The organism is uncultured Ruegeria sp. (assembly GCF_947497005.1).
Taxonomy (GTDB): domain Bacteria; phylum Pseudomonadota; class Alphaproteobacteria; order Rhodobacterales; family Rhodobacteraceae; genus Ruegeria.
The window spans coordinates 167,340-223,082 of record NZ_CANMFF010000007.1; the positions used below are offsets into that span (position 1 = coordinate 167,340).

The following is a 55,743-nucleotide window of genomic DNA, read 5'->3' on the forward strand; positions in this document are numbered from 1 at the left end:
GCTGGGCAGGTTTGCTTCCTCGATCTGCTCGGCGATGGGTAAAGCACGCGCGATTTCCCCAAGTGCGATGCGGGCAACAACGACGCTTTCCAGAAGCAGCGGATTTTGGGGATCAAACCTCAGAGCCTGGGCGTAATACCGTTCAGCGGCGGAATAATCGCTTTCATAGATCGCCTGGCGCCCGGCCAGATATGACCCCGCACCTGATTCGGAAAATGCCGGGACTGCGACCGACGTCATGAGCAGCGCGGACAAAGCCGCGCGACGAACCAGGGAAACCACCGAAATCCTGCCTTACTATCGTTGACTGACAGTTAAGCTAGGGCTTCGGTCGGCAAGAGGCAATGGCAGAGCCTTCACGACACTGCCATTGCCCGTTTTTTGCTTACATGTTCGGATAGTTTGGTCCGTCGCCACCCTGCGGTGTGGTCCAGGTGATGTTCTGGCTGGGATCCTTGATGTCACAGGTTTTGCAGTGGACACAGTTCTGGAAATTGATCACGAATCGCGGACCGTCTTCATCCTCGACCATCTCGTACACACCTGCCGGGCAATAGCGCTGCGCCGGTTCGTCGAACTTGGGTAGGTTGACCTTAACCGGAACCTCGGGGTCAGCCAGACGCAGGTGGCAGGGCTGGCTTTCCTCGTGGTTGGTCGCCGCAAAGGATACGTTGGTCAGACGGTCGAAGGACAGAGTGCCATCGGGTTTCGGGTAATCGATGGGCTGATGTTTACTGGCCTCTTCAGTTGCTTCGGCGTCGTTCTTGCCGTGACCCAGGGTACCCAACAGCGAAAAGCCCAGCGTGTTGGTCCACATGTCCATGCCACCCAGCACCAGCGAAGCAGTCAGACCGTATTTCGACCACAGCGGTTTGACATTGCGAACCTTTTTCAGATCGCTGCCGATGGCGCCATCGCGCACGTCTGTTTCATAAGCGGTCAGCTCATCGCCCGAGCGCTCAGCTTTGATCGCGTCGAAAGCGGCCTCGGCCGCGGCCTTACCGGACAGCATCGCGTTATGGTTGCCTTTGATGCGCGGCACGTTGACCATGCCCGCAGAACAGCCCAGCAGCGCGACGCCGGGTGCCACCAGTTTCGGCATCGACTGATAACCGCCCTCGGTGATCGCTCGCGCACCATAGGCCACGCGCTTGCCGCCTTTCAGCAGCTCGGCCACCATCGGGTGATGCTTGAAGCGCTGGAATTCCATGTACGGATACAGGTGCGGGTTCTTGTAGTTCAGGTGAACCACAAAACCGACATACACCTGATTGTTTTCAAGGTGATAGATGAACGACCCGCCACCTGCATTGCTGCCCAGCGGCCAGCCCATGGTGTGCGTGACACGGCCTTCCTTGTGCTTGGCAGGGTCGATCTCCCAGATCTCTTTCATGCCGACGCCGTATTTCTGCACCTCTTTACCGGCAGACAGGTCATACTTGGCAATGATTTCTTTGGACAGCGAGCCGCGGACACCTTCCGACAGGAAGACGTATTTGCCGTGCAGTTCCATGCCTGGCTCGGTGTTCGGTCCATAAGATCCGTCAGCTTCCAGACCAAAGACACCGGCAACCACGCCTTTGACTTCGCCATTGTCGCCATAAACCATTTCCGAGCACGCCATGCCCGGGAAGATTTCGACGCCCAACTCTTCGGCTTGCTCGGCCATCCAGCGGCAAACATTGCCCATCGAGACGATATAGTTGCCGTGGTTGTTCATCAGTGGCGGCATCGGGAAATTGGGGATGCGAATCTTGCCCGCTTCACCCAGCATGTAAAAGTTGTCTTCATGCACCGGCACGTTTAGCGGCGCGCCTTTTTCTTTCCAGTCCGGGATAAGCGCATCCAGACCGCAGGGATCAAGAACCGCACCCGAAAGGATATGCGCACCCACTTCCGAGCCCTTTTCCAGCACCACGACGTTCAGTTCGGCATCCAGCTGTTTCAGACGAATGGCCGCAGACAGGCCCGCGGGGCCTGCACCCACGATCACCACATCGTATTCCATCGCTTCGCGTTCAATCTCGGCCATCGCGGGCTCCCTAGCTAACTTTCCGATTTGGCGCTGTCACCGCCTGATCTGCGCAATTTTGTTTCACGGCTGATTACATGCTCGGAAAGACATTGGTCAATCGAAACACGGCGTAACAAGGGCGCTATTCGACACATCAGGCCTCTGGCGCATCCCCCATCAGGTATCTCGGACCGCTACCATGGGATTTTGCCCTGTCATCTGGGTTGTAAAGCGCACATTTCGGCAGGCTCAGGCACCCGCACCCGATGCAGCCATCCAGATTGTCGCGTAACCGCATCAGAGTATCGATTCGCTGGTCCAGATGGGCGCGCAATTGCATACTAATGGCCTTCCAGTCCTGCGGCGTTGGCGTGCGGTTTCCCGGAAGCCCAGACAACACTTCACGGATTTCAGGCAGGGTCAGGCCAAACTGTTGCGCGATCATGACAAAGCTCAGTCGTCGAATGTCAGCTCGTTGATAACGCCGCTGTCCACCGGGATTGCGCCAGGGCGAAATCAATCCCTGCGCTTCATAGTACCGGATGGCCGATACAGCTAACCCGGTGCGCCGGGCCAATACGCCAATTGTCAGCCCTTCTGAAACAGCCATCATAACCTCAAAAAAATTCCTTGACCTAAAGTTAGGTTTAGAAATTACGGTGAGTCGGGACAAGCCAAAAAACAGGAGATCCCATGATGGCAACGCTTGAACATACCAACTTCACCGTCCGCGACCCGCAGGCTTCGGCCGCCTGGATGCAAAAGGTCTTTGGCTGGAAAACCCGCTGGGAAGGCCCGGCAATTGCGGGCGGATACACTGTTCATGTTGGTTCCGCCCACACATATCTGGCGTTGTACAAACCCGATGAGCCGACACCATCGGGTGAAAGCAGCTATGATGTCATCGGCGGGCTGAACCATGTGGGGGTGTTGGTCGAAGACCTCGACTCAACCGAGGCCAAAGTCCGTAAGGCAGGGTTCGAGCCTCACAATCATGCCGACTACGAACCGGGTCGCCGATTCTATTTCAGGGACGATAACGGCATCGAGTTCGAAGTAGTGCAATATGATTGAGATGTTGTGGCTCAGCACCCCGTCTCAGCGGTGGCGCAGGTCGCGACATCCCGATCAACGGCACAGGCCCCATCCGAAATCAAAACGGCGCGAAGTCGCGAATTGATCGTCGCTGGCGCTGTCTCCTCTTGCAATTCACGTGGCATTTGGGTCAGGTAACTGCCAACCTAACATTCGCCCCGACGCTCCTGTGCGGCGGGGCGAGTCAATTTAAGCGTGGACGTAGAGAGTATGGAAAAGATCCCAATGACGCCTGCGGGCAATACCGCGCTCGGGGCGGAGCTGAAAAACCTCAAATCAGTTGAACGCCCGGCGATCATCGAAGCCATCGCATCAGCGCGTGAACTTGGCGACCTTAAGGAAAACGCCGAGTACCACTCGGCCCGCGAAAAACAGGGCTTTATCGAAGGCCGCATCAAAGAGTTGGAAGGCATCCTGTCTCTGGCGGACGTGATCGATCCGGCGAAACTGTCCGGCGCGGTCAAGTTTGGCGCAAAAGTTACGTTGGTCGACGAAGATACCGATGAGGAAAAGACCTGGCAGATCGTTGGGGAATACGAGGCCAATATCGAAAACGGCCTGCTGAACATCAAATCCCCCATCGCCCGCGCCCTGATCGGCAAGGATGAAGGGGACAGCGTCGAAGTGCGCACCCCAGGCGGTGTGCGTTCTTATGAAATCCTGAGTATCGAGTACGCCTGACCGGAGCGCATGTTATGTCGGGGCCCAAACCTGACCCGGAAACCGAAAGACCGACGTCGCTGGGCATCTATGATCGCCCGAAGACACCGTCTGTCACTGAAATTGAGATTGTCGCACTGGTGCTCAGCCTGATCTGGCTGGTGGTATCGGTCGTCTTTCTGGTGTTGCCTGACCGGGGGCAAAATGGTGGCATTATCGTCACCTTTCTGGCTGTGTTCATGCCTGTGGCGATGATCTGGGTTGCAGCCACTGCCATGCGTGCCAGCCGGGTGATGCGCGAAGAAAGCGAACGCCTGCAAACAGCGATTGACGCGATCCGACAGGCTTATGTGGCGCAGCAGCAGCGCGCCTCCAGCACCTATGAGCCTGCGGTGGCGAAAAAGCTGGATGAAATCGCGGCGGCCACACGAAAAACCGAAGATGCGCTGGCGACATTCTCGACCAAGCGCACCGTGCCGGCGTCGGCGCCGGTGCAATCCTCTGTTCCGGGTGGCCAGACCGCGCTTGAGCTGGGCACGTCGGCAGAAGAGATCACACCACCGCTGAGCACCGGGGTTTTCATCCGCGCGCTGAATTTCCCGGAAACAGAAGATGACATCGAAGGGTTCAATGCACTTCGCGTCGCGTTGAAGGACCGCAAGACAGCAAAGCTTATTCAAGCTTCGCAGGATGTTCTGACGCTGCTTAGTCAGGAAGGCATCTATATGGATGACCTGCGGCCCGATATGGCCCGCCCCGAAACCTGGCGCCAATTCGCCCAAGGCACACGCGGACGTTCTGTTGCCGCATTGGGCGGTGTGCGCGACAGGTCCTCTCTGGCGCTGACGGCGGCGCGGATGAAACAGGATCCGATTTTCCGCGACGCCGCCCACCACTTCCTGCGCCGGTTCGACAAGATGATGGCCGAGTTCGAGCCCGTCGCAAGCGATGCGGACCTGAGTGCGTTGGGCGAGACCCGCACCGCACGGGCATTCATGCTGCTGGGTCGGGTGGCCGGGACTTTTGACTAATCAGGTCTCACGATCCAAGACATCTTGACCGCGCTGCTAAAACCAAACAGGTACTTCAACGGTCCGGTTTGTTCTTCACCTACAGGCTGGAACCCTTCGCGCTCATACAAGGCGCGGGCGCGGGGGTTTGTGTCGATGACATCAAGCTGAACCTCCGACATGTTCTGATTGCGGGCCTCACGCTTGATGGCATCCAGCAATGCCGTGCCTACCCCTTTGCCGCGCGCCTCGGCGGCGACAAAAATGCCATCCATCTGGAACACGCCCGGGTTCAACTTGCGCTCTAGTACGCTCAGAATAAGTGCCCGCCAGATGGCCCCGAACCAGCCATAAACCCGTGCCAGGTCTGACATGCTGCCTCCGGCCAGGGCACCTTCATGGGTCTTGAATCCCGCCAACCCCAGCATCCGGCCCGTTTCGTCCCGCGCAACCAGCGCAAAATCGGGGTTCAATACGGTTTCAAAGAAGGCCAAACCTCTTTCATCCGGGCCCATGACCTTGTTCAGTTTGGCCGCGAATGCCTGCCAGAACAGGGCAGCCGCCTCCGCGCGTTCCTGATTGGCGAACCCACGTGAAATTGTGACCGTCACAACCCGAAACTTCCAAATGGAAGAAAACGAACCACATCGCCCGGTTTGATGTGCCGTTCACCATCTTCGATTTCAACCAACCCTTCAGCCCAGCAAAGGCCACTGATCCGACCTGACCCTTCCGAATGGAATACTTCAGCCCGCCCATCCCGCATTCGAGCGCGCAGGTATTCGCGGCGACCGGGTTTTTTGCGCTTTTCAAAGGCGGCTGGCACTTCGAAACCCTGCGGTTCGGCCCAGCCTTCGCCTGCCATCAGGCCCAGAGCCGGACGCGCGAAGATCAGCGTACAGACCATGGCGGCCACCGGGTTGCCCGGCAGGCCAAACACCGGCACGCCAGACCACAGACCCAACGCCAACGGACGCCCGGGCTTCAACGCTATGCGCCAGTGTTGCATCGCCCCTGCCTGACGCAGCAGGGCCGAGACGTGATCTTCGTCACCTGCCGAAGCGCCACCGCTTGTTAAAATCACATCGGCTTGTTTTGCGGCCTGATCCAACCGATCTCGCAGGGCCTCGCGATTATCTGCAACACGCCCCATATCAACGGGCTCAAACCCCATCCGATGGGCTAAGGACAACAGCATTGGGCGGTTGGCGTCAAATATCTGACCCGGAGCGGCACTCTCTCCGGCTTCGACCAGTTCATCGCCCGTGGATACCACAGCTACGCGCAGCGGCTTGCGTACGTTCACCTCGGCAATCCCTACGGCGGACAGCAGCGCAAGGTCTGCTGGTGTCAACCGGCGTCCGGCAGGCAGAGCCATATCGCCTGCAACCACATCCTCACCTGCGCGCCGAGTATTGGCGCCCTTCTTCAGTGGACCGTGGAACGCAATATGCCCGTCTTCAACCGTGACATCCTCTTCCAGAATAACCGTATCCACTCCATCAGGCAGCGCCGCGCCGGTCAGCACACGCAACGCCCGACCTTTGGGCACGTCTGCTTCAAACGGAATACCTGCTGCCGCACGCCCGTCACCCAGCGGCATGACTTGCGGGCCATCGGGGACGGGGCCAGCAAATCCGAAACCATCCACAGCTGTGTTGGGCTGGGGCGGATTCGAGCGTTGGGCGATCACATCCTCAGCCAGAATGCGCTCGCTCGCCTTGGTTAGCGACACCGTCTCAGCCGAGGTAATCGGATGCAGTTTATCGCGCAAATAGGCCAGCGCCTCGTCTACCGGGGTCCACTCCACTCCGGCAGGCAACGCAAAACAATCGTTGCGCAACGGGGGAGGGGCTATGTTCGGTTTGTTCTGAGGTACACCCAATATCCAACCTTCCTCTGCCGCTGAAACATTCAATTGCGCGTCCAACTCCTGCTCTGTCAAACGTGACAGAGTCAAGGCGACCTGTTCGACCTGCCAGGCATCCTTGATCCGCCCTGCTGGCGGCTTGCCCAATGTAAGCGAGGGCCAGATTTCCACAATGGCAATAGGTTTCTCCAGCGGTTCGAACGGCCAGACCGCGACCTGCCCGGCAAAACGATGACGCAGTCGGTTCAAAACCGGGAGCCCCATCATCACCTGTCCACCAACAGCCCCCGCGCCTGCCATCTGCCAACAAGTGAAGCTGCCCTTTGCCAGGGTTTCCACGACGCGACGGTCCGGGAATGGGTTGGAATAACCCGTTTTAGTACGTGGCAAGCCGACAATATCGCGACGCAGGCCATTCATCCAGAACGGGCCACGACCACCAAACTGCAGGTTGACGCGGCCAGCCAGATCAAAACGATTGTTGGTTTGGGGGGAATCCTCGACATGCCGATCGAACCAGTCCCACAATGCCAACGGATCGTCTGTGCCTGTTATCGCCCGGGCAAAACCGGATGGATAACCAAAGGGGAAATCGAACCCCAGGAACAGACGGCGACCGGCCTTCAGCTCGGCGCGGATCAGAGTATCCAGCCATTGCTTTGCGACCAGCCTGTTGCGCAGGTATTCGGGTTCCAGCGCCTTGCTATTACGTACAATACAAGCCCAGATCGCATCTTTGCGTGGGGTCGGCCCGGTGTCGTTTCCACCAGACCAATCCACCATTGCAAAGGTCTGGAACGTGCTCACAAACCGACCTCTTTCAGTATGAAGCCTGCAATCCCGGCGGTATCGTTCAGGTCTAAAACCGGGCGATCCAGTTCAAGCGTCGTATCGCTGGCCACTGCGCGGATGGTGCTGTTTTTCGGGGCCATCAGGGCATTGCCCGCCTCGGCGCGGAAGGCTTCGATCTTGGGGTGGTTTTCGCGCTTGAAGCCTTCGACCAACACCAGATCAACCGGTGAAAGTCGCGCCAGCAGTTCAGACAAAGGCGGCTCTGGTGCGCCGCGCAATTCCTGCATCAGAGCAATGCGCTGTCCTGAGGCAAGCAGCACCTCGCTGGCCCCGGCGACGCGGTGTCGGTGACTGTCGGTTCCCGGTTGATCCACATCGACGCTGTGATGCGCGTGCTTGACGGTCGAGACCGTAAAGCCACGGCCCGTGAGCTCGGTCACCAGCCGCTCCATCAATCCCGTTTTACCAGCATTCTTCCAGCCGGTGACGCCGTACACCCTCATGCCCGCTCCAACAATGTCCGGGCGCGGTCCAGATCTTCGGGCGTGTTGACGTTGAAGAACGGATCAAACGGATCAGCGCTAAACAAAGCCTCGCGCCCGTCATGTTTGTCAGTCCACAGCACAACCTTGCGCAGCCCGTCCGTCAGCGCCACCCGCAGATCGTCGCGTAGCGTCACGGGCCACAGCCCAAATGTCGGATGTCGGTTGACCCGCTTGCCCCCCCCGGATTTCAGCGCCTCCGCGCCCGTGCGTGGCGTGGTGGCCAATACCAGAGGATGCACCTGCCCTTTCGCGGCCTCTTGCAGTCGCGCCACCAAATCGAGCGGGAAGAATGGCGTATCTGCGGCCGCCGTCACGATGCTGTCTGCCCCCTGCTCTGCCGCCCAGTCGAGCCCGGCCAGAACACCGGCCAGAGGGCCTGCGAAGCCGTCGATCGTGTCAGCCAAAATGGGCAAGTTCAGATCGCTAAAGCGCTCTGGATCACCATTGGCGTTCAGCGCCAGACCGCTCACCTGTGGAGACAGGCGTTCAATGACATGGGACAGCAGGCTCTGCCCTCCGATCTGCAAAAGGCCTTTGTCGCCACCGCCCATACGGGTGGCGAGACCGCCTGCGAGGATGATACCGACAGGTTTGGTCATGATGGGGCCTCGATATCCGGCCATTTTCGGAATTTCTCTAGCGGCGTGAGTATTATAAACACATTTGCCAGACCAAACAGGATGTAACACAGGCTTAGCGGCAAACCTGAAAAGCTGGACAGGTCTAGGCTCAGCCTAATGTAGGCTGGCAACATGAAGAAGGCAGTCATTGGAGCAACAACTAGGCAGAAATAGAATCGAAACCTACGGGCTGATCTCCTGACTTCGTCAGAGAACTCTACCGGGCGCGGCAAGCCCTTAAGAAGAATGCGTTGCAATCCTGCGTTTTGCTGCTGCATCGCCAATCCCCGTGAACTCCATGTCGAACCGGACAGAAACAACAAGTCCAACCATCCGACGTAGTCTCTTGGCTCCCACCCCAATCGATCCAGTGTGTCTTCGTCCACCCCTGCCATCCCATCTACGATGGCCCGTTTGCCGCGTGCATAATTTCGCGCCGCAAGAATGCTTAGCGGTAAGATACTGACCGCCACAACAAACAAGAAAAAAAGTCTAAGAGTTTCCAAAATCATCCCGCGCTCTTCCGGCGATGTTTTTTGTCTTCTACTGCAACGGTTGACGGGTCCACGTCGCGCAGCAGGCGGTCTTGGCCCGACAGACAGACGAAGCGCTGTCCGCGCATCCGACCGATCAGCGTCAACCCGACCTCGCGCGCGATCTCGACACCCCAGGCAGTGAAGCCCGAGCGGGAAGCCAGAACCGGAATGCCCATCATCGCAGTTTTGATCACCATCTCGGATGTCAGGCGGCCGGTAGTGTAGAGGATCTTGTCCTCTGCCGTCTCATCCTCGGACAACATCCAGCCTGCAATCTTGTCGACGGCGTTGTGGCGGCCCACGTCCTCCATATACACCAGCGGGCGGTTTTCACAGCACAGGACAGTGCCGTGGATTGCCCCGGCCTCGAGATACAGCGACGGAGTGCGGTTGATCTTCGAGGCCAGTTCGTACAGCCACGAAGTACGCACCTGAACCTGCGGCAGATGTACGTCCTCAAGCCCCTCCATCATGTCGCCAAACACTGTACCCACAGCGCAACCGCTGGTGCGGGTCTTTTTCTTCAGCTTATCCTCATAAGACGTCTGGCGCGCGGTGCGGACGATCACGGTTTCAAGATCGTCATCATATTCCACGCGCGTGATTTCGTCATCCGCCAGCAGCATCCCCTGATTGCGCAGAAAGCCCAGAGCCAGATATTCGGGGTAATCGCCAATGGTCATCGCAGTCACGATTTCCTGAGAATTCAGGAATATCGTCAACGGGCGCTCTTCAACCACCGATATCTGGCTGGACTCACCGTTCTGGTCCACGCCCTCAACCGCGCGGGTCAGGCGTATCGCGCCCGGATCTGGAGCGACAAGATAGTCCGACAGGTCGAATTTCGTGGCCAATTGCAACCCCTTCCCAAGACAGTTACTGCTGCACGCATCACCATAGGATTTAGCCATGGCCTCTGCCACATCCAAGTCTTACTTCTGGAAAGGTTTTCGGGACGGGACACCCTTTATCTTCATCGCTGTGCCCTTTGGCCTGTTGTTCGGTGTATTCGCGACCGAAGCCGGGCTGACCCTTGTTCAGACAATGGCTTTCACTTCGACCGTTTTTGCCGGAGCTGCGCAATTTGCAGCACTGCAGCTGCTGCAGGACAACACGCCGACGGCGATTATCATAATCTCAGCGCTGGCGGTGAATTTGCGTATGGCGATGTACTCCGCATCGCTGACACCTTATCTTGGTGCGGCACCAATGTGGCAGCGCGCCTTCGCCGCCTATCTGACCGTGGACCAGTCTTATGCCTGCTCCATCGTGCGGTTCGAGAAAGAGCCCGACCTGTCGGTACCGCAACGTATGGCCTATTTCGTGGGATCGGTCACGCCGATCACACCGCTCTGGATTTTTGCCACCTATCTAGGCGCAGTACTGGGCGCGCAGATTCCGGAAAGCTGGGCGCTGGATTTTGCCCTGCCGATCACATTTCTGGCCATGATCGGGCCGATGATGCGGACCTTTGCACATGTGGTCGCGGCGCTGGTGGCCATCGCAGTGTCGCTGCTGACGGTCGTTATCCCGTTCAATCTGGGCCTGCTGATCGCCGGGTGTGCGGGAATGATCGCCGGAGCACAAGCGGAACTGATCCTAGAGCGCAGAAGGATGCAACGATGACGCAAGCCGATCCCGTCACCATCTGGACCATCATCATAGGGCTGGCTATAGGCAGCTACGCCTTGCGATTTGTCTTTATTGGCCTTGTTGGTGACCGCCCGATGCCGCCCTGGCTGCTGCGTCACCTGCGGTACACGGCAGTTGCAATTCTGCCTGCACTTATCGCACCACTGGTTGTCTGGCCCTCGGCGACCGAGGGGCAGCCTGACCTTCCCCGGATGTCAGCAGCAGCAGTTGCGTTGGTTGTAGGCGTGATCAGCAAAAACGTGTTGGCCGCCATCTTTTCCGGGGCCGCCACACTTTACGGCTTGCTGTATCTACTGAGTTGAGACCCCGTCCAACTGGTTGAGGCGCGCATTGTTCACCGCCAAACCTTTTTGCAGATCCTCATCATCGTTTTCCCGGTACTCCTCGGTCACGACGCCCGGAATCTGCGCGAACTGATCCGACAGGTTTACCGGGTAAAAGGTGACATCAATCTGCTCGAACCCCGGCACCTGCTTCAATAGTTGCGAGGTGGAGTTGGTACAGAACGCACCGGCCACCGGGCCGGATTGCTTGGCCAGTTGCAGGGCGATTTCAGCCTGCTGCGGGCTCACCTGAATGGTCTGTACGCGGACATAATGCGTCTCGCGCGCGTGCGAGCTGCGATAAGCTTGCTCGACTGCCGGTGTGATACCGTAGAGCACATCGTCCTTCACCGGCACCACATCCGCCCGGAACGACCCGGCAGGGTCAAAGATCACCCGCTCGCTGCCCGAAATCATCAACGAGGTATGTGCCCCAGATCCGGTGCGCGTGTTGATCATCGTATACAGCGTCAGAGTTGATGGCCCGGAATCACGATAGGATCGTGAAACGACTTCAGCCTGATCCGCCTGCGGGCGGTTTGAAATGGCACAGCCAGCAACGGTTGCTGCCAGCAGGCAGGCAATCAAAATTCTGAGCAAGGTTGCCCCCGAAATGCTTAGGAGGCGAAAACCGCCAGGAACAGGCACAGGAAGGCGATGGCGACTACGCACCATGTGGTGGCTTTGATGAAACCGTTGAAAGTTTTCGTTTGGACGGTGATGTCCATTTCGCCGTGTTTGTGTTCAGCCATGAGTTTCAGAATCCCAGTTCGCGTGTTTAGTCTGTTGGATAATGGAAAACAAAACGGCTGTCACCACGTCATTCGCGCGCAGGGTACGCTTACTTGAGAACCGAGCAGCCGGGATACCCGAACCCCCAGCGCCAAGGCAGACCGCTGCATGGCCCGCCGCCGAAGCGCACTGCTCCGTACATCGCATCTGCCGTGATCACATGCACGGTGCGAATTTGTTCAGGTGTCATGTCGTATCGGACGGCATAATCTTCGGCATAACGGTCTCCGTGCTCTGCCACACAGGCGTGCAGGGCATCATCCGCCAACAGGCGTGCATCATAGCTTTCTTCGGCCGTCACCGCACCGCCCGCATTGTGATAGGCCCGGTCATGGGTTACGCAGCAGTATTCCCACGGTGGGTGTTCTTCATACAGTTCACCAACCTGGGGGAATTGCTTGGCCACCCAGCGCCAGCTGGCTGACAACCCGCCTGAACACCCGTCAGTTTCAAACGCGGTCAGTTCGACGCCTTTGCTTTGCTTGATCAGGGCGCGGTGGCCCGGCATTTCAAATCCACGCATCAGATCCTGAGCCATTGCGGGCAGCGGCAGCAGTACCAGCAGCAGCGTAAGGCTAAGGGCTTGCATCGCGCATCGCCTCGGCATCGACCTGCAATCCAAACGCCGTGGCCAGCCATAGCAACAGCCGCTCACCCGGTCCCATATCGGCGCGCACACGCAGAACCTCGTTGGCCATGGCCGGGCGGTCGGTGATCAGACCATCCACACCCATCGAGACCATTCTGGACATTTGCAACGGGTCATTCACAGTCCAGACATAGATATCTTTGCCCGCATCCTGCACCTGGCGGATCAGACCCGATGTCACCATCCCCGCATTGACCGCAACAAATTCGCCCTCCAAACCCGACAGATTCCCAACGGCCGTGGCCGCCAGCACACCAGACCGCCAGTCAGGGCGCAGCTTTTTCATCATTTGCACAGCAGGGTATTTCAACGACATGGTTGCGATGTCGTCCTGCATCCCAAGCTCTTCCACCAGATTGATCACCCGGTTTTCCAGGTCGACATCGTGACCATAATATTTCAATTCGATAAGGACCTTAGACTTGCCCTTGGCCGCTTCCAGCACCTCTCGAAGGGTGGGTGTGCGCTCCGAGGCGTATTCCGGGCCGAACCAGCTGCCGATGTCGATATCGGCCACATCCTCCATCGTTGCATCCCAGACCTTCAGGTTCACCCCGGCCAGCTTCATGAAATCGCTGTCATGGGCGACAATGATCACATCATCCGCCGTTTCCTGAACGTCTATCTCAACCCAATCTGCACCATCCTCGATCGCTTTCAGAACCGAGGCCATCGTGTTTTCAGGCCGCAAAGCCGCAGCGCCGCGGTGGCCAATGACCTCGGCATGATCCGGCGCTTGTACACGTTCCAGCAGGCTTTGGCCGAACCAAAGGCCAATGCCCAGCGCGGCCAGAGCCGTCGCGACCGTCACAAGAACAGGCGCGCGGATCGCTCTCGGCTCGGGATGGGGAACTTCTTTTGTCTCAGCTTCAAAAAACCCGTCCAGCAAAACCGCCAGCGCGCCAAGCGCCGTTGCTGCCAGAACCAATCCCGCGAAAGACCACAGCCCCGCGATAACCAGGCTGAGGATCAGGGCAAGTCTTAGGCTACCGCCGTCCTGCACCGGCACAAGTGCAAACAACAAGCTGGCCACTGCGGCAATCAGCGCCGCAATCGCAACGCGCATCCCCAGCCAAAGGGCAAGTTCGATTTTCAGGCGGCCACGCTTGCCTTCCATCAACTGTTCGCTTTTTGCGAATGCCCCGCGTGGTGAAGCACCTTCAAACAGCACCAGATGCAGGGCCAACGCCCAGGCAGACAGACGACGGATCAAGACCCAGGCCAGCACAAGAATGACCAGTCCGATCAGAAGAACAGCCACCTTAAACGCAGGTGGGCGGAAGGTCAGGTAGTAGTTGATGTCATATTCCGTCAGCGTCCACCAAGCGATCAGCCCGGCCACGGCCACAAACGGCAGGGCAAGCAGTAGGACGCGCAGGATGAACCGAACGGCAAACCCGAACAAAGCCGGAAAGCGGGACAGATTCAGCGCCAGCGCTGCGCTGCCCGCTCGCCACGGGTCGCGTTCGCCCATGCGCAAGGACCCCGCCATCACCGAGAACACGAAGACCTCGGCCAACAGAAACAGGCTGAGCACGACAATGCCCGCGACAAACCCGACCGGGGACAGCAAAAACATCGCAATGTCCTGATCGGTCAGCGCCGCCTGATCTGACAAAGAGACCGCCAGATTGACAGCCGCCGCGACACCCGGAGCGATCAGTGCCACCAGCAGCAATCGCACTGCGATATAGATGGGCACAAAGACCCTGCGCCGCGCCCAGGCCCCGGCATAGGCGTGTGTTACTGCTTGGAAAAATTTCGTCACGCGGTGGCCTCCGGACCGATGCAGTCATTCAAAGGCGCGCAGGCGTGAATTGCAAGTCAGCTGTCTTCCAGATCGGCCGCCAAGCGGAACCCGATGCGGTTGGCAGGCTTATCCTCGACCGATTTAGGAAGCGCGCGCAACATCACGTTCAACTGACTGACATGCTGCACCAACTGGGTGCGGGCACCGGCCCCGTCTGATCCGTAGAAGGTGATCATGTCGGGGTCGAAATAGCCCATTCCTTCGATCCGCATCACACCGGCATCGCCACCGGTAAAGCCCATGGCGACCTCGTGATCGCCATCCAGCGTCTTTTCGAAGTTCTGGATATACATGATCAGCCGCTCGTAAGCCCATTGCGCGGGGCTCTTGCTGCCCACTGGTTTTTTCAGCGTCTCAGGTAGATTTTTGGTCCCGGATTCGGCCTTTGGGTCGGCGTGTACCTCGTAACACCGGGGCAAGGCGGCGGCTTCAGCGGCCTCGGCCGAGGTTTCAATCTGGTCTTGCATTCTTCTACCCTTTGCGCTGATACAGCCATGCCCCGTCCGCGCGTTGCGCCCGGGTTACTGCACCAATGTGGTAGAGATGATTCACATGTGCAACTGCCTCAACCAGCGCAAGACCATATTCGCCGTCGCGGATCGAGCGTTTGAACAGCGGCAGAAAACAGTCAGCGGCAGCTTTGGGTTCGTCCAGATGATCCAGCAGGCGATCCAATGCGCCGTGGTGGTTATCGATCAATTGCTTCATGCGTAGCGGCAGGCCAGTAAAGGGCAGCTTGTGCCCGCCCAGAACCAGGTGATCGGGTCGGGCAAGTGTCTGCAAGCGCTCGCATGCCTCCATCCACCCCGAGACCGGATCGGCCATGGGTTCGGTCGCGTATACACCCAGATTGGGACTGATCGAGCTGAGGATCTGGTCGCCGCTCAGCACCAGATTGTCGTCGCGGCTCCAGAAGGTTGCGTGTTCCGGCGCGTGGCCATTGCCCATATGCACGTCCCAGTCACGCCCGCCGATGTGGATCACGTCGCCCTGCTGTATCCGGGTAAAACCCAACGGCATGGGATAGACCGTATCCGCAAAGTTGAACGGACGATCCTTCATCCGCGCATTCAGAACTTCGGGCGCCATTCCGGCGCCGCGATAAAAATCAAGCGTCTCCTGCGGCCATGTCTCCTGCACATCCAGCGTCAGCATTCGCGCAAACAGCCAAGAGGTGCGGCTTGTGACCAGCTCGGCACCGTGTTCCGACTGAAACCACCCCGCATTGCCGACGTGATCAGGATGGTGATGGGTCACGACTACCCGCTTGATCGGTTTTCCCGACAAGGGGCCATCCATCAGGGTTTCCCAGATGCGCCGTGTCTTGTTCGAGGACAGCCCTGTGTCGATAACCGTCCACCCGTCGCCATCGTCCAGAGCATAGATATTGACGTGATCCAGCGCCATCGGCAGGGGCAGACGCATCCACAGAACACCGTCTGCAATCTCAATCGCTTCGCCCAGCGCGGGCGGTTCAGCCCACGGATATCTGATTCCCAAAATGCGATCCCCGTCCATCAGGCTACCAACTCGTCCGGGCTGAGCGCAAACAGGTCATCCGCCCCGCTTTGCACCCGCGCCAAAAGACCCGAATGTTCGGGCAACAAGGCGTTGATGTAATATCGCGCCAATTTGGTCCGTGGTCCTTCCGGATCGGCCAGAGCAGCGGTCAGGTGGTAATGCCCGCCCAACACCCGGGCAAAGGCCTGCAGGTAAGCGGTCGCACCTGCAAAGCGGTCGTTCATGTCATTCTGCGCTACCAGCCACTCGGTCGCTTCGCGCAGGGTTTCCGTGGCCTCCCACACCGGACCCGCCAGTTCTGGCACCGAGGCACGGGCGCGCTCGGCCTGATCTTCGATCTCGTCCAGAAGGTTCGATGCGGCCTCGCCCCCGTCCATCATCTTGCGTGCAACAAGATCCATGGCCTGAATGCCATCTGTTCCTTCGTAAATCGCTGTCACGCGAACATCACGGGAATACTGCGCCGCACCGGTTTCTTCAACGAACCCCATGCCGCCATGCACCTGCACCCCAGTTTCAGCCACACGTATCCCGGTGCGGGCGCCAAAGGACTTGCCGATTGGCGTCAACAGCGCGGCCCGCGCAGCCCAATCCGCATCACCGGTGGCCTTTGCCATATCAATCGCGGTCGCGTTGGCCAGCAAAATCGCGCGGGCTGCGAAGATATCAGCGCGCATATCCATAATCATGCGACGCACATCCGCATGATCGATGATCGTACCCGAAGGTGTTTTGCCCTGCTTACGGTCCAGCGCATAGGTCAAAGCGTGTTGATAGGCGCCTTCCGCAACACCAACGCCCTGACCGCCGACACCCAGACGTGCGTTGTTCATCATGGTGAACATGGCAGCCATGCCACTATGTTCCTGACCTACAAGCCACCCTTTGGCCCCGTCAAATTGCATCACGCAGGTGGGAGAGCCGTGTAGCCCCATCTTGTGTTCAACCGAAACCACTTTCAGATCATTGGCAACGCCGGGATTGCCAACCGCATCGGGGATGTATTTTGGCACCAGAAACAATGAAATTCCCTTGGTGCCGGGCACGCCATCCGGCAGACGGGCCAGCACCAGATGGCAGATATTCTCGGCAAAGTCATTGTCGCCCCAGGATATGAATATCTTCTGTCCTGTCACCGAGTATGTCCCATCGCCATTGGGTTCGGCCTTGGACGTAAGCGCGCCGACATCCGATCCCGCCTGTGCCTCGGTCAGATTCATGGTGGCCGACCACTCGCCGGAAATCATTTTTGGCAGATATAGCGACTTCAGTTCGTCGCTGGCGTGATGCTCCAGCGCCTCGATCTGACCCTGCGCCATGAGTGGCGCCAACTGCAGCGACAGGCACGCGGCGCTCATCATCTCGTTCACGGCGGTGGTGATAGTCATCGGCAGGCCCATTCCGCCATAATGAGGATCAGCACTGATCCCGACCCAGCCGCCTTCGGCAATCGCCTTCCAGCCGTCACCATAGCCCGGAGAACTGCGCAATACGCCATTCTCAAGTCTCGCAGGTTCCAGATCACCGGCACGTTGCAAGGGTGACAGAACTTCTTCGCTCAACTTGCCCGCCTCAGACAGGATGGCGCTGACCACGTCGGAACTGGCATCCGAGTAGGTTTCAGTGGCGGCGACCTTATCGAAGCCGACCACATGGTCCAGCAGAAATTGATAGTCTGAGATTGGGGCGCGGTATGGCATGGCTTCTCTCGGGGTCTAACGGATCAGAATACATCGGCGGGCTTGGAATCATGTGCAAGCGCCGGTAAGCGTATTGGCTTGTACCGATTACGTACTCTTCCTCATGTTTCAGGCAACCAAAACGCGGCGTCATCAATTATGATCTCATCCGGCACTCAGGAATTGACAGCAGATCCCGGCGGTATTGCCCGGGCTGCCGATATGTTGCGCCAGGGTCTTCTGGTCGCCTTCCCGACCGAAACAGTCTATGGTCTGGGCGGTGACGCCCGAAACGGACAAGCCGTTGCGTCCATTTACGAGGCCAAGGGACGGCCCAGTTTCAATCCACTGATCGCCCATGTCCCCTCAGTCAGCGCCGCGCAGCGTTTCGTTCAATGGTCAGATCAGGCCGAGCAGCTGGCGCGGGCCTTCTGGGCTGGACCCCTGACCTTGGTTCTGCCCCTGCGCGAGGGACATGGGATTTCGTCGCTGGTAACCGCCGGGCTGGACACTCTCGCCGTACGAGTGCCCGCGCATCCGACAGCGCGCGCGCTGTTGACCGAATTTGACGGGCCCGTCGCGGCCCCTTCGGCAAATCCTTCAGGTCAGATCAGCCCCACAACGGCAGCCCATGTATGGTCAGGCCTTGGCGGCAAGATTGCAGGCGTTCTGGACGACGGACCTTGCGGGGTTGGCTTGGAATCCACCATTGTCGGTCTTGCCGGAGATCCCACATTGCTGCGTCCGGGCGGCATTGCATTGGAACAGATCGAAAAACTTTTGAACCTCCGCCTGCACCTGCATCAATCCGGTGATCTGCTGACCGCTCCGGGACAGTTGCAGTCGCATTATGCGCCGGACGCCCCGGTCCGTTTGAACGCCATGGCGCGTCGGGGCGACGAAGTCTTATTGGGCTTTGGGTCGATTGAATGCGACCTGAATTTGTCTTCGGAAGGAAATCTGACCGAGGCGGCCGCGAACCTGTTTGCGTCACTTCACCAGCTAAACAAAACCGGGCGACCGATTGCAGTGTCTGCGATCCCTGACACAGGGCTGGGGGTCGCGATCAACGACCGGTTGCGCCGCGCCGCTGCACCGCGCGACAGTTGATCAGGCGCGACCTGCACTGGCGGATAACGTCAAAGGATCCACGCCCAACGTCGCCAACGCGGCTTCCCATTTTTCGTCATCAGGCACGTCGAAAACCAGTTTCGACGTTGCTTCGGTGGTTAACCAGCCATTCATGGCAATTTCATCTTCAAGCTGACTGGGCCCCCAGCCGGAATAGCCCAGCGTCAGCATCGAATTCAGTGGCCCGCTGCCCGAGGCGAGGTCTTCGAGCACATCCAGCGTCGCCGTCATTCTGAAATCCTCGGAAATATGCATCGAATGCAGGTTGGCCTCATAATCGGCGCTGTGCAGGACGAATCCCCGCGACATCTCAACCGGGCCACCGAAATGCACAAGGCGCTCTCCGATTACCGGAATTCGACACGCAATATTCAGTTGTCCCAGTAAGGTTTTGATTCGCAGATCCGAAGGCTTGTTTATGATCAAACCCATGGCGCCGTCATCGCCATGGCTGCACATATATACCACCGAATGGTCGAAACGCGGATCGCCCATGCCCGGCATGGCAATCAACAGTTTTCCGGTCAGGTCCATTGGCCGCCATCTCTTTCTCAGCTCATATCAACAATGGCCCTGCCGAACCTCTGTTTGCAAGAGAACAACGGATATTTCGACAGATTTCATCGCAGTGACCGTATCGTGACTTGGAATCCGCGCCAACGCCGCGCATTTATGGGGTATGAAGATGTCGATGAAATCCACCGCTGTCGCCGCTCTCGCGTGTCTGAGTCTGTCCGTTCCAGTTGCCGCACAGGACTTGGGCGACGTTGTTCATCTGGATGTTCTGGATGGTGGGCGGACCGCAAACGGCACCTACCTGACCGCTTTGAAACTCACGCTCAAGGATGGCTGGAAAACCTACTGGCGCGCACCCGGAGATGCCGGCATTCCGCCCGAATTCGACTGGAAGCAGTCCAGCAATGTCGGTCAGGTGGAAATCACCTGGCCTGCACCCGAAATTTTCGACCAGAATGGCCTGCAGTCGATCGGCTACCAAAACCAGCTGGTCCTGCCCATCGAAATTACTCCGCGCAACCCCGCCAAACCAGTCCGCCTGCAAGGCGAGATGGATCTGGGGGTCTGCAAGGATGTTTGCATACCGGAGCGCCTTGATTTTGACCACACGCTCGACGCAGGTGCAGACCGCAATCCTGCGATTGCTGCCGCGCTGGCACAACGACCCTATTCGGCACGCGAAGCACGCGTTACCAATGCCACCTGCAACCTGACGCCAACGAAAGATGGTATGCGGATTGAGGCTCGGGTGACGATGCCGTCGGCAGGAGGCCGTGAAGTCGCCGTGATCGAGCCCGGAAATCCCGTTCTCTGGGCCTCGCAACCCGTCTCTCAGAGGCAGGGAGATACTTTGGTGGCCGAAGCCGAGATTATTAACGCGTCGGGCGCACCATTTGCACTGGACCGGTCCGAAATTCGGATCACTGTTCTGGGTGCCAATCACGCGGTCGATATTCAGGGTTGCAGCGCGGGCTGAATGCATGAGCCAATCCCCCAAGATCGGCGCTTTGGCGGTTGTTCTGCATCACGATCAGGTTCTTCTGGTTCAGCGCAGCAAACAGCCGGATAAAGGGCTTTGGGGATTCCCGGGTGGTCATGTGGAGTGGGGAGAAACCGTTTTGCAGGCGGCGCAACGCGAGTTGCTGGAAGAAACCTCGGTAATCGCGCATCCAGCGCACTACCTGAACAATCTGGATCTGCTTCGGCATGATGCCAAAGGCCACGTCGTGTCCCATTACCTGCTGGTCGGCGTCGCCTGCCACTTTCAGTCCGGTACGCCAAAGGCCGGCGACGACGCATTAGATGCCCGCTGGTTTCCCATTGAACAGATACGTCAGGGCGACCTGCCGATGAGCGCTCGGGTCATCGACCTCATGGAATACGCATTGCGCGCAGGTCAAACATCCGCTGATCTTGTGAGCCGCCCATAAAGCAACCCGGACAGCACCACACTCAAGACCACGATCAAAATCGCACCGGCCAGAAACGCACCCAGCCCCATTTGTAGCACCGCAACCTCATCGCCCCCCGAATAGAGGCCCTGCAACAAGCCTACGGGCGCGCCGGTTACGGCTGGCCAGATCATCGTCAGGCCAAACCAAACCGCCAATGCAGCTCCGGTTGCCGCCAACGCCCCCCGAACCACACGGTCGGGCGCGCGCGCGGCGCGGCGCATGGCTGTCATCGGACGCGCTACGTCATTGAGGATCGCCAACAGGGCAGGCACCAGGATCAGCACCAGCAACATTCCAAAGCCCAACCCGTAGACAAGCGTGATCACCGTCGGTTTCAGGAACTGCGCTTGTTGCGAGCCTTCGTACAGTAGCGGTGCAAGCCCAAGAACCGTGGTCAGTGTAGTCAGCATAACGGGCCGCAACCTGTCGGCCGTGCCTTCGATTACGGATGGTACAAGTCCGCGATCCTGCTGGTACGCGTCTATCGTGGTCACAAGGACAATCGAGTCGTTGATGATGATCCCGATCATACCCAGTAGCCCGACCACAGTGAACATGCTCAATGGCACGTTCCAGACATAGTGACCCCAAATCGCCCCAACGAGGCCAAAGGGGATAATTGCCATGACCACAAGCGGTCGGGACCAGCTGGCAAACACCCATGCCAAAACCAGATAGATGCCAGTCAGACACAGGATCAGACCGGTGCGCGCCTCGGCCAGGAATTCGTTTTCCTGTTCGCTCAGACCTGACATGCGCCATTCGATCTGTCGTTCGGCGGCGATGTTGGGCAGAATCTCGTCTTGCATCGCTCGTTCGATCTCGGTCGCGCGTGCCGGGTCGTCCTCAGAGATGTCGCCATAGACCGAAACGACCCTCAGGCCGTTTTCCCGCCGAATCGTCGAGAAACCTGACTTGCGCTCAACCGAGACTATGTCAGCCAACGGAACATAAACCCCGTCTGGGGATCGCATAAGAGTGCGCTCAAGGAAATCTGCCGTCAGCTCACCTTCGGGCAGTTCCACACGAATCTCGGCGCTCCGTGGCCCGTCCGGGAATGTTGCCGCTTCGATCCCGTTCAGGCGATTGCGCAGGGCACGCCCCAGTGTTTCGATCCGGAAGCCCAGCGCCTGCCCCTGTGCGGTAAGGTCCAGAATGAACTCTTCCTTGTCATAGGCCAGATTGTCTTCAAGCGCAGAGACTTCAGGGAACTTGGATAGTGCAGTTTGCAGATCTTCCGACGCGGTCTTCAGAACATTTATGTCAGAACCATAAAACTGCACATCGATAGCATCGCCGCCCGGACCGGAACGCCAACCGCGGAAACTTATCACTTCGAGTTTGGGATGGCGCGGTACGAACTCCTGCAACTCGCCTACAAATTCGAAACTTGAATAGGGACGCAGGTCGGCGTCAATCAACTCGATCGATATACCCCCCAGCAAGGTGCCATCTTTACCATCTGCAGCGGCCAGTTGTCGGCCTGCGTTGCCGCCAACTTCGGCCAGGACATAGTCAATAGGATTGCGGCCATGACGTTCTTCGTATATCTGGCCCAGCTCGTTAGCCGCTTCCTGCAGGATGCGCATCATTTCAAGCGTATCTGACCGCACCGAGCCTTCGCGCATGATAAAGCCGCCGGTCACCGAACTGCGTTCGGGTGCGTTGAAAAAGCGCCAGTTGACGTCACCGCGAATGAACAGCGCGATCTGGCTGGCCAATACAGCTATCATCAGGGCAACGACCACGTAGCGGGCCCAAATAACCCAGGCGATAAGTCGGCGAAACAGGTGATCCCGGACCCATCGGAAACCCCGATTGACGACCCGGTTAGGCAAGTCGTACCAGTGCTCCTTCGCCGAATGCGCAATGGCGTGCGCCATGTGATTTGGAAGGATCAGGAAGCATTCGATCAGCGACGCAATCAAAACCGCGATCACCGTAAATGGAATATCGCGGATCAACTCTCCAAAACGCCCGCCCACCAGCGTCAGGCCGAAGAACGCGATTACCGTCGTCACAGTTGCGGCCAGAACCGGCATCGCCATACGCCGGGCTGCACGTTCAGCGGCTACCACGGGTGGCTCGCCCAAGCGCCGAGCGCGAAAATCCGCATGTTCGCCCACCACAATCGCATCATCTACAACGATGCCCAATGTGATGATCAGGCCAAACAGCGAGACCATGTTCAGCGACAGCCCTCCCAGATACATCAGCGCAATCGCCGCCGACATCGCCACCGGGATACCCGCCGCAACCCAGAAAGCGATGCGCGCGTTAAGGAAGAGGAACAACAGGCAGACAACAAGGCCAAGGCCCATCAACCCGTTGTCTACAAGGATGTTCAAGCGGTCGGTAATGGCTTGCGCCCGGGTCCGAATCAACTCGACCTTTACACCCTCGGGCAAACTGGCCTGCATTTCGCGGGCAACATCTTCGACCGTGTGCTGGATGTCTATCGCATCGCCAAGATTTGACCGGTCCACCCTTATGGACATGGCCGGGTGGTCACCAACAAAGTAACTGCGGTGTCGCGTAACCCCTTCGACGCGGATAATTGCTATATCACCGACCTTCAGTTTCGAACCATCAGCGTTTGTCCGCAGCGCAATGCCTTCGATTTGTTCGGGGGTGCGTTTTTCAATCCCAGCCCGGATACGCGCGCCCGCTCCTTCAACTTCACCCGCAGGATCGGTGTTCACTTCGGCTCCAATCGCTGCCGCGATCTCTGCCATGGTAATGTCATTTGCAATCAGCTGCGCCGTGGTGACCTCGACAATGATCTGCGGTGCTGCAATGCCCCGGATCGTCGTACGGGTTACACCGGCAGTGAATAGACGGTTGATAAGCTCGTCCGTCATCTTCGCAAGCTGGTTGGTATCGGTGGGGCCGCTGAGGACAACATCCGTCACCCGATCCCGCCACGCGCCACGTTTGATTTCAGGTTCTTCGGATCCTTCCGGCAGATCCGTTACACCGTCTACGGCGGTCCGGACCTCTTCGACCGCGCGAGACATATCCCAATTGGGCTCAAATTCCAGTCGGATACGTGTCCAACTCGGGTGCGAGCTGGCCTCGGTACTGGTCACCCCTTCAACGGCCAGCAGTGCTGGTTCCAGCAACTGCACGATACCGGCATCCATGTCCTCTGGACCGGCGCCTACCCATGTGACGGATACATCCACGCGTTCCAGAACAACGTCCGGAAAAAACTGTGCCCGCATGTTCGGGATTGCAGCTGCGCCCAGAACCAACATCACAAGCAGCAACAGATTGGCAACTGTCTTGTGCCGGGTGAAGTAACTGAGAAGGCCGCCCGCTGCGCCAGGTATCTCGCGCATCATAGCGCTCAGCCCCCTGCTCTGGTTTCAATACGGCGCACCAGAGCTGTTGGTACGCGCGCCTCTTGCAATTGACCTAAAACCTGCGTTTTTTCAGTCTGCGGCATGGCTTCATTTGCTTCGACCCGAGCTACAAGCTCGGCACGTTTTGCGTCTGACAGCTCTACCATGCCAGGGTCGGCTCCGGCCTCGAGCCTCTGTGGGCGTACCCGAACGCCCGAGCCAAGCAGCGGCGTGCGTCCGATGACTACTTCACGCCCTTCCAGCCCGTCGCCGCGCAGCAAAACCTCATCGCCCTGCCTGCGGATCAACTGCACTGGCAGGCTTTCCAGGCGGTCATCCGGACCAAGCACCAAAACCGTCCCCGATGCGTCCAAAGCCGAGGACGGAAAACGAAATACACTGGCAAGCGGCTGTTCCTGAACAGAAACCGTGACAAAGTCCCCAGGTTTGAATCCCGATGCTTCTTGCAGGCGAGCATAGATCAGGCGCCCGGTTTGACCCTCACCCGCAGACCCGCTGTCGCGGCTGATATGGCCCGTCGCAGTCAGATCGGTGCCGGTCACCTCAAGCGATATCGTAACCGGCGCATTGATCAGCTTATCGGTCGCATCCAGCAAGCGCACATATTGCGCCGTTGACACGCGGAACGCCACCTCTAGGTCGTTGGGGTCAACAAGTTCGGCCAGCTTTTCATTCGCTGACACCAGTCGCCCTTCCACAAGCGTCACATCGGTCAAGGTGCCACCGAAACCGGCACGTACCGTCATATCGTCAAGGTCGCGTTCCGCCGCTTCCAGTGCGATCATCGCCCGGGCTTGCAATGTCGATGCCTGATCTACACGTGATTCCGCCTGCGCAAGTGCGATACGACGCGCCAGAACGGCCTGTTGCGCCGAGGCAGCCGCCAATTCGGCCTCTTCCACGCTGGCTGCCGCTCCCACCCCTCGGGATTCCAGGTCGCGTTGCCGCTGTAGCGCTCGCTCCCGCAAATCCGCCTGCGCTTCGGCAGATTTCAATTCGTCTTGCGCCAGCAGCAATGACCGTTCGGCATCCCGTTCTTCGAATTGCGCGTCCAGAAGATCGGATTTGGCCCGATCCAGTGCGGATTGGGCATCTGCCGGATCCAGCTCGACCAAAACCTCGTCGGCCGTTACCGTTCCACCATCTTCGAAATCTTCCGCCAACGCGATAACACGGCCACCCAATGCCGCGCGCAATTCCAGCCTGCGGCGGCTCTGGATCTCTCCGAAGGCTTCGAGATAAGGAATGACGGTTTCAGCCTCAGCCGGACGAACCGCTACCGCGAAAATCCTTTCGCGCGCAGGCGGCGAGGCATCCTCGCGCGTCAGAACCTCTTGTACCGCACCGACGATGGTCTGAGCGGCAACAAACAACAAAGCCAGCGTCATGAACGCCAGAAAGACACCGACAAGGCTTTGCCGCAGAAATCGCATCAATCAGTTACCCCGGTTGCACCAAGCTGCCGTCAACAACATGTAGCTGGATCATGAATTATGCCAAGCCACAAAGCGGTTATACGGATTTGAACGTACGACCAGTCTACTTCCGTCGCAGATGTTCGTCCAATCTGGGCATTATTTCCACAAAATTGCAGGGGCGATGCCTGTAATCGAACTGTTTTTTCAAAATTCCATCCCACGCATCCTTGCAAGCCCCCGGACTGCCGGGCAACGCAAACAGGTATGTCCCGCCCGCTACGCCACCCGTCGCACGAGACTGCACGGCGGAGGTGCCAATTTTTTCCATTGAGATGATGGTAAAGACGGTGCCAAAGGCGTCGATCTCTTTCTCGTAGACGTCCCGATGGGCTTCGACGGTCACGTCACGCCCGGTCAGGCCGGTTCCGCCAGTCGAGATCACGACATCGATCTGATCGTCTGTCACCCATGTACGCAGTTGATCGGCAATCTGATCGCGTTCGTCCCGAATGATCTTGCGATCAGCCACTACGTGGCCCGCCTTTTCGATCCGGTCCACCAGTGTCTGACCCGAGCGATCTTCGTCTATCGCTCTGGTGTCAGAAACGGTCAGAACGGCAATTCTGACCGGGATGAACTCCATGGTTTCGTCAATGCGTGACATCTGGCGTCAGGCCCTTTCCATCATGACAAGCCGGATCGCGAGGACAGAAAAAATTCCACCCGTAATCCAACCAAGAATACGTGAGGCGCGCGGATTACCGATCAGCACTTTGCCCGCGCCGCCAGCGAAAATACCGACCAACCCATTCACCAAAAACCCGCCAAACGCGATGATCAGTCCAAAGATCAGAAACTGCAGCAGGACCGAGCCCGCGGTCGGGTCGACGAATTGTGGTATGAAAGCCAGAACAAACAGAATGACCTTTGGGTTGGTCAGGTTGACCAATATTCCGTCTCGAAAGGCCATACGTGTCGACCGCATAGGTGTGTCACCGGTTGTGGGGTCGTTTCGAAAAGCGCCCCACGCCAGATACATCAGGTAAGCTGCACCCATCCAGCGGATCACTTCAAAAAGCCAGGGCAGCGCCGAAACCGCGGCCCCCAGCCCCAGACCGGCCAACAGGACATGGATCATGGAGCCCAAAGACACCCCGGCACTTGCCGAAACAGAAGGCCAGGCACCCGACCGCAGACCTTGACCGAAGCAGAACATCATATCGGCACCGGGTGTCAGGTTCAGCGCCAACGCCGCTGGAACAAAAACCAGCAAGGTCTGGAGTTCGATCACGTATCTACCTCAAACCAACTCGGCGTCGGGCCAAGATTGGCCAAATGTGTCCGGCCCAATGACCCGCGATAGCCCCAGCTTTCATGGACATGTCCATAGAATGCAAATCCGGGTTGAAGTCGTTCGATCGCATCGCGCACGGCGGTCGATCCGACCGACAGACCTTGCGATGTCTGATCCCCGTACCCTTTGGGCGGCGAATGAACGATCAGGATGTCAGCCGCGTCACACCGGTCGAACATCTCGGCGGCATCACCCTCGGTCAGGTCGCAGGACCAGTCGCCAAACGGAGTAGGCGGGACACCATAGCCGAGGCCAAACAAACGCAACCCGTCCACACTCATGCCGGCCCCGTGCAGAACGTGCACGCCTTCGGGTACGGCGTCAGCCAGCTCCCCTGCGCTTTCGGCATTTCCGGGGATCAGAACCAACGGTGCTGAAATGCCTGAAAGCATCTGCATCGCCTCATCCAGACCTTGACGCATGTTGCAATAGTCTCCGGCGCCGATGACCAGATCAGCCTGGGCGCTGGCAGCAACCAGATCTGCTGCGCGGTTGCGCGCCATGTGCAGATCGGAGAATGCCAGAACCTTCATGTGGCACCTCTCAACCGAGCTTTCAATTCCAGCAAATCCGCCCAGGCCTGCCGTTTCATCTGTGGCTGGCGCAACAGGTAAGCCGGATGGAACATCGGGATCACAGGCAGGTCCATCGCCTGATCCCAATTGCCGCGCAGGCGGGTGATGCCACGTTTCCCCAGCACCGCCTGACAGCTGATATTGCCCATCACAACCAGAACCTTGGGCTTGGCCAGCGCCACATGGCGTTCGAGGAAGGGCTTCAACATGCCGATCTCTTCGGGCTTGGGGTCCCGGTTCTGCGGGGGCCGCCACGGCAGCACATTGGTGATATAGACGTTTTCACGACGATCCAGATCAATCGCCGCCAGCATCCGATCCAGCAATTGACCGGCCCGGCCAACAAAGGGCTTGCCTTCGCGGTCTTCGTCGCGTCCCGGGGCCTCGCCAATGATCATCACACGTGAACCAGGGGTGCCATCGGCAAAGACCAACTGCCGCGCCCCGCGTTTGAGCTCACAGTGATCGAAAACCTCCATCGCGGCGCGCAACTGATCCAGCGATTTCGCCCCCTGCGCTGCCGACCCGGCAATTGCCACGGGGTCTACATCCTTGAGCTTCGCTGAGGCTGCGGAAGGCGCTTCTGCCGTCTTGGGTTTTGGCGAGGTATCCGGCAAAGCATACCGATCAACTGGCGCATCCCCGATTGCCTCGGTCGCGCCCAATTCGATCTGCCATTCCAGCAGCGCTCGCGCAGAGTAATAGTCCAAGCCCGATTCCATACGGATAATTTACCTGTCTGAGGGCTGAGGGAAAGCGAATAGGGCTTGATCGGTCGCTCTGTCGCGCCGACCATCGGGGCGCGATGCTCAGAACCTTACGATTCCTCCTTATCGGATTAGTGCTGGCCGTCACTGGTGATCCGGCATTGGCCACGTTTCATGACAAACACGGGCAATGCCGTGCGGGCCAGTTCAAATGTGGCAGTACCTGTTGCTCGGGCGGGCAAAGATGCAGCTTTGATGGCCATTGCATACCGCTTGGCGGTACATATTGCGGTGGTGGACGCACCTGCGGACCGTTTGAACGCTGTGTGTCGGGCGGAACCAGATGTGCGCCCGCCGGCGCAAACAAGTGCACATCACGTCTGGATTGCCCGGGTGGTAGTTTCTGCAACGGGCGTGGCGAGTGTGAACGGATTGCCCCCGAGCTGGACACAACGCCGCCCGCCACATGCGATGATGGCGGAACCTGCGCGCGCGGTTCATCTTGCCTGCCCGGCGGGGGCTGTTCCCGTTCCGGATGGTTTTTGTGCGAGGAAACCGGATCGCAATGCCGTCCCGGCTTCAGATGCTCGGCCCATCAGGGCTGCGTACCCATCAAGGCCATAGACTGCGGCTATGGCAAATGGTGCAAACCGGGCGAACAATGCCTGCCCGAGGGCGGTTGCGAAAAACTGCCCGTAGGTTCCGATCCCTAGGTTGCCTTGCGCCGCACAGCTTCTTATAAGCGGCGCGATTGTCTGACAGGAGCCCGCCCATGCGTTTCGCCCATCGTCACCTTCTTGGCATCGAGCATCTGTCGCAATCCGATATCTCCGAAATTCTGGATCTGGCCGAGACATATGTCGCGATGAATCGCCAGTCGACCAAGCACTCGGACGTGCTGTCGGGGCTGACCCAGATCAACATGTTCTTTGAAAACTCGACCCGGACTCAGGCCAGTTTCGAACTGGCTGGCAAGCGACTGGGCGCGGATGTGATGAACATGGCGATGCAAGCCAGTTCGATCAAAAAGGGTGAAACCCTGATCGACACCGCGATGACACTAAACGCGATGCATCCTGATCTGCTGGTGGTCCGGCACCCGCATTCGGGTGCGGTCGATCTGCTGGCGCAAAAGGTCAACTGCGCCGTTCTGAACGCAGGCGACGGGCGGCACGAACACCCGACACAGGCCCTGTTGGATGCGCTGACCATCCGTCGCGCCAAGGGGCGTCTGCACCGCCTGAACATCGCCATTTGTGGGGACGTGGCGCATTCACGTGTTGCACGCTCGAACCTGATCCTGCTGGGCAAGATGGAAAACCGCATCCGCCTGATTGGACCGCCAACGCTGGTGCCCTCGCAATTCGCCGAGTTCGGGGCCGAGAATTATGATGACATGAACGAGGGTCTGAAAGACGTTGACGTCGTCATGATGCTGCGCCTTCAGAAAGAACGGATGGATGGCGGGTTCATCCCCTCAGAACGCGAATACTATCACCGCTACGGTCTGGACGCGGCAAAACTGGCGCTGGCCAAGCCCGATGCCATCGTCATGCACCCCGGCCCGATGAACCGCGGGGTTGAGATCGACGGCACGCTGGCCGATGACATCAACCGATCCGTCATTCAGGAACAGGTGGAGATGGGGGTCGCCGTCCGCATGGCCGCGATGGATCTGCTGGCCCGTAATCTTCGCGAGGCCGCATGAGCAATCTGACCGTCGCCCCCCATGAGCGCGGCGTGATCCGCTTGTTCGCGCTGGACATGCGCCCGGAAGAGGCAAAGTTCCTGCGCGAACCCGGCGCGGTCGATCAAGTGCTTGGGGTCGACGGGCTGGATCCTGACCACATCGATATCTTCACGGTATCCGATCTCGAAGACCTCGGACTTTACGGCTACCTAAGCGAAGGGTGCGGTGTGTCCGCAGATCAGTTGGACCGCGACGCTCTGGCCGCAATCGAAGGCTGGGTCATGATCCTGCGCAGCGCTGCATTCAAAGAGCGCCCCGCAACGCTGCGGCTGGACCCCCGTCTCCGCCTGATCGACCTGTTCACGGAAGAGACCACAAACTGGACCGGAGGGGTCATTGAAACCGAAAGCGCCAAGCCATTTTCGGCACCGCAGGCCACTTCAACGGATGACCGCCCCCGCCGCGTCGGCTCGGCCCTTCTGGCACTGGTCGCACTTTTGATCCTTGGAGGCATCGTATGGCTAATCCTGTGATCTTCGCTCCGGACAAGGGAGCCTATATCCGCACCAACGCTTGGCTCGCCGCTTTTGCCATGGCCGGTGCCATGCTCGTTCTGTGGCTGATCGGAAATCCTTACATCTGGACAGGAGCCCCTGCAGGTCTGGTCGCCATTGGCGTCCGCGCATGGTATCTGGCCTCGGAAGAGTTGGTCGCAAACTGGGAGATGTCGGACACCACCCTGATCGGTCCTGGTCCACGCAAGGTGCCGCTGAACCAGATCGAAATCGTCAAAACCATGGGCAGCTTCGTCCAGATCGTCACCAAAGGCGGTGACAAACATCTGATCAAGTATCAGGCCGACCCTGCCGCCACTAAGGCCGCAATCAGAAGGGCGATTGGATGAACGGCCATTGGTGGCGCGAGCAAATTCCCGAAGCCGAAGAGGTTTTGTGGGTTGGGAAACCGGATCAGGGGTTTTTCCCGCCTCGGTATGGCTGGGCATACAAAGCAGGAATTGGTCTGATTGCCCTGGTTTGGCTGGCAAGCCCATGGATATTTGAAACTGCCAGAGACTTTTGGAAGATTTTTGCCTGCACTCTTGGACTTGCTTTTTTCTTGTGGGCAGATCGGTTTATTCGCGCACAACGGGTCTATGTTGTCACTTCGCATAAAGCATGGGAGTTCAACAAGAACCTGAAGTCGAAAGAGCTGAAAGTCGACCAATTTCTGAACTTCTCATGCCATCGAAGACGAGTGGCTTTTGACCGCCATCCGTTTTTCTCATTCGATCATCTCTCCGACCCTGATGCCGCATTGCAGGCATTGCACCAAGCCCGAGAGGCCGCACAATGACTTCTGTTCTCTTCACCAATGCCCGCCTGATCGACCCTGAAGCCGGAACGGACTCAACTGGCTGGCTACAGGTGACCGACGGTCGGATTGTTGCGCAAGGGGAAGGAAACAACCCCAGCTCGGACGGGCAGACCGTAGATTGCAACGGCAAATGCCTCGCCCCCGGCATCATCGATATCGGCGTAAAAGTCTGTGAACCCGGTGAGCGCCATAAAGAGAGTTTCAAATCTGCAGGTCAGGCTGCTGCGGCTGGCGGTGTGACCACCATTGTTACTCGACCGGACACCAGCCCTGCGATTGACACGCCGGAAACGCTGGAATTCGTCGCCCGCCGGGCGCAGGCCGATACGCCGGTCAATATGCTGCCCATGGCCGCACTGACCAAAGGGCGTGAAGGGCGCGAGATGACCGAGATCGGGTTCCTTCAGGACGCGGGCGCCGTGGCCTTCACCGATTGCGACCATGTCATCACCAATACCAAGGTGTTTTCCCGTGCGTTGACCTATGCGAAGTCCTGCGACGCGCTGGTGATTGCCCACCCGCAGGAACCCGGACTCAGCGCCGGGGCGGCAGCGACCAGCGGCAAGTTCGCAGCCTTGCGTGGGCTGCCTGCAGTCTCGCCGATGGCGGAACGCATGGGTCTGGACCGAGACATCGCCCTGCTGGAGATGACCGGGGCCGCATACCACGCTGATCAGATTACCACCGCCCGTGCCTTGCCCGCGCTGGAACGGGCCAAGCGTAACGGGTTGGACATCACCGCAGGAACCTCGATCCACCATTTGACCCTGAACGAACTGGACGTGGCCGACTATCGCACCTTCTTCAAGGTCAAACCGCCGTTGCGTTCCGAGGAAGACCGGCAGGCGGTGATCGAGGCTGTGCGGTCTGGGCTGATCGACATTATCAGCTCGATGCACACGCCGCAGGACGAAGAAAGCAAGCGCCTGCCATTTGAAGAAGCGGCTTCGGGCGCGGTGGCGTTGGAAACGCTGCTGCCCGCCGCATTGCGCCTGTATCACGCCGACCAATTGGACTTGCCGACCCTGTTCCGTGCGATGGCATTCAACCCGGCCAAACGGCTTGGTCTGAAAAGCGGCAGACTGTCGGAAGGAGCCCCGGCAGATCTGGTTCTGTTCGACCCCGATGTGCCTTTTGTGCTTGATCGATTTGCACTAAAATCCAAATCGCAGAACACGCCATTTGACGACCAGCGGATGCAAGGTAAGGTCCTTGCGACCTATGTGGCAGGCAATGAAGTGTTCCGGAGACCCTGATGCCCCTTATCGACAACACGACAAGTGAGCTGCTCCAATGGGCAGTTTTGGGATATCTGATGGGCTCCATTCCCTTCGGCATGTTGCTTGCCAGGGCTATGGGCTTGGGAAATCTGCGCGAAATAGGGTCAGGCAATATCGGGGCAACAAACGTCCTGCGTACAGGTAACAAGGCCGCTGCTGCCCTTACGCTTGTGTTTGACGCAGCTAAGGGCGCGGCAGCCGTACTGATTGCACGCGCCTATGCCGGAGAAGACGCCGCACAAGTCGCGGCCTTCATGACTTTCCTGGGCCATTGCTTTCCTATGTGGCTGGGATTCAGGGGTGGAAAAGGCGTGGCCACGTTTCTAGGCCTCTGGCTGGCGCTGGATTGGCGTGTCGGGATCGCTTGCTGCCTCAGCTGGGTGGTCGCTGCCGCGATCTGGCGGATATCCTCGGTTGGCGCGCTTGCCGCAGCGGCGCTTTCAACAACCTGGGTGCTGGTTCTGACAAACGGACAAACCTTTATTCTGGGGATTATCCTGACGCTTTTGATCTATTGGCGTCACAGCACCAACGTCGCGCGGATCAAGGCCGGAACTGAACCGAAAATCGGAAAATCGTGACCGCATCGGACGCATTTGTTTCTGCATTCTTCGCACTGCCAGAGGGCAGTTTCACCGGAACATCAGGTAACCAGCGCTATGTCATAGTGCGTCAGCAGATGGCTGGAGGTAAATCCCATAAGCTGGTTGCACATGAACTGGGCGGAACCGACTACATCAGCATGAACCTGTATCAGACGCTCGCCAGCGGTGCGTTGCTGAGACCCTGTGAAATGCCGGCCTGCAAAGTCATTGCGTTTGTTCTGGATCTCAAAGCAGACGCCCAATGCTAAGCCTGCATTTTTGAACAGAAGTTATTTTCTGACGCACAATCACAATTCATTGTTTTGAACGTGATCGAGATACTTCCCAAATCGCTTTTCGTGACGGTCAATTACGGGCCACACAGGACAACAAACCGGGTCCATCGGATGCGACACAAGCGCTGCTGAACGGGCTCCATTCACGAAAGGTGAAGCAATGAACAAGTTTAAATCTTTGGTTGGCGGCGTCGCTCTGTCCGTTGCACTGGCAACTTCGGCTCTGGCCGCGGGCGTTGAAATCAACGCAAGCTCGACCGGTCTGGCCATGCAGGGTTATGACCCGGTAGCTTATTTTACAGTAGGTGAGGCCACCAAAGGCGACTACAAGATCACCACACTGCACAACGACGCGCTGTACCGTTTCTCGTCTGAAGAAAACAAAGCTGCGTTCGAAGCGAACCCGGAAGCCTATCTGCCAGCCTACGGTGGCTATTGCGCATTCGGCACCGCGATGGGCTTCAAGTTCGACGGTGACCCGACCTACTGGAAGATCGTCGACAACAAGCTGTACCTGAACCTGTCGAAAGACATTCAGGAACGCTGGGAAGGCGACATCCCGGGCTTCAACGAGCGTGCTGACACCAACTGGGAAGAGATTGCCAGCAAAACTCCTGCGGAGCTGCAAGAGCAATAATCCGCTGAAAATTTCAGACGTGTCGGCGGCGGAGTGTTCCGTCGCCGCATGTCGTTTGAAGACCACTCATTCCTTCCTATCTTTTCAGTATCAGAAGTGCCCGGTTTCAAAGGGCACCGGCGTGACTGTTCAAGTTTCTACGCCAGATCAACGCCAAACCCGGGCTGGAATTCGTAGGTAACACTGATCCGGTAACGCATCCGGGTCGTATTGACCTGCATAAGAGAGCTGCACCTCACCGGAGCAGAGTGACAATCGAAAGGAAATGAGATGACTTTGAAATTGGCTCTCATCACCACTGTCGCAACCTTGGCCGCAGGATCGGCCATTGCGCAATCCTCGGGCAACTGGACCGGGTTCTACGGCGGTCTGCAACTGGGTTATGCCGACGTGGACACCAGCCTATCCGGCGTCGACGGTGATGGCGTAATCGGCGGTATTATCCTTGGCTACGATTATGATCTGGGCGACTGGGTTGTCGGCGGAGGTTTCGACTATGACTGGACTGATGTAAATCTGTCTGGCGCCGCAACCGTTGAAGACGTCTGGCGGCTGAAAGGACGCGCTGGATACAAGGTGAACCCGCAGGGTTTGCTATATGGTACGGCAGGTTACGCCGAAGCCGGTACGGATACCCTCGGCAGCGATGACGGCTGGTTCATTGGTGCAGGCTACGAACAGATCGTGGCCCCCAATGTCAGTATTGGCGGAGAACTTTTGTACCACGAATTCGATAACTTCAATGGAACCAGTGTGGATGTCGATGCAACCACATTGCAGTTTCGGGCCTCTTACCGGTTCTGAAACGCACCAAGCGATCAAAATGGACCCGGCCTTTCAAGCCGGGTCTTGTTTCAAAGGTCCAGAATTGTGCTGCCCGTCGTCTGTCGCGCCTCAAGTGCGCGATGCGCATCGGCAACCTGATCGAGCGCAAAACGCTGATCGATATGTATCTTGACCTCTCTGCCCTCGACCTTGCCGAACAAACGACGCGCCATTGCCTGACACACCGTGTGATCCGCTATATGCGTGAACAAAGTGGGTCGGGTGATCTTGAGTGATCCCTTCTGGCCCAAGATGCCGAGATTGAATGGTGGTACCGGGCCAGAGGCGTTGCCGAAGGAAATCATCATCCCCAATGGTTTCAAGCAATCCAGTGATCCTTCGAACGTGTCTGCCCCGACCGAGTCCATCACCACGTCCACGCCCTGACCCTTGGTAATCTCAGCCACGCGCTCGGCGAAATTCTCGGTCCGGTAATTGATGCAATGCGCTGCCCCGTTAAACCGCGCCAGACTACATTTCTCGTCTGTTCCAGCCGTTCCGATCAGGGTGATTCCTTCGGATTTCGCCCATTGGCAGGCGATCAGCCCCACGCCACCGGCCGCAGCGTGGAACAGTATCGTATCCCCCCGTTTCAGCGGAGTGGTTCGGTGAAACAGATACTCAGCTGTCAAACCCTTCAACATCATCGCCGCAGCGGCTTCGAATGTGATGCCATCCGGCAGCGGGCAAACCTGTGCAGCAGGCATTACGCGGGCCTCGCAATACGCACCGGACGGGGCTGCCGCATACGCGGCCCGCTGACCGGGTTGCAGGTGCGTTACCCCTTCCCCAACCGCCTCAACGACACCCGCAGCTTCCATCCCCAAAGCGTGCGGAAGATCAAGGGGATAAAGACCAGTTCGTTGATATACATCGATAAAATTGAGACCGCAGGCCTGGTGACGAATGCGTATCTCACCCGGCCCGGGGTCACCCAATGGCCTGTCTTCGATCTGCAACACTTCGGGCCCGCCGAACTCGTGAATTACAACTGTCTTCGCTGATGTGTGCATCCTGACCTCCTCTTGCCTGACATCAAGCTAACATGACTGCGAAAAGGGGCAATCCGTCCGATGTCAGAGTGTTGATCAGGATTCCTGCAAATTGTGCTATACTGCAATCAGGCGTTGTCGGCTGGTCCGGCCACGGACAACGATATGCCGGATCCGTTCCGCGGCGCAAAACTCGCCAGGGAAGGGGATGAAAATGGCCAAAACAATCGGAAATCCGATCAGCTGGGCAGCCCAGAATCTGGGCGCGGCCAGCGATCATGTTTCGGAAAGCGTCTCGCGACTGGGCAGTGCGGAAACAAAAGAGCTACCGATGGTGCAGACACTGACTCTGCAAGACCTGCGCGCCTGTCTGCGAGCGGGGTACCGCGACTTTCTCGAAACACGCGCAGATGCCGTGTTCCTTGTGCTGATCTACCCGATCGCTGGGCTGTTGATGTTCGGGTTTGCCCTGAACGTCAACATGGTCCCGCTTTTGGCCCCGCTGGTCGCAGGCTTTGCCCTGATCGGGCCTGTCGCTGCCGTGGGCCTCTACGAAATCAGCCGCAAGCGCGAACAGGGCAGCACAGCGCATTGGCTGGACGCCTTCGGTGTGTTCCGCTCACCATCATTCGGTGCAATTCTTGTATTGGGCTTCTATCTGGTGATGCTGTTGCTGATCTGGCTGATGGCCGCGCAAAGCATTTACACTCATACGTTAGGCCCTGAAGCGCCCGCATCACTTGGAGCATTTGCCGCACAGGTGTTCACTACGGCTGCAGGCTGGACAATGATCATTGTCGGGATCGCCGTTGGGTTTGTGTTCGCGCTGTGCGCGCTTGCTATCAGCGTGGTCAGCTTTCCGTTGCTTCTGGACCGGAAAGTGGGCTTGCCCGTTGCAGTCGTGACATCGTTTCGCGTGTTGCGCCACAATCCCGGTGTCATCCTGACCTGGGGGTTCATCGTTGCGGCCCTTCTGGTTCTGGGTGCCCTGCCGATGCTATTGGGTCTGATCGTGGTGATGCCGGTTCTGGGTCATGCCACATGGCACTTGTACCGTCGCGCGATTGCGTGAACGCCCGGGACAAGCCCGCGCATTCGACACTCAGTCTGTGATCTTCAGAACGATCTTGCCAATATGGCCCGAGCTTTCCATGCGCGCATGGGCAGCGGCAGCCTCGGCCAGATCAAATTCGCTGTCCATGACAGGCGCAACCTTTCCGGCCTCCAACAAAGGCCAAACAGCTTCGCGCAGATCCTGTGCGATCTGTGTTTTAGCCAGATCGCTTTGCGGGCGCAGGGTGCTGCCCGTTAGCGTCAGGCGTTTGACCATCATCAGGGCAAAGTTCAATTCGACCACCGGGCCTTGCAGGAACGCGATCTGCACCAGACACCCATCCTCGGCCAGAGCCTTGACGTTGCGCGGGATGTAGTCGCCGCCCACCATGTCGAGGATCAGGTTCGCGCCACCTTCGGCCCGCATGACCCCTACAAAGTCCTCGTCGCGATAGTTGATCGCTTTTTCCGCGCCCAGTTTGGCGCAAGCCTCGCATTTCTCGTCCGACCCTGCCGTGGCAAAGACGCGCGCGCCAAAGGCATTGGCCAGTTGGATCGCCGTCGTACCAATTCCGCTGGAACCGCCATGAACCAAAAAGCGTTGGCCCGCCTTCAGTCCGCCACGCGTGAACACGTTTGACCAGACTGTGAAAAAAGTCTCAGGCAGGCAGGCCGCCTCTTTCATTCCCATACCAGCAGGGACAGGCAGACAATGGGCTGCGGGTGTGGCGACAAATTCGGCATAGCCTCCACCCGGCAGCAATGCGCAGACCTGATCGCCGACAGACAGCCCTTCGACCCCCGCACCGACCGAGATCACCTCTCCGGACGCCTCAAGCCCCGGCAGGTCGCTTGCACCCGGTGGCGGATCATAGGCCCCAGCGCGCTGCAACGCATCGGGGCGGTTCACACCCGCATAGGCCACTTTCAGCACCACCTGTCCTTCACCGGGTTCCGGAACAGGGCGTTCAGTCAATTGCAAAACATCAGGACCACCCGGTTCGGTGATCTCAACAGCGCGCATCATCTGGGTCATAGGCACCTCCTTTGCGCAATGCCTAGCAGGCATACGGGCCTAGGCCCAGCGCCAAGATGCGCTACTTTCGGGGGTTCAGTGTACCCGGAAGATCGGTTCGCATTTTCACCGGCGCTTTTACGTGACCTGCCAACCAGTTCGGAACCGCCAGAAACGGTTTCAACACCGGATTTTCGCGCACCTGCGCCTTGAGCTTCTCGAACTCCATGACATTTGCAATCCGGCGATCCAGAAATTCCCAAGTCAGTTGATGATCCGGGCTGTCATCACCCAGCCAGAACAACAAAGTCGAGGAATAGACACCCGACAGTGTGGCCCGTTTCGTGTACCAGTTCACGTCATCCGAAGTATCACCCAGCGCGTCCCAGATCAGATCGCAGGTCTGCCAAACGGCTTTGGCGCCATCAGCCGCATGATTAGGTAAAGAGAACAGCGTCATCCCCCGGCGCACCAATTCTTTGTCCTCGACCGCTTGCAACCGGAAGCGCACCGCCGCAGCAATCCTGTCACGGAATTTCAGCCCGCTCAGGTCGTCGGACTTGATGCGAGCCAGCATCGCCTGATCCCCACGCGCGTGATAAGCCAGTGCCAGATCAACCGCGCCGCGCGGGCAGATCGCGCGAGCCAAACCGTCATCCAGGCCGCAGTCGGAAATGGAGGCACGAAAGCTGGTTTCCGACCACCCATCGAAAGGAACATGGTTCAGCATTGCATCCAAAAGCTGCTGTTTTGCATCTTCATACGTGGTCGTCATGGCGGTTCTCCGGTTGTCGGCCCCAGTACTAGACAAGTTAGAACGGCTTTGCTATACGGCCAACTCCTGCAATTTCCTTGCAACTCTATCTAGAAAGGTGGTGACAACCACATGCAGGTTAGTGTTCGCGACAATAACGTCGATCAGGCGCTTCGTGCCCTGAAGAAAAAGCTGCAGCGCGAAGGCGTGTTCCGTGAAATGAAGCTCAAGCAACATTTCGAGAAACCGTCCGAGAAAAAAGCGCGCGAGAAAGCTGAAGCGATCCGTCGTGCCCGTAAACTGGCACGTAAGAAAGCACAGCGCGAAGGTTTGCTCTAAGCGCAGCCCGAAAAGTGGGAACCGGTTTTCGGATCAAGCTTCGCGCGATCAAAACTGGCACTCGCTCGTCCAGCTTTGGATGACACTATTTGACGACCCCCGAGGCATCGCCCGGGGGTTTGTCGTTTCAGGGCTCGGACTTAATCCGCCGACTCGTCCTGTTGGGTGTGCGACAAGCCGCCATTTCAACACCAGCAACATTTTGCCCGGCATTTTGCAGCGCAGCGAATCCCGCATTGGTAGCATCGCCCCGCCAGAATTCGCCTAAAACTCCAGCACCCCTATCTGATCTCCACAAGCCGCATGTAACTGGCCTCGTCCAATCAGACGACACCATAAAACGGAGGCTACCATGTCGACTGCAAGTTCAATCGAGCAAGAAATGCTGACACTTATCAATGCTGAGCGCACATCCCGCGGGCTAAACCCGCTGCAGCTGGAAACCCAGCTAAATGATTCATCCGAAGATCACAGCACGTGGATGCTGGATACGGACATGTTCAGTCACACAGGTTCAGGCGGTTCCAGCGCAACACAACGGATGCAGGCGGCAGGCCTCGATCTGGAAGGCAACTGGCGCACTGGCGAAAACATTGCCTGGCAATCGGAACGCGGCGCACCTGGCATCAGCGATGACGTCGCCCAATTGCATCAGAACCTGATGAACAGCCCGGGACATCGTGCAAATATCCTGAATCCCGACTTTGATTACATCGGCATCGGTATAGAAACCGGTGACATGCAGGGTTTCGATGCAGTGATGGTCACGCAGAATTTCGCTGCAACTGACGCAGCGGTGATGTTGGACAACGGCAATGGCCCGGTTCCACCAGCACCGACCCCACCCGTCGAGGAGGTTGCGGAACCTGAAGAACCGGGAACCGAAACGCCCGACACCGATGTCTCAGAACCCGAGGAGCCGGAAACCGAAACGCCCGATACCGATGTCGCCGAGCCGGAGGAACCAACAACCGAAACGCCCGATACCGATGTCGCAGAACCCGAGGAGCCAACAACCGAAACGCCCGATACCGATGTCGCAGAACCCGAGGAGCCAACAACCGAAACGCCCGATACTGATGTCACAGAACCCGAGGAGCCGGGAGTTGAAGAGCCGGATAGCGGGTGTTTTGACGTCGCTGCCTTCCTCGCCGAATTGGAGGCGTTCATTGAAGCCCTTCAGGCGCGTTTCGATCAGTTTGACTGGGAAGACGATGACATGATGCCTTCTGACAGTGACGAGGGCGACATGGAAGTCGTTATGGTCGAAGACACAGACCCGTCTGACGATGCCATTGACGCCTGCTCGGGCACAGAAGGAGAAGACGCTGGAGACATCTATGTGTTCAACTTCTACGACTCAGGCTGCATGATGGAAGCCGCCTGATAATGTAACGGAGCGGGGCAGACACTCTGCCTCGCTCCACCTTCGTCAATAGATTTTTGGCACGTACAACTCGTCCGGCAACACGCGGCGCTCATATTCCGGGTTGTAACGGCGGTCAGGCAAATCGACCTTTTCCTGTGGCACATCCGTATAGGGCACCCTGGTCAATAGGTGCTCGATACAATTGAGCCGCTCGCGCTTTTTGTCATTGCCTTCGACGATGTACCAAGGGGCCTCGGGAATGTTGGTGCGAAAAAGCATGTCCTCTTTCGCCTTGGTATAGGATTCCCAGCGGATGCGGGATTCCAGATCCATCGGCGACAACTTCCATTGTTTCATCGGATCGTGAATCCGCATGAGGAATCGTAACTGCTGCTCTTCATCCGTGATCGAGAACCAGTATTTCAGCAGTATGATTCCTGATCGCACAAGCATCCGTTCAAATTCGGGAACGTCCTGAAAGAATTGTTCAACCTGATCCTCAGACGCAAAGCCCATCACCCGTTCAACTCCGGCCCGGTTGTACCAGGAGCGGTCGAATAAAACGATCTCACCCGCGGCAGGCAGATGCGGCACGTAACGCTGGAAATACCACTGACTTTGTTCGCGGCGGCTGGGTGCCGGCAAGGCGACCACGCGCGCGACACGCGGGTTCAAACGCTGAGTGATCCGCTTAATCACGCCCCCCTTGCCCGCACTGTCTCGGCCTTCAAACAGAATACAAACCTTGGCCCCAGTGTGTTGAACCCAGTCCTGAACCTTGATCAGTTCGGCCTGCAGGCGCAGCAGGTTGCGGAAATAAACCTTGCGATCCAGCATGTCCGGATGCTGCTGCTGATAGATTTTCCTGACTTCCATCGACAGCATCGGCTCGCTGAATTCAATTTCGAAATCTTCGTCGAGCGTGTCTTCCAGCTCAGCTTCAAGCCAGTCTTTGGGGATGCCATTGTTTTCGTAAGCCAAGGTCTGCTCCTTCTCAGTCTTCGGGTCCGGACCATATCGGGCCTGTGTGACCCCCTGATGTCATCCGAGAAATTGATGCCGGGGCAACGACTCCTGCAACTGTTGTCAAACCTGCAAATCAGATCCAGCGCGGATATACGGTCTTTTACCTGAATTTGTACGTCTGATCCGCAGGATACAAGCGTCAGAATTGACGCAAGGCGTCACGCTTCAGCTCGGCGACTTGCATTGCCTTGTTTTTGTGCGGCAATACAGGATGCCAGCAACAGATGAGATCACTGTGACGTTCTTTCTTTCCCTGATGCCCACGATCTGGCCATGGCCGATCCTGATCGTGGCGCAAGTAATGGCGCTTGTGGGACGAACTGGCGTCGCTTTTTCTCTTCTGGTTTTGTTTATCAGCATTGTGTCGGCTGTCGGACTTATTTTGCCTGTGGCAATTGCGGTGGTGGCCTTTGGTTTGGTCGGAGCCTCTTTGCTTCCACATCTGAAAGGCGCGGTTGCGGTCATCGGACACGCGTTGTTGATCCTTTGGTGTCTGGCCATAGGGGCGCACCTGCTGCCGGGCTTCAAAAACTTGAAAGTTCTGGATCAGGTTCAAGCAGGTGTTGGCAGCACGGACTTCACCCTGCACCTGAATTTGGACAAACCCTTGGTCTTTTTTGCCATTCTTCTGGCCTGGCCCAGAATGCTACATGGCGCCACTCAAACCAAACTCGTTCCTTTGCTGGCAGGTTTGTTGCTCCTGCCCAGCCTGTTTCTCTTGGGTCTTTCCTTAGGCGCAGTGCAACCGGAATTTTCGGTCCCGCCCTGGTGGCTGGTGTTTGCTCTGTCCAACCTTTTTCTGACCTGCCTGGCGGAAGAAGCCTTTTTTCGCGGCTATCTACAGTCCGCAATCACGTTGCGTCTGGGGGCCATTGGTGGCGTGGTGACAGCCAGCCTGCTGTTCGGACTGGCCCATTTCGCCGGAGGTCCAGCGCTTGTGGTCTTCGCTTCCATTCTCGGGCTGGGGTGTGGATTGGGGTATTACGCGACCGGGCGATTTTGGGTACCCGTGGCCATGCATTTCGGATTCAACCTGACCCATCTGCTGCTGTTCACCTATCCCGGCCCAGCCTAATGGTCAGACTGGCAAGGCCGTGGTCTTGAACACGGTACGCAACGCAAACGAGCTTTGCATTTGCGCCACCCCGGGCAAGCGCGACAGGTATTGCCGATGGATACGGGCGAAATCTTCGGTGTTTTCCGCAACGACTTTCAGAATGTAATCGGCTGTACCGGCCATCAGATGACATTCCAGCACATCCGGTATCCGGGCCACCGCCTTTTCAAACGCATCCAGAACCTCTTCGGCCTGACCTTGCAACGTGATCTCGACAAAGACCGTTGTCGGCACGTTCATCTTCCGTGCATCCAGTAGAGCCACGTAGTTGCGGATATAACCGTCTACCTCCAGCCGCTGAACGCGCCGGTGGCAAGCGGACGGAGACAGGTTGACCCGTTCAGACAACTCCGAATTCGACATTCGACCGTTTTTCTGAAGCGCGGCCAGAATCTTGCGATCAGTCGTATCCAAGCTCATTCATGCAAATCCTTTGCGAGATTTCTCTACATTACGCGAGATTCTTCCAAAGAAAAATCCATTGGCACGTTTTCTTTCACAGAAATTGCGCCGCGGACTGCACATAATTTAAGCAGAGAATGAACGGAGAACCTCATGAAAATCGGTTGCCCTAAGGAAATCAAACCTCAGGAATTTCGCGTCGGGATGACACCCAATGCCGCTCAGGAAGCTGTGGCACGCGGACACGAAGTCCTGATCGAAACCGGCGCAGGCATCGGCGCGGGCTTCGACAACGACGCTTATGTTGCGGCAGGCGCGCATATCGTCGACACGGCGGAGGAGGTGTTTGCCACTGCCGACATGATCGTCAAGGTCAAGGAACCTCAGGCCGGGGAACGCAAGATGCTGCGCGAAGGGCAGTTGCTGTTCACCTACCTGCACCTGGCTCCGGATCCGGACCAAACACATGACCTGTTGGAATCGGGTTGTACGGCAATCGCCTATGAGACCGTAACCGATGCCAGCGGTGGCCTTCCCCTGCTGGCTCCGATGTCCGAAGTCGCCGGACGCCTGGCACCTCAGGTCGGGTCCTGGACACTGCAAAAGGCCAATGGCGGTCGTGGCGTTCTGATGGGCGGTGTACCCGGTGTCGGCCCGGCCAATGTGGTCGTAATCGGCGGCGGTGTCGTTGGGACGCATGCCGCCAAGATTGCCGCAGGCATGGGTGCGGATGTCACGGTGCTGGACCGGTCTCTGCCGCGTCTGCGCTATCTGGACGATGTGTTCGGCGGAACCTTCAAGAACCAATATTCCACAGCAGGCGCTACAGCCGAGCTGATCCAGGATGCCGATATGGTCATCGGTGCCGTTCTGATCCCGGGCGCTGCGGCTCCGAAACTTATCTCGCGCGCTCAACTGTCGACGATGAAACCCGGTGCGGTGCTGGTTGATGTCGCCATCGACCAGGGCGGGTGCTTTGAAACATCAAAAGCCACCACCCATGCCGACCCGATCTATGACGTCGATGGCATCATGCATTACTGCGTCGCCAACATGCCGGGCGCGGTGGCGCGCACCTCGACCATCGCATTGGGCAACGCCACGATGCCGTTCATGCTGTCGCTGGCCGACAAGGGTTGGAAACAGGCGTGTCAGGACGACCCGCATCTGCTGGAAGGCCTGAACGTCCATGCTGGCCAACTGACTTACTATGCTGTCGGCAAGGCCCTTGGCATCGACGTGGTTTCGCCCAACGTGATCGTAAAGTCGTAAATACTCCCGCCTCTGAAATCGCTATTGAAAAGCGATTTCCAGCGTTGGGCATGGCGCCACGCCATGGGCGTGGCGCGGTCGGTTCTAAAAGGACGGTTTGAACAAAGTAAAGGGCACCGCGCCTCAGCGCGGTGCTCGGCCCAACGGAAGGAGGGCATTTCGAATGCCCGATCGACGGGCGGGAACCTTCACCCCTGTTTCTGGATTTCCACCGAATGCGGATAAGGGATCGAGATATTTTTGTCGTCAAAGGCTTCCTTGATCGTTTTCGTAAGCTCAAATTTGACGTCCCAGTAGTCTGGCGCCGAGCACCATAGACGCGCCGTCAGATCCACCGAGCTGTCGCCCAGATTCGTCACCCGCACCCACGGCTCGGGATCGCTGTGGATCCGGCTGTCGGCTTTGGCCACATCCAGAATAGTCTGCATGGCCTTGTCGGCGCTGTCGCCATAGTCGATACCGAACACGAGATCGACGCGGCGCGTGTCATGGGCAGAATAGTTTGTAATGATCGAACCCCACGACTGACCGTTCGGGACAATGATCTGCACGTTGTCTGGCGTTACCAACTCGGTCGTGAACAGGTTCAGGTCCTTTACGGTACCCGACGTGCCACCAATATCTACATATTGGCCCAGCTTGTAGGGCCGGAACACCACCAGCATCACACCGGCTGCCAGATCGCTGAGTGTACCTTGCAGCGCCAGACCAATGGCCAGAGACGCGGCACCCAAAACGGCGACGATACTGGTGGCTTCGATCCCGAAGATTCCCAGGACGGCAACCAGAACCATGACCAGAATGACCCATTTGACCAGGCTCGCCACAAAGTTCCCTAGTGTGGGATCAATATGCGGTGTCGAATTGATCCGACGGCGCACCATGCCACCGATTGCCCCAGCCACAATCCAGCCCAGGATCAGAACGACAAGCGCCTTGACCGCATTCATGATCAGCGGGGCATATGCTCCCACCTGTGTAACGACCTCATCCACGCGCATCTCCTTTCAACAGCAAGAAACCCGCGAAATTTTCGCGGGGGTCGGCGAATTGTGAGGCAAGATTGCCTGCGGGTCTAGGTGCGAGTTTCGGTGGTTTTCCCCGTTGTTCGCCAGAAAACATGGCCTGACCGGAAATGCACATCCCAAGGGGCTTACATGACCACGGATTGATCCCTAGCTTTGACGGGACATCGAAACAGGAGCTTTCAATGCTGGATACCAAACCCCATCCGATCATGGCCCGCTGGCCCGCGCAATCCCCGGATAAGATCCAACTCTACTCCTATCCGACCCCGAACGGCGTCAAAGCGTCGATCATGCTTGAAGAAACCGGCCTGCCCTATGAGGCTCATCTGGTGACGCTTGCGGATGCGGATGTCAAAAGCCCCGAGTTTCTGTCACTGAATCCAAATAACAAAATCCCTGCTATCGTCGATCCCGATGGTCCGGACGGTGAACCGCTTGCCCTGTTCGAAAGCGGTGCAATACTTCTGTACCTGGCCGAGAAGTCGGGCAGGTTCCTGGGACAAAGCGCAGCAGACAAGCATCGCATTACCCAGTGGCTGATGTTCCAAATGGGCGGGGTGGGGCCAATGTTTGGCCAGCTGGGATTTTTCTACAAATTCGCTGGCAGCGAGATCGACGACCCTCGCCCGCGCGAACGGTATATCAACGAGGCCCAGCGTCTGCTGAACGTGGTCAACACGCAACTGGACGGGCAGGATTGGATCGCAGGCGAGTATTCCATTGCGGATATCGCCCTTGCTCCGTGGCTGAACGCATTGGAATTCTATGGCGCGAAAGAGGTTGTAGGTTGGGACGACTACGCTAACGTCGTCGCTTATGTTGACCGTTTCATGCAGCGCCCGGCTGTTCAGCGCGGCAAGAACATACCTGCGCGCGCTTAAACGGTATCGCACTGGAAGGGTACCGAAACAGGCACCTTTTTTCACAGCTTAGCCCGGCAGCGTGCCGGTCAGCACGTATCGCAGGATTTCGACCACCTGCGCGGGCTCCTCGGCTACGGCCAGCGCCGCGGCATCAACTTCTTTCAACGCGTGCTGATGGTCGGGGCCGTGCAGCACAATGATGGATTTTCCCAGCGCTGCGGCATATCCCGCGTCAAAAGCTGCGTTCCACTGTTTGTACTTGTCCCCGAACCGGACAACGACCACATCGGCATCCGCGATGCCTTTGCGGGTCCGGATCGCGTTGACCATGGCACCCTTGTGGTCGTGCCAGTATTTGTTCGGTTCAGCCCCCAGAATGGTAACGCCGCAATCGTCGCTGGCGGCGTGATCCGTGACAGGGCTGTCAAATGTGATGTCCAGCCCTTGAGCACCTTCGGTGATCTGCTCACGCCAGTCCGTGTGAATTTCGCCGGAAAGATAAACTTTCAACATCTCTTATCACCTTGCATTATGGAAAACCTGCGCAACAGGCTTTCGGCCCGTCATGCACATTCTGTTTCACCGGAGGTCAGCGTCAATCCCCGTTTCAATATTTTACTGACCAGAAATCGCAGCTCGGACCCTTTTCGCGGAATCAGCGCCGCTGGAGCGGGGACATGGCCATCCTCCAGGATCGCAGGCAAAACCTGTCTGATTTCGGCCTTCTGTGCCTCTGTAAGAGCCTGAACTGCCACGGGACCCGCATAAAAGCTTTCGGCGGGACATCCCTCGGCGCACAGCGCCTGATGGGATTCCATCAGAATGTGGTAGTATTCGATTTCCCGGATCGCCTCATCCAGAAAGACCCCGGGTACATCCAGCAGGTCCGTTGCCGCGATCAGCACATCGCGCGCGTCGAACATTTGCTGCGCCAACTCTGACGAAATCAGAATCCTGTGCTGTCTGGATACCACCAGGTCCTGACGTGGCAGCCCATCACCAAGCGCACCGGCGCTAATCCGTACCGGTCGCGTGTACGGTTGTTCGTCAAAGTCCCCGGATGTCCGCTTGTCGTGACCGATCCACGCGATTTTCTGCGCGCCCTGGTCCCGCGTTTGCAGAAAATCTCCGGGTTTCAGATCCTCGACTGGACGAGCCGTGCCATCCGGCAACGCGATCCGCATGCCTTTCGCAAAGCAAAGCTGGGCCACCAGATCCACATGTTCGCGGGTGCCATCCGTTGACGTCCTTACCAACGGGCCGACCGTATAGGTCACACCCGGTGTCATCTGACCGTCAGAGAAAAACCCGATATCGTCCCGCCCGATACCTGTACTGCCCTGAAACGCAGTGTCAAAAGCGTGTGCTGCATACAAGCGGAACGAACTGCCGTCGCTGCCGGTGACTTCGAAATAGTGGTTCACGCCAACGAAATTGCGGGTGATACCCAGATCAGGATCAGCCGAATCCAGATTGACCAGATTGCCGATCTCGGTATTCGGCGCCACATCGTTGATGAAGTTATCATCATCGGTGATGGTGATATTATCGATGCCGTTACCTTTGATGTATTCAAAGGTGTTCCCGGTTGCGATCGGGCCTGATAAATCCTCGCCCACCCGATAGACTGTGAACGTGGTGGTAACCATCAAACTCTCCAAAAGTTAATGACCGGTATCCAGCGTATCAGCAGCTGCGCAGCCGACTAACCGGATCTCGGTCAAAATGTTGTTATTTCTAAAAAACTTACCAGAAACCATCAAAGGGGGCGGCGGCCGTCACCCCCGCAGAGTTCCGCCCGTGGCCTTGGTCACCTTTGCGATGATCTTGTCGGCCACCGCCTCGATTTCCTTTTCCTTCAATGTCTGATCTGTCGGCTGCAAACGCACCGTGATGGCCAGTGATTTCTTGCCTTCGCCCAGACTTCCGCCAATGAATTCATCAAAGACACGCACGTCTTCGATCAGCGCCTTGTCGGCCCCGGCTGCGGCGTTGACCAGTGTCAGCGCCTCGACGCCTTCATCCACGACAAAGGCAAAGTCGCGCTCGACAGCCTGCAGGTCGCGCAATTCAAGCGCGGCACGGGTCGCACCGGATTTGCGCGGCAGAGGCACCTCGTCCGGCCAGATCGTAAACGCCATTGCTGGGCCTTTGATATCCATTGCCTGCAACACACGCGGGTGCAGTTCACCAAAGACGCCCAGCACCTTTTTCGGACCCAAACAAATCTTGCCATGACGACCCGGATGCCACCAGGCATCGCCGTCGCGTAGGATTTGCACCTTCGCTGGTGCTCCAATCGCAGCCAGAACAGCCTCGGCATCTGCCTTGGCGTCAAAGACGTCGACCGGACGCGAGGCTCCGTGCACGTCTTTGGGACCATTGCGGCCAACCAGAAGACCGGTGATCTGGGTCTTCTGGTCACCGGGCTCTCCATCATGGAACACCGGGCCAACTTCGAACAGGGCGAAATCGGTGTATCCACGCGCCTGATTGCGTGCCGCGGCCTGCAGCAGACCGGGCAGCAGATCCGGGCGCATGTGGCTCATTTCGGACGAGATCGGGTTTTCCAGTTGGGTCGTTTCGTTACCGCCCGCAAACAGAGCCGCCGAAGCCTGATCGATGAACGTATAGCTAACACATTCGTTGTACCCCAGCGCCGCACAGGTGCGGCGTGCCATGGACTGACGACGTTGAGTCGGCGTCATCACCGGCTTGGGAATGCCGTCTGTCACGCGCGGCAAAGGCTTGCCCTGCAGCTTGGTCAGTGAGGCAATCCGCGCCACTTCTTCCACCAGATCAGCCTCACCCATGATGTCCGGGCGCCAGCTGGGAACGTGAGCCATCTCACCTTCCAGACGGAAACCCAGACGGGTCAGGGTCTGGCGTTGTTCGCTTTCGGGAATGTCCATCCCGACCAGAGACTGCACTCGTTCAGCATCCAGCTTGAAGGCCCGCGTGTGGTTCGGCGCTTTGCCCGCCTCGACTACTTTGGACGCTTCGCCGCCGCAGATATCCAGAATCAACTGGGTCGCATGCTCAAGCCCTTCCAGCGTGTATTCAGGGTCGACGCCGCGTTCGAACCGATACCGTGCGTCTGAATTGATCTTCAACGCCCGACCCGTCAACGCGATCTGCACATGGTCCCAGAACGCGCTTTCCAGAAACACATTCACCGTATCCTCGGTACAACCGGTTTCCTGACCGCCCATGACGCCTGCAATGGATTCCGCGCCTTTATCATCTGAAATCACCATCATGCCGGGCTGCAGGGTGTATTCTTTCTCATCCAGCGCCACCAGCTGTTCACCGCCTTTGGCGCGATGAACACGCAGGTTGCCCTGCACCTTGTCCGCGTCAAACACGTGCAGCGGGCGGTTATGGTCAAAGGTCATGTAGTTGGTGATGTCGACAAGCGCTGAAATCGGACGCAAACCAATGGCCTTCAACTGGTCCTGCAACCATTGCGGGCTGGGGCCGTTCTTAACGCCTTTGATCAGGCGACCGGTGAAATGCGGGCAGCCATCCAGCGTATCCTCGTCAATCGATATTTTGATCGGGCTTTCGAAATCACCCGGGACCGGTACGTAATCGCGCTGCTTCAGAGTGCCGACCCCGCGAGCCGCCAGATCGCGCGCGATGCCTTCGACACCCAGCGCATCGGGGCGGTTCGGGGTAATGGCAATCTCGATCATCGGATCGACCTTGGAAGGGTTGTTTTCGGCCAGCCAGTCAACAAATCTGTCACCCACCTCGCCCGAGGGCAGCTCGATGATGCCGTCATGCTCATCCGACAGTTCCAGCTCGCGCTCGGACGCCATCATGCCAAAGCTCTCGACACCACGAATCTTGCCGACGCTGATGGTCAGGTCCAGGCCGGGAATATACATACCGGGCTTGCAGACAACGACAGTGATACCCTCGCGTGCGTTCGGCGCACCACAGATGATCTGCAACTCGCCCTCGTCCGTGTCCACCTTGCAGACGCGCAGCTTGTCGGCGTCGGGATGTTTCTCGGCATGTTTCACATAGCCCAACGTGAAATCCGCCAGCCGGTCCGCCGGATTCACGATCTCTTCGACCTCAAGGCCCAGATCAGTCAGCACCTCGGCAATCTCGCCCACCGAAGCGTCGGTATCAAGGTGGTCTTTCAGCCAGGATAAAGTGAATTTCATCGGTCGGTTTCCGCCAGTAAATCTCGGGTCAGATCGCGTTTACCGGATAATGCGCAGAGGGGAAAGAGGGTGCGTGGCGCCACTGCGGTTACTCTTCCGTCACAGTGTTGGAAACGCTGTCCGATCCGGCGAAAATCGCGAGAATACGCACGTTCCCGTCGCCGGTATTTTCACCTGCATGGGGCGAGCGAAACGCTTCGACCAACGCGTCGCCTTCCTTGTAGACCCGGACGCCGGCTGCCTCATAGTCAACGGTGATTTCACCTTCCAGAATATAAGCCGCCAGCGGCGCGTCATGGTGATGCAGACCGGTTTTCTGCCCCGGCTGCATGGTAACAATAGCCATGGTGATCTGCGGCGTGCCACCTGGATATTCCAACGCCTCGCCAATGACCGAGGTTTCAGTCTGCAACAGCACCTCAACCGACGGATATGTATCGCGGGCAAAGACCGGGGCAGACGTCAGCATCAGGGCAATGGACAGAAAAAGCTTCATCGGAAAGGTCCTTCGTCAGATGGTCGGGCTTGACGCGTGCAGTCATATATCACGGATAGGCCGGTGTCCGCCCCAGTAATTCATCCAGTTGCCACCCGATCCAGCCATGCGGAATGAAGTGCCCGCCCGGATGGGTATCCAGCACCACCTGCCCCTGCGCGCAATCACTCCATTCCACACGGCTGAGCGTCAGGATTGGCACCACGCTCCACTCGCCGCGTGGAATGGCGGTTTGGCAGTCGTATTTCTCGCGCCACAGCGCCACCGGATAGGTCGTATCCCCTTCCGCGCCAAAGGGGAAATCCATCACCGTATCGCCAAGACCATGCACATGACGCACCTCGCGCGGGGCTTCGGGGCAGTTTTCGGTCTGACGAATGGTTCCAGCCACACCCAGCAGCGCGGCGATATCGTCACCAGACTCGCAAGCAAATCGCCACGCCATCGCACCACCAAAGGAATAGCCCGAGACATAGATGCGATCCCGGTCAATCGGATAGCGTTTCGCTACATCTTCAAGTACCCGATCCGCAAAGAGTACATCGCTCGTATCCGAGGTCCAGAAATCCCAGCTTTTGCCCAACCCGTTCGGGGCCACCAGCAACACGCCGCGCAGCTTGGTCGCCCCCGCGATGCGCTCATGCTTCACCACGACAGTCCCCTGACGCGCCCAGCCGTGAAAATGCAGCAACACCGGCAAGTGTGTTTCACCATCCCAGCCGTCGGGTTCCAGAACGTGGTATGAACGGTCGCCAACCTGACAGGCGGTATCGCCATGGCAATCGGAATTCCAGGCCCCCATCGCTAAGGTGGGCGAAGCGGTCAGCAAGAGAAGGCAGAGCAGTCGGCAAATCATCTGCCGAACCCTAGCGAGCTTGCGTCCGCTGTCACGTCACAACCCCGTGGGGACCTGTAACAAGCCGTGCTGTCTCCAGACTGCGGGATGGCGATCCTCGGGCAGTAGTAGGCAGTTTATACTGGCCAAATTCGCGCGCTGTTCAAACGTCGCGCTGGTGGAGACAAATCGCCAGCTCGTGCGGGCGAGACATCAAGCGAAAAGCTTGAAAACAATCTGAAATAGGTAAGCAACTCCAAAAAACATGAGAGCGGCTATCAATGTGTTGATCCACCATGAAAAGCGACGAACTGTCCAAAATGGAACTTCGTTTCCCATGCACTCAGCACATTTAACAGATGCGACAAAGGCCGCCCGTTGGTTTAGGTATACGCAATCGACAATAACCAGCTCACGAGGAGCCATTTGCGGTATGGTGACCAAGCAATGGCCTTTTTCGACATTTTTGTATTCGACATTTCGCGGTTGCCAAACTGAGATGTCTGCTGGAAAATCCGACAATACAAACTCCACGTTTGTAGCGGGCTTACTTCCAACATTCTGGAGAAAAAACTTTTCAGTATAGATCTCAGTGTGGTTGCCGTTGCTGGTGTCATCTTCCGTTGGCACAGAAATGACATTGCGGGAGTTATTGGCGCGCCCATAAATCAGTTTCACGCGCGGCCTAAACAAGAATAGCACGCAAGCGGCCAACAGCGTGAAAGCTAGCCCGATTAGTTCGTCGTGAATTGGATCAAAAGTCGCCCAAATTGACGAAGCTACTTCAATCACCGCGACAAACCACCATGCAAGTTCGGCATATCCAGCGCCGCGAACCCATAATGACGCAGCCAGCGCAGATCGGAATCAAAGAACGCCCGCAAATCAGGAATACCGTATTTCAGCATCGCCAGACGGTCGATCCCGATGCCAAAGGCAAAGCCCTGATAGACATCGGGATCGATGCCACCGGCAGCGATCACCTTGGGGTGGACCATGCCCGAGCCCAGAATCTCCATCCAGTCGTCGCCTTCTCCGATCTTCAGCTGACCGTTATCCCAGGAACAGCGGATATCGACCTCGGCCGACGGCTCGGTGAAGGGGAAGTGCGACGCGCGGAAGCGCAGTTCGACATCGTCGACCTCGAAGAACGCCTTCACGAACTCTTCCAGAACCCATTTCAGATTCGCCATCGAGATGTCCTTGTCGATGGCAAGCCCTTCGACCTGATGGAACATCGGCGTGTGGGTCTGGTCGTAATCGGCGCGATAAACACCGCCCGGACAAATGATGCGGATCGGCGCGCCCTGCAGCTCCATCGAGCGGATCTGAACCGGCGAAGTATGGGTGCGCAGCACGTGCGGCGGGCGATTGTCGCCCTCGGCGCGGTGCATATAGAACGTGTCCATCTCGGCCCGCGCGGGGTGGTGGCCGGGGATGTTAAGGGCGTCAAAGTTGTGCCAGTCGGTCTCGATACGTGGCCCTTCAGCCACCGAGAAACCCAGTTCGGCAAAGATCGCTGTCAGTTCCTCGGTCGCCTGACTGACCGGGTGGATCGAGCCATGACCGCGCGCGCGGGTCGGCAGCGTAACATCCAGCCATTCGGTGCGCAGACGTTCATCCAGTGCGGCATCAGCCAGCCCGGCCTTCTTGGCGGACAGGGCCGAGTTGATCTCGTCCTTCAGGGCGTTCAACGCGGGGCCAGCAACCTGACGTTCTTCGGGCGTCATCTTGCCCAGCTCGCGCATCTTCAGCGCGACCTCGCCTTTTTTACCCACGGCGGCGACACGGATCGCCTCGAGCGCGTTTTCGTCACCCGCTTCGGCGATCTGTCCCAGATATTTTGCCTTGAGATCGTCCATGACGCTTCCTGACCCTGGCCTCTGACTGCTGTTTGGGACCTGCTATCACAGCAGACCGTGAAAGCAAGAGGGCGCGCGGCAGAACCGTATGCCTCCGGGTGGGATCGCAGTTAGGGAAACAACGCCGGCAATTCTTCTTCGGTGCCTGAACCCAACCCGGCCGGGCATCCCTAACCACGTCGCAGGCGTCTTGTGTCACGGATGTGCCATTGACCAGAGAATTCGCTGGAATCAGAGTTGCGCCCTTGGCGACCTGCGCGCCTTCACCATCGTGCCCGCTTTGAAACAGGCCGCACCATTGTCGCCGGGGCCGACTGACCCATAGGTCAAACCGATCGGGTCGGGCTGATTGAATAGCAATATTGTCGTGGTCTGGTTCGGTCCGGCCGGAACTGGCAGGTTGGCCTATATCTGCCCTGCCGCCAACCCGTTCCGCGCCAAGGCATTCGTTGTACCACCGCATTTGTCATAGAAATCGATGACCACTCCGGCGCTCGTACCAGTCAGCATAAATACGGCCCACCGGTCACGCGCGCGACGGGCTTCCTGCGATCATCTGACGCCCGTGAAAAGTTCACGGCAATATGTCTGTTTTGGCAAAACAGCCCTTAATCTGCGCCAGCGACTCAATAGCTGAATTCGGGGAATATCCGTGTCAAATCGCCATTCCAATCACCATTGTAGTGATCCAGCAATTCGTCTGCCGGGACTTTACCGGTTTCGATGCTGTCCTTCAGTGCATTGAGGAAATGGGTTTCATCGGGCACCAGACCTCCGGCGCCGGGGCGTGCGCGGGCTTTCAGTCCGGCCTCGGAAATTGCCACCACTTCGCGCGCCAGATCATGCATGTTGACCTTGCCAGCTTGTGCCTGCAGCCCGTCCCTGGCCGCCGCGACACGCAGCGCCTCACGTGTTTCGGCATCCCAGCCTTTGACCAGATCCCAGGCCGCATCCAGTGCATTTTGGTCGTAGGTCAGGCCAACCCAGAAGGCAGGCAATGCGCAAAGGCGGCGCCAGGGCCCGCCATCAGCGCCGCGCATCTCCATAAACTTCTTGATCCGCGCTTCGGGGAAGGCGGTCGTCAGGTGATCAGCCCAATCAGAAAGTGTTGGCGTTTCTCCCGGCAATGCGGGCAATTCGCCCTTCAGGAAATCGCGGAACGACATGCCCAGCGCGTTGATGTACTGGCCGTCGCGATAGACGAAGTACATCGGCACATCGAGCGCGTATTGCACATAGCGCTCAAACCCAAAGCCTGATTCGAAGACAAAAGGAAGCATCCCGGTCCGCGCATCGTCCAGATGCCGCCAGATATGGCTGCGCCAGCTTTTCTGGCCATTGGGTTTTCCTTCAAAGAAGGGCGAATTGGCAAACAGGGCTGTTGCCACAGGCTGCAACGCCAGTGCGACGCGCAGTTTTTGCACCATGTCGGCCTCGGAGCCGAAGTCGATATTGACCTGAACCGTACAGGTCCGGCGCATCATGGCACGACCCATGGTACCGACTTTTTCCATATAGTCGTTCATCAACCGATAACGCCCCTTGGGCATCAAGGGCATCTCGTCATGCGACCAGATCGGAGCCGCGCCCAGACCGATGAAGCCCACACCGATCTCGTCGGCGATATCCTTTACCTCGCGCAGGTGGGTGTTTACCTCGTCGCAGGTCTCGTGGATAGTCTCGAGCGGAGCGCCCGAAAGCTCCAGCGCGCCGCCCGGCTCAAGGCTGACGTTGGCGCCGTCCTTTTCAAGACCGATCAGATGACCAGCTTCACGAACTTCTCCCCAACCGTGCCGATCGCGCAGACCTTCCAGCACAGCCACGATTGAGCGGGTGCCCTCGAAGGGCAGCGGCTTCAGCGTGTCTTTGCAGTAGCCGAACTTCTCATGCTCGGTACCGATGCGCCAGTCTGCCTTGGGCTTGCAGCCCGATTCCAGATACTCGGCTAATTGTTCATGGCGTTCAATCGGACCGCCGCCGGACTGAGGGATGGACATGAACCGTGCTCCGATCCTGATGTGTCTGTATTGAAGGCCAGTCGTGGTCGCAAATGACGCCGGTGTCAATGCAGCCGCAAGTGTGCCGGGCGCGACGGTGTGCGTTCCCAGATCACGACTGGATGTGGCGAACTGCCGTTGAGTTCCGACAGCATTTGTTCTGTTTTCAGCCCGGGCAGGCTGGAAAACACGTCGAACAAAGCCTCAGCCCCTTCAGCATTCACGGGAATGTGAAGCGTCGGCTGCCCCGGCTGATCCAAAACCCAATGTGCAGGGCTGGAGGTTGGGTCGAGTGCAAGCCTTTCGATTTCGCGCGACGCAACTATGCCGCCATCCAGAGGGCCCAGATAGGTGATCTGGCCTTCGTCCACCG

62 protein-coding genes (2 of these 62 running past the window's edge) are annotated in these 55,743 nt (G+C 58.0%); 23 read left to right on the top strand and 39 right to left on the bottom strand.

Features of this window, described 5'->3' with window-relative positions:
• The 3 genes from Q0816_RS11895 to soxR all read right to left on the bottom strand — a co-directional run.
• A protein-coding gene (locus tag Q0816_RS11895) for a tetratricopeptide repeat protein (RefSeq protein ID WP_298850912.1) crosses the window boundary here: on the bottom strand, positions 1–240 show its beginning. It extends 1,431 nt beyond the left edge of the window; 240 of the gene's 1,671 nt are visible here — the first part of the coding sequence; the start codon lies at positions 238–240; its stop codon lies beyond the left edge, outside the window.
• 145 nt (positions 241–385) lie between these two features.
• A complete protein-coding gene (locus Q0816_RS11900; protein WP_298850682.1) occupies positions 386–2,032 on the bottom strand; it encodes an electron transfer flavoprotein-ubiquinone oxidoreductase in 1,647 nt (548 codons plus the stop codon).
• A gap of 136 nt (positions 2,033–2,168) precedes the next feature.
• Positions 2,169–2,624, bottom strand: coding sequence for a redox-sensitive transcriptional activator SoxR (gene soxR / locus Q0816_RS11905; RefSeq protein ID WP_298850684.1), 456 nt, complete (start codon positions 2,622–2,624; stop codon positions 2,169–2,171).
• Positions 2,625–2,707: 83 nt separating this feature from the next.
• Here soxR and Q0816_RS11910 point away from each other — a divergent pair, with 83 nt between their 5' ends.
• From Q0816_RS11910 to Q0816_RS11920, 3 genes are all read left to right on the top strand, one after another.
• Positions 2,708–3,088: a VOC family protein gene (locus tag Q0816_RS11910; RefSeq protein WP_298850686.1), complete on the top strand. Its 381-nt coding sequence runs from the start codon at positions 2,708–2,710 to the stop codon at positions 3,086–3,088.
• Between the two features lie 231 nt (positions 3,089–3,319).
• A complete protein-coding gene (greA, locus tag Q0816_RS11915) occupies positions 3,320–3,790 on the top strand; it encodes a transcription elongation factor GreA (RefSeq protein ID WP_298850688.1) in 471 nt (156 codons plus the stop codon).
• A 14-nt stretch (positions 3,791–3,804) separates the two neighbouring features.
• Positions 3,805–4,800: a hypothetical protein gene (locus tag Q0816_RS11920; RefSeq protein WP_298850690.1), complete on the top strand. Its 996-nt coding sequence runs from the start codon at positions 3,805–3,807 to the stop codon at positions 4,798–4,800.
• Here the strand turns inward: Q0816_RS11920 and Q0816_RS11925 are convergent.
• Genes Q0816_RS11925 through Q0816_RS11950 form a run of 6 tightly spaced genes read right to left on the bottom strand, consistent with a single transcriptional unit; the run spans position 4,797 to position 10,002 of the window.
• Positions 4,797–5,390: a GNAT family N-acetyltransferase gene (locus tag Q0816_RS11925; protein WP_298850692.1), complete on the bottom strand. Its 594-nt coding sequence runs from the start codon at positions 5,388–5,390 to the stop codon at positions 4,797–4,799. The genes Q0816_RS11920 and Q0816_RS11925 overlap by 4 nt on opposite strands.
• Positions 5,387–7,432, bottom strand: a complete 2,046-nt coding sequence (gene glp / locus Q0816_RS11930) for a gephyrin-like molybdotransferase Glp (RefSeq protein ID WP_298850914.1) — start codon at positions 7,430–7,432, stop codon at positions 5,387–5,389. Before glp ends, Q0816_RS11925 begins: the two co-directional genes overlap by 4 nt.
• A 20-nt stretch (positions 7,433–7,452) precedes the next feature.
• Entirely contained in the window at positions 7,453–7,944 is a 492-nt protein-coding gene (gene mobB, locus Q0816_RS11935; protein ID WP_298850694.1) for a molybdopterin-guanine dinucleotide biosynthesis protein B, read from the bottom strand.
• Positions 7,941–8,585, bottom strand: a complete 645-nt coding sequence (gene mobA, locus Q0816_RS11940; protein ID WP_298850695.1) for a molybdenum cofactor guanylyltransferase MobA — start codon at positions 8,583–8,585, stop codon at positions 7,941–7,943. Before mobA ends, mobB begins: the two co-directional genes overlap by 4 nt.
• On the bottom strand, positions 8,582–9,118 hold the full coding sequence (locus tag Q0816_RS11945) for a hypothetical protein (RefSeq protein WP_298850696.1): 537 nt from the start codon (positions 9,116–9,118) through the stop codon (positions 8,582–8,584). The genes mobA and Q0816_RS11945 overlap by 4 nt, the downstream gene beginning before the upstream one ends.
• Positions 9,115–10,002 (bottom strand): formate dehydrogenase accessory sulfurtransferase FdhD, encoded by an 888-nt coding sequence (locus Q0816_RS11950; protein ID WP_298850916.1) that lies wholly within the window; start codon positions 10,000–10,002, stop codon positions 9,115–9,117. Before Q0816_RS11950 ends, Q0816_RS11945 begins: the two co-directional genes overlap by 4 nt.
• A 49-nt stretch (positions 10,003–10,051) precedes the next feature.
• On the opposite strand from Q0816_RS11950, the gene Q0816_RS11955 reads away from it, so the two are divergent.
• Together Q0816_RS11955 and Q0816_RS11960 are read left to right on the top strand one after the other, a co-directional pair.
• The gene (locus tag Q0816_RS11955; protein WP_298850698.1) at positions 10,052–10,768 is read left to right on the top strand and encodes an AzlC family ABC transporter permease; all 717 of its coding nucleotides are present in this window, start codon (positions 10,052–10,054) and stop codon (positions 10,766–10,768) included.
• The gene (locus Q0816_RS11960; RefSeq protein ID WP_298850700.1) at positions 10,765–11,097 is read left to right on the top strand and encodes an AzlD domain-containing protein; all 333 of its coding nucleotides are present in this window, start codon (positions 10,765–10,767) and stop codon (positions 11,095–11,097) included. The genes Q0816_RS11955 and Q0816_RS11960 overlap by 4 nt, the downstream gene beginning before the upstream one ends.
• Here the strand turns inward: Q0816_RS11960 and Q0816_RS11965 are convergent.
• The 7 genes from Q0816_RS11965 to Q0816_RS11995 all read right to left on the bottom strand — a co-directional run bounded on the left by Q0816_RS11965 (position 11,086) and on the right by Q0816_RS11995 (position 17,590).
• Positions 11,086–11,718, bottom strand: coding sequence for a hypothetical protein (locus Q0816_RS11965; RefSeq protein ID WP_298850701.1), 633 nt, complete (start codon positions 11,716–11,718; stop codon positions 11,086–11,088). The genes Q0816_RS11960 and Q0816_RS11965 overlap by 12 nt on opposite strands.
• A 17-nt stretch (positions 11,719–11,735) precedes the next feature.
• The gene (locus tag Q0816_RS11970; RefSeq protein WP_050604020.1) at positions 11,736–11,870 is read right to left on the bottom strand and encodes an aa3-type cytochrome c oxidase subunit IV; all 135 of its coding nucleotides are present in this window, start codon (positions 11,868–11,870) and stop codon (positions 11,736–11,738) included.
• Positions 11,871–11,959: 89 nt separating this feature from the next.
• Positions 11,960–12,499 (bottom strand): hypothetical protein, encoded by a 540-nt coding sequence (locus Q0816_RS11975; protein WP_298850708.1) that lies wholly within the window; start codon positions 12,497–12,499, stop codon positions 11,960–11,962.
• Positions 12,486–14,327, bottom strand: coding sequence for a glycerophosphodiester phosphodiesterase (locus tag Q0816_RS11980; protein ID WP_298850710.1), 1,842 nt, complete (start codon positions 14,325–14,327; stop codon positions 12,486–12,488). Before Q0816_RS11980 ends, Q0816_RS11975 begins: the two co-directional genes overlap by 14 nt.
• Positions 14,328–14,383: 56 nt before the next feature.
• Complete coding sequence (locus tag Q0816_RS11985; protein WP_298850713.1) at positions 14,384–14,836, bottom strand: DUF6173 family protein; 453 nt, start codon at positions 14,834–14,836, stop codon at positions 14,384–14,386.
• A 4-nt stretch (positions 14,837–14,840) separates the two neighbouring features.
• The gene (locus Q0816_RS11990; RefSeq protein ID WP_298850715.1) at positions 14,841–15,887 is read right to left on the bottom strand and encodes an MBL fold metallo-hydrolase; all 1,047 of its coding nucleotides are present in this window, start codon (positions 15,885–15,887) and stop codon (positions 14,841–14,843) included.
• Entirely contained in the window at positions 15,887–17,590 is a 1,704-nt protein-coding gene (locus Q0816_RS11995) for an acyl-CoA dehydrogenase (RefSeq protein ID WP_298850717.1), read from the bottom strand. Before Q0816_RS11995 ends, Q0816_RS11990 begins: the two co-directional genes overlap by 1 nt.
• Positions 17,591–17,728: 138 nt before the next feature.
• Here Q0816_RS11995 and Q0816_RS12000 point away from each other — a divergent pair, with 138 nt between their 5' ends.
• Positions 17,729–18,679, top strand: coding sequence for an L-threonylcarbamoyladenylate synthase (locus tag Q0816_RS12000; RefSeq protein ID WP_298850719.1), 951 nt, complete (start codon positions 17,729–17,731; stop codon positions 18,677–18,679).
• Here the strand turns inward: Q0816_RS12000 and Q0816_RS12005 are convergent, their stop codons facing one another.
• Positions 18,680–19,234 carry a YqgE/AlgH family protein gene (locus tag Q0816_RS12005; protein WP_298850721.1) on the bottom strand — a complete coding sequence of 185 codons (555 nt, stop codon included), beginning with the start codon at positions 19,232–19,234 and terminating at the stop codon, positions 18,680–18,682. It lies immediately after the preceding gene.
• Between the two features lie 157 nt (positions 19,235–19,391).
• Here Q0816_RS12005 and Q0816_RS12010 point away from each other — a divergent pair, with 157 nt between their 5' ends.
• Both Q0816_RS12010 and Q0816_RS12015 read left to right on the top strand, forming a co-directional pair.
• The gene (locus tag Q0816_RS12010; protein WP_298850723.1) at positions 19,392–20,192 is read left to right on the top strand and encodes a protein-disulfide reductase DsbD domain-containing protein; all 801 of its coding nucleotides are present in this window, start codon (positions 19,392–19,394) and stop codon (positions 20,190–20,192) included.
• Between the two features lie 4 nt (positions 20,193–20,196).
• Positions 20,197–20,646: an NUDIX hydrolase gene (locus Q0816_RS12015; RefSeq protein WP_298850725.1), complete on the top strand. Its 450-nt coding sequence runs from the start codon at positions 20,197–20,199 to the stop codon at positions 20,644–20,646.
• Here Q0816_RS12015 and Q0816_RS12020 read toward each other — a convergent pair.
• From Q0816_RS12020 to Q0816_RS12050, 7 genes are all read right to left on the bottom strand, one after another.
• Complete coding sequence (locus tag Q0816_RS12020; RefSeq protein WP_298850727.1) at positions 20,613–24,014, bottom strand: efflux RND transporter permease subunit; 3,402 nt, start codon at positions 24,012–24,014, stop codon at positions 20,613–20,615. The genes Q0816_RS12015 and Q0816_RS12020 overlap by 34 nt on opposite strands.
• Positions 24,015–24,019: 5 nt before the next feature.
• Positions 24,020–25,468 (bottom strand): HlyD family efflux transporter periplasmic adaptor subunit, encoded by a 1,449-nt coding sequence (locus tag Q0816_RS12025; RefSeq protein WP_298850918.1) that lies wholly within the window; start codon positions 25,466–25,468, stop codon positions 24,020–24,022.
• A 106-nt stretch (positions 25,469–25,574) separates the two neighbouring features.
• Positions 25,575–26,117, bottom strand: coding sequence for a molybdenum cofactor biosynthesis protein B (gene moaB, locus Q0816_RS12030; RefSeq protein ID WP_298850729.1), 543 nt, complete (start codon positions 26,115–26,117; stop codon positions 25,575–25,577).
• A 6-nt stretch (positions 26,118–26,123) separates the two neighbouring features.
• Positions 26,124–26,744 (bottom strand): LysE family translocator, encoded by a 621-nt coding sequence (locus Q0816_RS12035; RefSeq protein WP_298850731.1) that lies wholly within the window; start codon positions 26,742–26,744, stop codon positions 26,124–26,126.
• Entirely contained in the window at positions 26,741–27,340 is a 600-nt protein-coding gene (locus Q0816_RS12040) for a metallophosphoesterase (protein ID WP_298850733.1), read from the bottom strand. The genes Q0816_RS12035 and Q0816_RS12040 overlap by 4 nt, the downstream gene beginning before the upstream one ends.
• On the bottom strand, positions 27,337–28,104 hold the full coding sequence (locus tag Q0816_RS12045) for a uracil-DNA glycosylase (protein ID WP_298850735.1): 768 nt from the start codon (positions 28,102–28,104) through the stop codon (positions 27,337–27,339). The genes Q0816_RS12040 and Q0816_RS12045 overlap by 4 nt, the downstream gene beginning before the upstream one ends.
• Before the next feature lie 116 nt (positions 28,105–28,220).
• Entirely contained in the window at positions 28,221–28,352 is a 132-nt protein-coding gene (locus tag Q0816_RS12050; RefSeq protein WP_298850736.1) for a hypothetical protein, read from the bottom strand.
• A 509-nt stretch (positions 28,353–28,861) separates the two neighbouring features.
• Here Q0816_RS12050 and Q0816_RS12055 point away from each other — a divergent pair.
• The 9 genes from Q0816_RS12055 to Q0816_RS12095 all read left to right on the top strand — a co-directional run bounded on the left by Q0816_RS12055 (position 28,862) and on the right by Q0816_RS12095 (position 34,754).
• On the top strand, positions 28,862–29,797 hold the full coding sequence (locus Q0816_RS12055) for an aspartate carbamoyltransferase catalytic subunit (RefSeq protein WP_298850737.1): 936 nt from the start codon (positions 28,862–28,864) through the stop codon (positions 29,795–29,797).
• Complete coding sequence (locus Q0816_RS12060; protein ID WP_298850739.1) at positions 29,794–30,312, top strand: hypothetical protein; 519 nt, start codon at positions 29,794–29,796, stop codon at positions 30,310–30,312. The genes Q0816_RS12055 and Q0816_RS12060 overlap by 4 nt, the downstream gene beginning before the upstream one ends.
• Positions 30,297–30,683, top strand: coding sequence for a hypothetical protein (locus Q0816_RS12065; protein WP_298850740.1), 387 nt, complete (start codon positions 30,297–30,299; stop codon positions 30,681–30,683). The genes Q0816_RS12060 and Q0816_RS12065 overlap by 16 nt, the downstream gene beginning before the upstream one ends.
• Positions 30,680–31,132, top strand: a complete 453-nt coding sequence (locus Q0816_RS12070) for a hypothetical protein (RefSeq protein ID WP_298850744.1) — start codon at positions 30,680–30,682, stop codon at positions 31,130–31,132. The genes Q0816_RS12065 and Q0816_RS12070 overlap by 4 nt, the downstream gene beginning before the upstream one ends.
• Entirely contained in the window at positions 31,129–32,409 is a 1,281-nt protein-coding gene (pyrC, locus tag Q0816_RS12075; protein WP_298850746.1) for a dihydroorotase, read from the top strand. Before Q0816_RS12070 ends, pyrC begins: the two co-directional genes overlap by 4 nt.
• On the top strand, positions 32,409–33,014 hold the full coding sequence (plsY, locus tag Q0816_RS12080) for a glycerol-3-phosphate 1-O-acyltransferase PlsY (RefSeq protein ID WP_298850749.1): 606 nt from the start codon (positions 32,409–32,411) through the stop codon (positions 33,012–33,014). Before pyrC ends, plsY begins: the two co-directional genes overlap by 1 nt.
• On the top strand, positions 33,011–33,286 hold the full coding sequence (locus tag Q0816_RS12085) for a hypothetical protein (protein ID WP_298850751.1): 276 nt from the start codon (positions 33,011–33,013) through the stop codon (positions 33,284–33,286). The genes plsY and Q0816_RS12085 overlap by 4 nt, the downstream gene beginning before the upstream one ends.
• 187 nt (positions 33,287–33,473) lie before the next feature.
• Positions 33,474–33,950, top strand: a complete 477-nt coding sequence (locus Q0816_RS12090; RefSeq protein WP_298850753.1) for a YHS domain-containing (seleno)protein — start codon at positions 33,474–33,476, stop codon at positions 33,948–33,950.
• A gap of 270 nt (positions 33,951–34,220) precedes the next feature.
• Complete coding sequence (locus Q0816_RS12095; RefSeq protein WP_298850755.1) at positions 34,221–34,754, top strand: porin family protein; 534 nt, start codon at positions 34,221–34,223, stop codon at positions 34,752–34,754.
• Positions 34,755–34,804: 50 nt separating this feature from the next.
• On the opposite strand, the gene Q0816_RS12100 is transcribed toward Q0816_RS12095, so the two are convergent.
• Positions 34,805–35,788 carry a quinone oxidoreductase gene (locus Q0816_RS12100; protein ID WP_298850757.1) on the bottom strand — a complete coding sequence of 328 codons (984 nt, stop codon included), beginning with the start codon at positions 35,786–35,788 and terminating at the stop codon, positions 34,805–34,807.
• A 193-nt stretch (positions 35,789–35,981) separates the two neighbouring features.
• On the opposite strand from Q0816_RS12100, the gene Q0816_RS12105 reads away from it, so the two are divergent.
• Positions 35,982–36,839, top strand: coding sequence for a DUF2189 domain-containing protein (locus Q0816_RS12105; RefSeq protein ID WP_298850759.1), 858 nt, complete (start codon positions 35,982–35,984; stop codon positions 36,837–36,839).
• A gap of 30 nt (positions 36,840–36,869) precedes the next feature.
• Here the strand turns inward: Q0816_RS12105 and Q0816_RS12110 are convergent, their stop codons facing one another.
• Positions 36,870–37,856, bottom strand: coding sequence for an NAD(P)H-quinone oxidoreductase (locus Q0816_RS12110; protein WP_298850760.1), 987 nt, complete (start codon positions 37,854–37,856; stop codon positions 36,870–36,872).
• Positions 37,857–37,917: 61 nt separating this feature from the next.
• The gene (locus tag Q0816_RS12115; protein ID WP_298850762.1) at positions 37,918–38,610 is read right to left on the bottom strand and encodes a COQ9 family protein; all 693 of its coding nucleotides are present in this window, start codon (positions 38,608–38,610) and stop codon (positions 37,918–37,920) included.
• 111 nt (positions 38,611–38,721) lie between these two features.
• Between Q0816_RS12115 and rpsU the strand changes: the two genes are divergently transcribed.
• A complete protein-coding gene (gene rpsU, locus Q0816_RS12120) occupies positions 38,722–38,928 on the top strand; it encodes a 30S ribosomal protein S21 (protein WP_005614280.1) in 207 nt (68 codons plus the stop codon).
• A gap of 352 nt (positions 38,929–39,280) precedes the next feature.
• Positions 39,281–40,315, top strand: a complete 1,035-nt coding sequence (locus Q0816_RS12125; RefSeq protein WP_298850764.1) for a CAP domain-containing protein — start codon at positions 39,281–39,283, stop codon at positions 40,313–40,315.
• 45 nt (positions 40,316–40,360) lie between these two features.
• On the opposite strand, the gene ppk2 is transcribed toward Q0816_RS12125, so the two are convergent.
• Positions 40,361–41,278: a polyphosphate kinase 2 gene (gene ppk2, locus Q0816_RS12130; RefSeq protein ID WP_298850766.1), complete on the bottom strand. Its 918-nt coding sequence runs from the start codon at positions 41,276–41,278 to the stop codon at positions 40,361–40,363.
• Between the two features lie 256 nt (positions 41,279–41,534).
• Between ppk2 and Q0816_RS12135 the strand changes: the two genes are divergently transcribed.
• The gene (locus Q0816_RS12135; protein WP_298850768.1) at positions 41,535–42,398 is read left to right on the top strand and encodes a CPBP family intramembrane glutamic endopeptidase; all 864 of its coding nucleotides are present in this window, start codon (positions 41,535–41,537) and stop codon (positions 42,396–42,398) included.
• A 3-nt stretch (positions 42,399–42,401) separates the two neighbouring features.
• Here Q0816_RS12135 and Q0816_RS12140 read toward each other — a convergent pair whose 3' ends face one another.
• On the bottom strand, positions 42,402–42,860 hold the full coding sequence (locus tag Q0816_RS12140) for an Lrp/AsnC family transcriptional regulator (RefSeq protein ID WP_298850769.1): 459 nt from the start codon (positions 42,858–42,860) through the stop codon (positions 42,402–42,404).
• 135 nt (positions 42,861–42,995) lie between these two features.
• Between Q0816_RS12140 and ald the strand changes: the two genes are divergently transcribed.
• A complete protein-coding gene (gene ald, locus Q0816_RS12145) occupies positions 42,996–44,114 on the top strand; it encodes an alanine dehydrogenase (protein ID WP_298850770.1) in 1,119 nt (372 codons plus the stop codon).
• Positions 44,115–44,302: 188 nt separating this feature from the next.
• Here the strand turns inward: ald and Q0816_RS12150 are convergent, their stop codons facing one another.
• Positions 44,303–45,109, bottom strand: coding sequence for a mechanosensitive ion channel domain-containing protein (locus tag Q0816_RS12150; protein ID WP_298850773.1), 807 nt, complete (start codon positions 45,107–45,109; stop codon positions 44,303–44,305).
• A gap of 215 nt (positions 45,110–45,324) precedes the next feature.
• Here Q0816_RS12150 and Q0816_RS12155 point away from each other — a divergent pair, with 215 nt between their 5' ends.
• Positions 45,325–46,023 carry a glutathione S-transferase N-terminal domain-containing protein gene (locus Q0816_RS12155; protein ID WP_298850775.1) on the top strand — a complete coding sequence of 233 codons (699 nt, stop codon included), beginning with the start codon at positions 45,325–45,327 and terminating at the stop codon, positions 46,021–46,023.
• A 48-nt stretch (positions 46,024–46,071) separates the two neighbouring features.
• Here the strand turns inward: Q0816_RS12155 and Q0816_RS12160 are convergent, their stop codons facing one another.
• From Q0816_RS12160 to Q0816_RS12200, 9 genes are all read right to left on the bottom strand, one after another.
• Positions 46,072–46,518 (bottom strand): YtoQ family protein, encoded by a 447-nt coding sequence (locus Q0816_RS12160; protein WP_298850777.1) that lies wholly within the window; start codon positions 46,516–46,518, stop codon positions 46,072–46,074.
• A 50-nt stretch (positions 46,519–46,568) separates the two neighbouring features.
• The gene (locus Q0816_RS12165) at positions 46,569–47,654 is read right to left on the bottom strand and encodes a Hint domain-containing protein (protein WP_298850779.1); all 1,086 of its coding nucleotides are present in this window, start codon (positions 47,652–47,654) and stop codon (positions 46,569–46,571) included.
• A gap of 129 nt (positions 47,655–47,783) precedes the next feature.
• Positions 47,784–50,180 carry a phenylalanine--tRNA ligase subunit beta gene (pheT, locus tag Q0816_RS12170; protein ID WP_298850781.1) on the bottom strand — a complete coding sequence of 799 codons (2,397 nt, stop codon included), beginning with the start codon at positions 50,178–50,180 and terminating at the stop codon, positions 47,784–47,786.
• Between the two features lie 88 nt (positions 50,181–50,268).
• Positions 50,269–50,676: a cupin domain-containing protein gene (locus tag Q0816_RS12175; protein WP_298850783.1), complete on the bottom strand. Its 408-nt coding sequence runs from the start codon at positions 50,674–50,676 to the stop codon at positions 50,269–50,271.
• 49 nt (positions 50,677–50,725) lie between these two features.
• The gene (locus Q0816_RS12180; RefSeq protein ID WP_298850785.1) at positions 50,726–51,532 is read right to left on the bottom strand and encodes a polyhydroxybutyrate depolymerase; all 807 of its coding nucleotides are present in this window, start codon (positions 51,530–51,532) and stop codon (positions 50,726–50,728) included.
• A gap of 192 nt (positions 51,533–51,724) precedes the next feature.
• Positions 51,725–52,303, bottom strand: coding sequence for a hypothetical protein (locus Q0816_RS12185; protein WP_298850787.1), 579 nt, complete (start codon positions 52,301–52,303; stop codon positions 51,725–51,727).
• Positions 52,300–53,373, bottom strand: a complete 1,074-nt coding sequence (pheS, locus tag Q0816_RS12190) for a phenylalanine--tRNA ligase subunit alpha (protein ID WP_298850790.1) — start codon at positions 53,371–53,373, stop codon at positions 52,300–52,302. The genes Q0816_RS12185 and pheS overlap by 4 nt, the downstream gene beginning before the upstream one ends.
• Before the next feature lie 626 nt (positions 53,374–53,999).
• Positions 54,000–55,370, bottom strand: coding sequence for a glutamate--cysteine ligase (locus Q0816_RS12195; RefSeq protein ID WP_298850791.1), 1,371 nt, complete (start codon positions 55,368–55,370; stop codon positions 54,000–54,002).
• Positions 55,371–55,435: 65 nt separating this feature from the next.
• Positions 55,436–55,743, bottom strand: partial view of a hypothetical protein gene (locus Q0816_RS12200; protein WP_298850793.1) — the 3' portion only. Its footprint extends 220 nt past the window's final position; only the last 308 of its 528 coding nucleotides appear in the window; its start codon lies beyond the right edge, outside the window — the gene reads right to left on this strand; the stop codon is at positions 55,436–55,438.

Coding starts and splice junctions, on each gene's coding strand:
- Q0816_RS12090 (WP_298850753.1), top strand. CDS start 33,474: ATGAACAAGTTTAAATCTTTGGTTGGCGGCGTCGCTCTGTCCGTTGCA.
- Q0816_RS12115 (WP_298850762.1), bottom strand. CDS start 38,610: ATGACGACCACGTATGAAGATGCAAAACAGCAGCTTTTGGATGCAATG.
- Q0816_RS12155 (WP_298850775.1), top strand. CDS start 45,325: ATGCTGGATACCAAACCCCATCCGATCATGGCCCGCTGGCCCGCGCAA.
- Q0816_RS11960 (WP_298850700.1), top strand. CDS start 10,765: ATGACGCAAGCCGATCCCGTCACCATCTGGACCATCATCATAGGGCTG.
- plsY (WP_298850749.1), top strand. CDS start 32,409: ATGCCCCTTATCGACAACACGACAAGTGAGCTGCTCCAATGGGCAGTT.
- Q0816_RS11945 (WP_298850696.1), bottom strand. CDS start 9,118: ATGATTTTGGAAACTCTTAGACTTTTTTTCTTGTTTGTTGTGGCGGTC.
- Q0816_RS12135 (WP_298850768.1), top strand. CDS start 41,535: ATGCCAGCAACAGATGAGATCACTGTGACGTTCTTTCTTTCCCTGATG.
- Q0816_RS12020 (WP_298850727.1), bottom strand. CDS start 24,014: ATGATGCGCGAGATACCTGGCGCAGCGGGCGGCCTTCTCAGTTACTTC.
- greA (WP_298850688.1), top strand. CDS start 3,320: ATGGAAAAGATCCCAATGACGCCTGCGGGCAATACCGCGCTCGGGGCG.
- Q0816_RS12040 (WP_298850733.1), bottom strand. CDS start 27,340: ATGAAGGTTCTGGCATTCTCCGATCTGCACATGGCGCGCAACCGCGCA.
- pheS (WP_298850790.1), bottom strand. CDS start 53,373: ATGGACGATCTCAAGGCAAAATATCTGGGACAGATCGCCGAAGCGGGT.
- Q0816_RS12195 (WP_298850791.1), bottom strand. CDS start 55,370: ATGTCCATCCCTCAGTCCGGCGGCGGTCCGATTGAACGCCATGAACAA.
- Q0816_RS12065 (WP_298850740.1), top strand. CDS start 30,297: ATGGCTAATCCTGTGATCTTCGCTCCGGACAAGGGAGCCTATATCCGC.
- Q0816_RS12125 (WP_298850764.1), top strand. CDS start 39,281: ATGTCGACTGCAAGTTCAATCGAGCAAGAAATGCTGACACTTATCAAT.
- Q0816_RS12000 (WP_298850719.1), top strand. CDS start 17,729: ATGATCTCATCCGGCACTCAGGAATTGACAGCAGATCCCGGCGGTATT.
- soxR (WP_298850684.1), bottom strand. CDS start 2,624: ATGGCTGTTTCAGAAGGGCTGACAATTGGCGTATTGGCCCGGCGCACC.
- Q0816_RS11900 (WP_298850682.1), bottom strand. CDS start 2,032: ATGGCCGAGATTGAACGCGAAGCGATGGAATACGATGTGGTGATCGTG.
- Q0816_RS12045 (WP_298850735.1), bottom strand. CDS start 28,104: ATGGAATCGGGCTTGGACTATTACTCTGCGCGAGCGCTGCTGGAATGG.
- Q0816_RS12005 (WP_298850721.1), bottom strand. CDS start 19,234: ATGGACCTGACCGGAAAACTGTTGATTGCCATGCCGGGCATGGGCGAT.
- Q0816_RS12160 (WP_298850777.1), bottom strand. CDS start 46,518: ATGTTGAAAGTTTATCTTTCCGGCGAAATTCACACGGACTGGCGTGAG.
- Q0816_RS12095 (WP_298850755.1), top strand. CDS start 34,221: ATGACTTTGAAATTGGCTCTCATCACCACTGTCGCAACCTTGGCCGCA.
- Q0816_RS12025 (WP_298850918.1), bottom strand. CDS start 25,468: ATGCGATTTCTGCGGCAAAGCCTTGTCGGTGTCTTTCTGGCGTTCATG.
- Q0816_RS11920 (WP_298850690.1), top strand. CDS start 3,805: ATGTCGGGGCCCAAACCTGACCCGGAAACCGAAAGACCGACGTCGCTG.
- Q0816_RS12100 (WP_298850757.1), bottom strand. CDS start 35,788: ATGCACACATCAGCGAAGACAGTTGTAATTCACGAGTTCGGCGGGCCC.
- Q0816_RS11955 (WP_298850698.1), top strand. CDS start 10,052: ATGGCCTCTGCCACATCCAAGTCTTACTTCTGGAAAGGTTTTCGGGAC.
- Q0816_RS11990 (WP_298850715.1), bottom strand. CDS start 15,887: ATGGACGGGGATCGCATTTTGGGAATCAGATATCCGTGGGCTGAACCG.
- Q0816_RS12180 (WP_298850785.1), bottom strand. CDS start 51,532: ATGATTTGCCGACTGCTCTGCCTTCTCTTGCTGACCGCTTCGCCCACC.
- Q0816_RS11975 (WP_298850708.1), bottom strand. CDS start 12,499: ATGCAAGCCCTTAGCCTTACGCTGCTGCTGGTACTGCTGCCGCTGCCC.
- rpsU (WP_005614280.1), top strand. CDS start 38,722: ATGCAGGTTAGTGTTCGCGACAATAACGTCGATCAGGCGCTTCGTGCC.
- Q0816_RS12070 (WP_298850744.1), top strand. CDS start 30,680: ATGAACGGCCATTGGTGGCGCGAGCAAATTCCCGAAGCCGAAGAGGTT.
- Q0816_RS12015 (WP_298850725.1), top strand. CDS start 20,197: ATGAGCCAATCCCCCAAGATCGGCGCTTTGGCGGTTGTTCTGCATCAC.
- mobA (WP_298850695.1), bottom strand. CDS start 8,585: ATGACCAAACCTGTCGGTATCATCCTCGCAGGCGGTCTCGCCACCCGT.
- Q0816_RS11910 (WP_298850686.1), top strand. CDS start 2,708: ATGATGGCAACGCTTGAACATACCAACTTCACCGTCCGCGACCCGCAG.
- Q0816_RS12050 (WP_298850736.1), bottom strand. CDS start 28,352: ATGGCCATCAAAGCTGCATCTTTGCCCGCCCGAGCAACAGGTACTGCC.
- pheT (WP_298850781.1), bottom strand. CDS start 50,180: ATGAAATTCACTTTATCCTGGCTGAAAGACCACCTTGATACCGACGCT.
- Q0816_RS12165 (WP_298850779.1), bottom strand. CDS start 47,654: ATGGTTACCACCACGTTCACAGTCTATCGGGTGGGCGAGGATTTATCA.
- Q0816_RS12105 (WP_298850759.1), top strand. CDS start 35,982: ATGGCCAAAACAATCGGAAATCCGATCAGCTGGGCAGCCCAGAATCTG.
- Q0816_RS11985 (WP_298850713.1), bottom strand. CDS start 14,836: ATGCAAGACCAGATTGAAACCTCGGCCGAGGCCGCTGAAGCCGCCGCC.
- pyrC (WP_298850746.1), top strand. CDS start 31,129: ATGACTTCTGTTCTCTTCACCAATGCCCGCCTGATCGACCCTGAAGCC.
- Q0816_RS11970 (WP_050604020.1), bottom strand. CDS start 11,870: ATGGCTGAACACAAACACGGCGAAATGGACATCACCGTCCAAACGAAA.
- Q0816_RS12055 (WP_298850737.1), top strand. CDS start 28,862: ATGCGTTTCGCCCATCGTCACCTTCTTGGCATCGAGCATCTGTCGCAA.
- Q0816_RS12140 (WP_298850769.1), bottom strand. CDS start 42,860: ATGAGCTTGGATACGACTGATCGCAAGATTCTGGCCGCGCTTCAGAAA.
- Q0816_RS12175 (WP_298850783.1), bottom strand. CDS start 50,676: ATGAAGCTTTTTCTGTCCATTGCCCTGATGCTGACGTCTGCCCCGGTC.
- Q0816_RS12060 (WP_298850739.1), top strand. CDS start 29,794: ATGAGCAATCTGACCGTCGCCCCCCATGAGCGCGGCGTGATCCGCTTG.
- Q0816_RS11995 (WP_298850717.1), bottom strand. CDS start 17,590: ATGCCATACCGCGCCCCAATCTCAGACTATCAATTTCTGCTGGACCAT.
- ald (WP_298850770.1), top strand. CDS start 42,996: ATGAAAATCGGTTGCCCTAAGGAAATCAAACCTCAGGAATTTCGCGTC.
- Q0816_RS12110 (WP_298850760.1), bottom strand. CDS start 37,856: ATGACCCAGATGATGCGCGCTGTTGAGATCACCGAACCGGGTGGTCCT.
- glp (WP_298850914.1), bottom strand. CDS start 7,432: ATGGTGGATTGGTCTGGTGGAAACGACACCGGGCCGACCCCACGCAAA.
- Q0816_RS12010 (WP_298850723.1), top strand. CDS start 19,392: ATGAAATCCACCGCTGTCGCCGCTCTCGCGTGTCTGAGTCTGTCCGTT.
- mobB (WP_298850694.1), bottom strand. CDS start 7,944: ATGAGGGTGTACGGCGTCACCGGCTGGAAGAATGCTGGTAAAACGGGA.
- moaB (WP_298850729.1), bottom strand. CDS start 26,117: ATGTCACGCATTGACGAAACCATGGAGTTCATCCCGGTCAGAATTGCC.